The following is a 57671-nucleotide window of genomic DNA, read 5'->3' as shown; positions in this document are numbered from 1 at the left end:
TAGGGAAGGAAACGGATTGTTACGGCAACACCAAACAGGACGCGTCCGGGCGTCGGCGAGACGAGGTCCAGCACATTGGCCTGGTGATGGAGCACCCTGCCAAGCGCGTCGGTCACTGCCGCTACACTTGGGCGCTCCCGCGGTTCCTGCACACTGCTGATCAACGCCGCGCCTCCTTCCTTGCTTCGGCCCGTGGCAACGCTCTTTTCGCGGTAGCCGGACGAACACCTTGGGCCGGTTCAGGTTGGTCACTCAAGTGGTTTGAGGCCGGCCAACACCGTGGGAATGAGCTCGCTCACAGTCGGATGAATGTGTACTGTCCGCATCATCTGCTCGTACGATGTGCCGGCCGCCATCGCCTGCAGAAGCGAGTGTACAACTTCGTCACCCTCTATTCCGAGGACTGCCGCACCAAGAACTCTCCCGGAAGTAGCGTCGACGAGAACCTTGATCAGTCCTTGAGTTTCGCCACGCTCATGAGCGCGGGCAACATTCGCCATAGGATACGTGGCAATCATTGCAGCCCGACCCGACTGGCGTACTTCGGCCTCGGTCATGCCGATGCGGCCGAGCGGAGGATCGATGAACAGGCCATAGGCGGGGATGCGGTCCGCTATCGACCGGTTTCCGCGATCGACCACGTTATTCGCAACTATCTCATAGTCGTTGTACGAGGTGTGAGTGAAGGCACCGCGTCCGTTGACGTCACCAAGGGCCCAAATCCCCGGCACCGTCGTGCGCAGATGATCGTCGACGGGTATGTAACCACGGTCATCAGCTTCGAGTCCGGCAGCGCCGAGATCCAGGTCGGAAGAATTTGGCGACCGCCCGAGTGCAACAAGAAGGTGGCTTGCTTCGATTGAATTGCGCCGATCGTTCGATCTGAATGAGATGCGGACACCATGCTCCGTCGCCGTAGCTTCTTCGATCGCACTGTCGATCAGGAAGCTGACACCATCTGCTTCCAGTATCGCACGGATAGCGGCGGAGATATCCTCGTCCTCGCGGGGCGCGAGCCGCTTCGCGCGCTCGATGACAGTCACCTTCGCCCCGAAGCGGGCGTACATCTGCGCGAACTCCAAACCGACATAGCTCGCGCCGGCAATCACGAGGTGATCCGGAACTACGTCGAGGTCCATCATCGTCGTGTTGGTGAGGTAGGGCACATCAGCGAGACCAGGCCAATCCGGGATGGCGGCCGATGCGCCCGTATTGATGAAGATCTGCCCGGCCCTTAGCGTGCGGCTTCCGACGCTAACTTCCTTCGGGGCAACGAAACGCGCCTGACCTTCTATGTATTCCAGCGCCTCGTGGCCCGCGAGCAAATCGGTCAGGCTCTTGACCGACTCCGATACTACTTTGTCTTTCCGAGCTTTGACCGCTTTCATGTCAACGCTTATCGGCCCGTCGATATGCACGCCGTATTCGGCACTCCGTCGAGCCATCCACGCAGCTCGCGCGCTCGCAATCAACGTCTTTGTCGGCGTGCAGCCGTCATTGACGCAGGTTCCCCCGAGATGCTCACGTTCGATAAGCGAAACCTTCTGGCCTTGCTCGGCCAAACGGACTGCAAGAAATGGACCGGACTGGCCTGCGCCGATTATGATCGCATCGAATTCTTCCGCCATGCGGTCCTCTCGTACGTAGGAGATGCGGTGAGCATGGCTATGCGATGTCTTCGATCACAAGCTTCCGCCCCTTGAACTCTACGGTTTCGCCGGCCCGCGCTCCTTCGATTGCCTCGTAGATCGGAGCCATTGTGGAGATCCCCATGACCTCTTGTCCATCGCATGTGAACTTGGCTGTGGAGACCGCAATGATGAAGGTTCGACCGGAGAGCCGCACGAGCGCACCCTCGGCAGCCGTCGATTTTGGCCCGAAGTCGATCTTTCTCAGCTTGTCGAGCTTGTCGCTGTGATCGTGAATGGTATCGTCCAGAGCTTCAGAAAAATCACTCGCGACCTCCGCCTGGGCGTGCTCATCGTTTTCTATCGGCTCGCTGCGGTCGAGCCGTGCGTCAGCAACATAATCTAAGTATTTCTCTCGGGCACTTTGAAACGCGGCGGCCTCAAGCGAGAGCATCGTCTCTTTGATGATGTTCTTGTCCAATGTTCACTCCCTCAGGGTTCTTGTTTTACTCTGTCCGACTATCCGTTGCGGTTGCCGACGCACCGCTACCGTCGCGGACGCGGTTTATTCGTTGTCGGGAACATCCGCCCCTTGATAGGGAATTCGGTTCAGCCGCGAATCCCGAAGTATGCCGGTGACCAGCCACACATATGTCTGCTCGGCGGTGTCGAAGCCGAGCATCGAGAATGACTCGCCGAAGGGGCATTCCGGAAAGTCCGGATAGTCGATGCGCAAGACGTAGCGCTCCGGATCGCGGTCGAATTCGCCCTTGTAGACCTTGCGCAGGCCGTAGCGGCTCGGAACATCGCTATCTTCGACAAACTCGGTTTTGCGGTTCTCCGCCAGTTGATCGGCCAATCTGCGGTCGCAGATCTCGTCGAAAATGTCGTACGCGTCGACGAGCAATCCCTTGCTGTGCGACTTCAGATCCGAAATGGCATAGATATTGGACGCATCCTCGCCGTCTCTTCCGCTCGCCAACCGGAGGGCGGTGTCCACGTGGATGTCCTTCGGGTCTAGCGCCGAACTACGTGCCAGGTCGACAAGGCGACCATCCTTTATGCGAAACTCGCGTTCATAACCCTGGTCGACGAGCTGCGAAACGGCCTCCACGACATCAGCTACTTTCAATCTCATCCGAAACTCCCTCGCGAGTGTTTGCCGACGGTATGCCGGCAGCGTCTCACTGGGAAATATCCGACTGTTATCGAATCCATTCCCACGCGTTCACAGCGGCGATGAGGCGTCAGCCGCGTGCGTAGAGAGGATAGCTCATGTGGTCCTGGTAAGCGAACGGTGAGGCTGACCTGGAAATATTGTTTCTATATGAGAAGATCGCCCAACTGCGCCAACGCGGCAGAGTTCCTGGAAGGCGTCCCCGGTGGCAGAGGCGGCATAGCGACGGGTTCGGCGCGTTCACTCGGACAACGCCGGGGCATGCTATTCATAACGCGGGGTTATCACCGCGCGGGCGAATCCTGCTGTACACCTAGCCACTTAGTGCAAGAGCGTGAGGCTTTGGCAGTGACGCTGCGCCATTGGCCCGGACCCGGCGGCGAATTCGATGAAAATGGGCCAATGATGGAGGTGATAGATGTCGCGTACCGTCGCAGAGGCGCTCGTTGATGTCCTTGAGGAGGTGGGCGTCAAGCAGATTTTCGGCCTGATCGGCGACTCGCTGAACCCTTTGGGCGATGCCGTCCGGCAGAGCAAGATCGAGTGGGTCGGCGTACGGCACGAAGAGGGCGCCGCCCTGGCCGCGGCCGGCCAAGCCAAGCTGACGGGCCGCCTCGCAGTGTGTGCCGGAACGACGGGGCCTGGGAGCACGCACCTCGTCGCGGGCCTTTACGAGGCTGCGCGCGACCACGCTCCAGTGCTGGCGTTGTCGGGGGAGATGCCGCGTCGCCTGAAAGGCATCGATTACCACCAGTCGACCGAACCCGATCTGCTCTTTCGGGATGTGTCGCTCTACACCCAGACGATCACCGCGCCAGCGCAGGCGCCCAGTGTGATCCATCAGGCGATTTCGTCTGCGTACGCAGGACCCGGAGTCGCGCACCTGACCCTCCCCCAAGACGTGCTGTCCAGTAGGATCGATCACGCTGTTCCGAGTGTGGCCACACTGAACCCTCGTACTGAGATCGCGCCGGACGATTGCGAAATCGACGCGGTTGCCCGCCGAGTCGATGCGGCGCACTCGGTTGCCATTCTCTGCGGGGCGGGATGTCGGGGCTCGTCCGACCTGCTCCTCGACTTGTCAGACCGCCTCAAGGCGCCGCTCGTGCACACGATCCGCGGCAAGGAGATCATCGCCTATGACGACCCACGCTGGATGGGCGGGCTCGGGTTGATCGGGAGCAAGCCGGCCTACAACGCCGTTCAGGACTGCGAACTGCTTCTTATGGTCGGCACGGACTATCCCTATTCGAACTTCCTGCCGGCGCACGGTAACGTGATCCAGATTGACGAACGTGCCGCAGCGATTGGCCGGCGTGCGCCGACGGCGCTCGGTGTAAGGGGCTCAGTGCGCCCGACACTCGCCGCCCTCCTGCAGAGAGTGCGACAGAAGACAGAAAGTGCCTTCTTCGACAAGGTCGCTCGGGGGCGCCGCGCTTGGGACGAGCTCCTCGATAAGCAGAGCGACCTCATGCGCAGCCGCGACAGGATCCATCCACAGGCGGTAGCCCGCGTGGTCAGCGACCTTGCGAAAGACGACGCCGTATTCGTCTTCGACACAGGCCTCAATACGTTGTGGTCGGGCAATTGGATTCGACAGAGCGGCAATCAGCGCATTGCCGGCTCCTTTAACAACGCCGCCGTCGGCACGGCCCTCGGCCAAGCCAACGGCATTCAGGCGCTCGACCGGTCACGACAAGTGATCGCCCTTGTTGGGGATGGCGGTTTCAACATGCTAATGGGCGAATTCCTTACGGCTGTTCACCATCACCTGCCAGTGAAAATCGTGATCTTCGACAATGCGGCATTCGGGCTCATCACGCTCGAGGCGGAAAGCTTGGGAATTCTCCCGTTCCGCGAGGCAATCGAGTTCCCGAACCCAGATTACGCAGCGCTGGCGCGCGCTTGCGGCGCGCAGGGCTTCACGGTGCGTGATCCGGCGCTACTCGAGGCGATTTTGATCGAAGCGTTCGCGTGCCCCGGCCCCGCTATTGTCGGGTGCAGCGTGGCGGCTGACGAGATGCCCAACCTTCCCCACGTCGAGCTCGAGCAGATCGGAGGCTACGCCGTAGCGAAAATCAAGGAAGCGATCGCCGCTTTCACCGGCGGCTGAGCCGGAGCGGAGTACGGCGCTGAGGCGGCCCTCACGCGCAAATCATCCGGTCCTGAATTACATGCGGTTATTGAAACCATATCTTTACCGGTGAACTTCACGGCAATAACACCGATTACAGAGATAGCGTGACAAGACCGCTGCCGACCGTTGGCACTCGGCTGCAGTCAATATTGCGAGAAACGACATGATCCAGAGCATCGCAGGACGAGCTGCCCCGGAACTCACGGTTCCGTACTGGATCGACGGCGACGGGAAACAGCGCCCGCCTCTTACCCTGGAGGAACTTGGGGCACGCTACAGAATTCTGTTCTTCTACCAACATTGGTGCGACGGGTGCCATTCGACCGGATTCCCGACTCTCCAGGCGCTGGTTCAAAATCCCCGCATCAAGAACGTCGGCTTCGCAGCAGTCCAGACCGCATTCGAGGGCACTTACGTCAACACGCGCGACAAGCTGCCCGTGGACCAGCAACGCTATGGCCTGCGAATTCCCTTTGGCCATGAGAGCCGCTCGCCGCTGGGCGTCAATCCCACGACTATCGAAAACTACTGCACCGGCGGCACGCCATGGTTCGTGGCGATCGACCCCAACGGCGTGGTTTTGCAGGACGGATTCAGCATCGATTCCGGTAGGTTTATCAGAGCACTCGGTGAGAGCGGTCCGGTCGCCCAGTGAAGATCTGCGGGACATCCACGGACCTCCACTCGCACCGGACGTCTCTTGTCCACAACAGCGGCGTAACGAGCAACAAGAGGCTTACGTGTCCTGGTCACTGAATATCGGAAAAGTAGCGGGCACGGTGGTGCGGCTGCACATCACATTCGTGCTGTTTCTCGCGTGGATCTTCGCCTCCAGCTACGCGGCGCATGGGGCGGCTGCGGCGTGGAACACCCTCCTCTTCGTGGTGCTCCTGTTCTTGTGCGTACTGCTGCACGAGTTCGGGCACATCTTCACTGCCCGAACCTTCGGTGTGCTGACGCCATATGTGACACTGTTGCCGATCGGCGGTGTCGCGCAGCTCGAGCGTATTCCGGAAAAACCGTGGGAGGAATTCCTCATTGCAATTGCGGGTCCGGCCGTCAACGTGGTCATCGCTGCCATGTTGATCGTCTTTGCCGGTGCGCACCTGGGCGCAAGCGCCGCGATGGGTGTCGACGACATGCAGATTCCGATGGTGGACCGGCTTGCCACGGTGAATCTCTTTCTGGCTCTCTTCAACCTCATTCCCGCCTTCCCCATGGATGGCGGCCGCGTGCTTCGCGCGGCTCTTGCAAGTCGCATAGGATTTGTACGGGCGACGGAACGCGCCGCGTCGATCGGCCAGTTCACGGCCTTCGTACTCGGCTTCATAGGTCTCTTTTACAATCCGATTCTCGTCTTCATCGCCATCTTCGTTTATCTGGCAGCCTCCTCCGAGGCTCATTCAGTCGCGTTGCGCGCTGTTTCCCAGGGCGTGCCGGTGCGCCACGCAATGATGACCGACTTCATCACGCTCCAGCCTGAGACTCACATCGACGAAGCGGTGGAGACGCTATTGCGGACTGCCCAAAGAACGTTTCCCGTGGTCGACGGCAGTGGAAGTTTCGTCGGCGTTCTCGATCGTGCCGACATCCTCAAGTCGATGAAGCAGGCGGGGCCGGATGCGACGGTGGGTGACGCCATGACTGCGCCTGCTCCGACGGTCGACTGTCGCGCCACTCTCGAGCAGGCTTTCAGACTGATGCAGGAAAATTCCGCGACGACTGTGGGGGTCACGGACATCTCCGGGAAGTTGGTCGGCCTCGTGACGAGCGAGACGCTCGCGGAAATGATGGCGCTCATGGTTTTGCCGAACCGTGTCGGGAATGGAGGCACTTTTAGCCCAGCAGCGCGTCGGGTTCGAGGCTTAGAGAGTTCGGCTTCATGATCCAATGCGCAAACGATGGGCTGCGACGGTCTGTATGGGTCGTACTGTAGGTGCGCTGGGTGATGTCTTTGCTTACAATCTTGGTTGACCGTCAGTACGACCAGGAAACGGAGATTTCTCTTCTTGCTTATCCCCTCCCGCCGACTTGACCCAGCTGTAGATGAGACACGCGACCATATCCTTGGCGCTTCCGGCGCTCCAATTACGCTGGTCGAATACGGGAGTTACGCGTGTCCACATTGCCGAGTGGCCAACGAAACCATCGCTTCACTGCGTGATCGGTTCGGCGACCGCATGCGGTACGTGTTTAGGCATCGTCCACTAGCGAACAACGACCTCGCCCGCCGCGCAGCGGAAATCGCGGAGCACTCCACGCCCGAGCAGTTCTGGAAAGTTCACCTGGAACTGATGACGCGTTCGTCGGAATTGACTGAGGACGATCTCCTCGCGGTCAAGACCGAACTCGATCTCGACTATCCGGAAATCTCCGAGCGAGCGAGGGAGCGTGTTTATGAGGATGAACGCTCAGCCGACGCCAATGGCGTGGTTTTCACGCCGACTTTCTTCATTAACGGGCGGCGGTACGACGGGCCATGGGATGAAGTCACGCTCGGCGATGCGATGCTCGGTACGCTCGGCCATCGTGTCAGGGCAACGACGCTCGACTTTGCAAGCTGGGGCCCGTCTGCGGGTGTCCTCCTGCTCATTGCGACCGTGTTGGCACTCGTACTCTCGAACTCACCGGTTGGCGGTGCCTTCGCGGAATTCTGGCACCGGGAGCTCGGCGTCAATCTCGGCGGCTGGCACTTCGGTATGTCGCTGCAGCACTGGGTCAACGACGGTCTGCTCACCATCTTTTTCCTGGTCGTCGGTCTCGAGATCAAGCGCGAATTTACCGTCGGCCACCTGGCGAACCGCCGATCAGCGGCGCTCCCGATCGCGGCCGCGATCGGCGGGATGATCGTTCCAGCACTTTTTTATCTGGTGCTCGCACCGACTGGTCCATTGTCACGCGGCTGGGGTGTGCCCATGGCAACGGATACAGCTTTCGCGATAGCGCTCGTAGCGATGATGGGGCGACGGGTACCAGTGGAATTGAGGGTCTTCCTGACAGCCGCCGCAATCGTCGATGACATCGGTGCGATTCTGGTCATTGCAGTGTTCTATGCGGCCGATCTCCAACTCGGCTACCTTGTTGCCGCGGCGGCTACATTGGTAGTTCTAGCGCTACTTAATCGCGCGCGAGTCTATCTGGTCCTGCCTTACATCCTGGTCGGGGCGGTGATGTGGGCGTGCATCTATGCTGGAGGTCTGCATGCGACACTTGCCGGTGTTCTCCTGGCCTTGTTCATCCCGACACGCCCGCCGGCGAATCTGCACGCGCTTATGAGGCAGGCCGATGCCATTCTGCTGGAAGAAGCAAAGCGCGGCGGCGAGGTTCTCCGTCATGGACCTTCCCTACCCGCGCTGAACGCCCTTGATTTTATTCACGAGCTCCTCGAATCTCCGGCAGACCGCCTGTTGCGACGCTCCGGGGCACGATCCAGCTACTTTGTACTTCCAATTTTTGCGTTGGCGAATGCAGGCGTCGTCCTTTCCGCAGACGTCCTCGATGGCCGTGGTCCCCTTGTTCTGGCGATCATCACGGGGCTGGTGTTAGGCAAACCGCTGGGCCTCGTTGGTGGCGCCATGATCGCTGTGAGGATCGGTATGGCCGAGAAGCCAGGAGCCTATAGTTGGCGCCAGCTCGCGGGTGCCGGGGCGCTCGCGGGCATCGGTTTCACCATGTCGCTCTTCGTTGCTGGTCGGGCTTTTCCAAACGCCGATGACTTTGCGGTCGCAAAAGTCGCTATTCTCGCGGCGTCCATCTGTGCCGGAACTATCGGCACGATCATCCTCTGGAACGCGAAATCGCCGAATGACGCATAAACGTGAGCGGGCTCCTGGCGCGAGTTCCGTCTCTGGACGAACGGAGACTCATTGCGGACTCGCGGTGCGCATCGCTGAAGCTATCCTGCAAGATGGGACAACATCAAAACCTGATTGCACAAGTTGGCCGACCAATCGAGCTGCCCCAACGGCCTTGTGGAACCAATCGTTCAACCCCCGCACCTCCGAGTCTCGAGACGAAAGAGAACATCCGTTGAGAGGCGCCAATTCAAACCACAATCCCGCAAGATTTCACACGTCCTGGCGTAAGAATGACCGAGGCCACTGAGAAAATCGACTATTCCAAGACGCTCTATCTGCCGCGGACGGAGTTTCCCATGCGCGCAGGCCTTCCCGACAAGGAGCCGCAGCTCGTCCAGCGCTGGCAGGACATGAAGCTCTACAAGAAGCTGCGCGAGAGTGCTGCCGGCCGGCCGCTCTATGTGCTGCATGATGGGCCGCCCTACGCCAACGGCAACATCCATATCGGCCACGCGCTCAACAAGATCCTCAAGGACGTCATCAGCCGCTCGTTCCAGATGCGCGGTTTCGACTCCAACTACGTGCCCGGCTGGGACTGCCACGGCCTGCCGATCGAGTGGAAGATCGAGGAGCAGTATCGCGCCAAGGGCCTCGACAAGGACCAGGTGCCGGTCAACGAGTTCCGCAAGGAGTGCCGCGACTTCGCGCAGCACTGGATCGAGGTGCAAACGGAGGAATTCAAGCGCCTCGGCATCGAGGGCGACTTCGACAATCCGTACACGACGATGAACTTCCACGCCGAGGCGCGCATCGCCGGCGAGCTGATGAAGTTCGCCATGTCCGGCCAGGTCTATCGCGGCTCCAAGCCGGTGATGTGGTCGGTGGTCGAGCGCACCGCGCTGGCCGAGGCCGAGGTCGAGTACCACGACTATGAGAGCGACACGATCTGGGTGAAGTTCCCGATGGCGTCGGGATCTGGTGGACTTGCCGATGCCCATGTCGTCATCTGGACGACGACGCCGTGGACCATCCCCGGCAACCGCGCGGTCGCTTATTCGCCGCGCATCTCCTACGGGCTCTATGAGGTTACGGTGGCCGAGAACGACTTCGGGCCACAGACCGGCGAAAAGCTGATCTTCGCCGATGGGCTCGCCGAGGAGTCGTTTGCCAAGGCGAAGCTTGCGTTCAAGCGGCTGAGCGATGTCACTGCCGAGGAATTCGCCTCAATGAGGCTCGCCCACCCCCTCAAAGGCCTCGGCGGCGGCTATGAGTTCGCCGTGCCGATGCTTGCCGGCGACCACGTCATCGACGATGCCGGTACGGGCTTCGTTCACACCGCGCCCGGTCACGGCCGCGAGGATTTTGATGCCTGGATGGATGCCGGCAAGGAACTAGCGGCGCGCGGCATCGAAACGCGCATCCCGTTCACCGTCGACGATGCCGGCTTCCTGACCAAGGACGCTCCGGGCTTCGGGCCGGACCGCGAAGGCGGTGCAGCCCGCGTCATCGACGACAACGGCAAGAAGGGCGACGCCAACAAGGCCGTCATCGAGGCGCTGATCGCAGCCAACGCGCTGTTCGCGCGCGGCCGGCTCAAACACTCCTATCCGCATTCCTGGCGTTCCAAGAAGCCGGTGATCTTCCGCAACACGCCGCAGTGGTTCGTCTACATGGACAAGGACCTGGGCGACGAAACCACCCTGCGCAGCCGCGCGCTCAAGGCCATCGACCAGACGCGCTTCGTTCCGGCGGCCGGGCAGGCACGCCTGCGCGCGATGATCGAGGATCGGCCGGACTGGGTTCTGTCGCGCCAGCGTGCCTGGGGCGTGCCGATCTGCGTCTTCGCCAATGAGGAAGGCGAGATGCTGAAGGACGAGGTCGTCAACGCCCGCATCCTCGAAGCCTTCGAGGCGGAGGGCGCGGACGCATGGTTTGCCGAGGGCGCGCGCGAACGCTTCCTGGGGTCCCGCGCCATCGAGAACTGGACGATGGTGATGGACATCCTCGACGTCTGGTTCGATTCCGGCTCTACCCACACTTACGTACTGGAAGATAGGCCGGATCTGAAATGGCCGGCCGACATATATCTGGAAGGCTCGGACCAGCATCGCGGGTGGTTTCACTCATCGCTGCTGGAAAGCTGCGGCACGCGCGGACGCGCACCCTACGACGCTGTGATCACCCATGGCTTCACCGTGGATGAGGAGGGTCGCAAGATGTCGAAGTCACTTGGTAACACTATCGCGCCGCAGGATGTGATGAAGCAATCGGGCGCCGATATCCTGCGGCTGTGGGTGATGACCACCGACTATTGGGAAGAACAGCGGTTAGGCAAGAACGTCATCCAGACCAATATCGACGCTTACCGCAAGCTCAGAAACACCATCCGCTGGATGCTCGGCACGCTCGCGCATGACGAGGGGGAGGATGTGCCGCTCGCACAGATGCCCGAACTGGAGCGCCTGATGCTGCACCGCCTATCCGAGCTCGACGAGCTGATACGCGAGGGCTACGACGCGTTCGACTTCAAGCACATCAGCCGCGCTCTGCTCGATTTTATGGTGGTCGAGTTGTCGGCATTCTACTTCGACGTCCGAAAGGACGCCTTGTACTGCGACGCACCGTCCAGCATTAAGCGCAAGGCAGCGATCCAGGTTGTGCGCACCCTTTTCGATTGCGTGGTGAAATGGTTCGCCCCAATGCTGCCCTTCACCATGGAAGAAGCCTGGCGCGACCGCCATCGGGATTGTGTCTCCGTGCATCTCGAGCAGTTTTCAGAGCTGCCAGAAGAATGGCGCAACGACGCATTGTCGAAGAAGTGGCGCAAAATCCGGCAAGTTCGCCGCGTCGTCACCGGTGCGTTGGAGATCGAGCGCAAGGAAAAGAGGATCGGGTCATCGCTGGAGGCAGCTCCAGTGGTCTACGTTGTCGATTCCGCCCTGTGTGCCGCTATCGAAGGGGTCGATATGGCCGAGATCTGCATCACTAGTGACATCGACATCCTAGCCGAGGAAGCGCCGTCCACCGCTTTCTCGCTGGACGATGTCAAGGGTGTTGCCGTCGTCTCTGACAGAGCGAAAGGGAAAAGGTGTGCCCGCTCCTGGCGCTATACCGACGATGTTGGGTCCGATCCGGAATTCCCGGATGTCACGGCGCGCGATGCGGCGGCCCTGCGGGAATTAAGGGAACTCGGGCGGCTGTAAATCAGCCGACTTTCAATTCACTCGCGAAGTTTGAATGGGTTGAGCTCTGGCATTCCAGTCAGCGACCAATGTGTGACCTAATCCTCCGTTCAGGCAACGATATTCACGATGCGTCCCGGGACGACGATCACCTTGCGCGGCGGCTTGCCGTTGAGCGTGTTGCGCACGACCTCCAGCGCAAGCGCCGCTTCCTCGACGGCAGATCGATCTGCGTCTCGCGCGATTGTCAAATCGCCGCGCTTCCTGCCGTTGATCTGCACCGGCAGCACGATCTCATCGTCGACGACGAGCGCCGGATCGAACTCCGGCCAGGGTAGATTCGCCACCAGACCCTTGCCGCCCAGCGTCGCCCAGCACTCTTCGGCAAGGTGCGGCATCATCGGCGCGATCATCCGCACAAGAGCCTCGACCGCCTCGCGCAGCGCCGCCCTGGCGGGTGAATCGGCGCGGGATGCACTTGCCAGCTGTGGCGACAGGACGTTGACCAGCTCGTAAAGGCGCGCGACCGCCTTGTTGAAACCCAGCCGCTCGATCTCCTCGCCGACGGCCTTCACCGCCTTGTGCATGACCTTCGAGATCATGGCCGCATCGCCGTCACGCGCCGGTGCGGGCGAAACCCCTGCCACCGCCGGCGCGAACTCTGAGACGAGTCGCCACACCCGCTGGACGAAGCGGTGCGCTCCTTCGACGCCGGCTCCGGTCCAGATGACGTCGCGCTCGGGTGGCGAATCCGACAGCATGAACCAGCGCGCTGTATCGGCGCCGTAGCTTGCTATGATGTCGTCGGGATCGATGACATTCTTCTTCGATTTCGACATCTTCTCGACCGGGCCGATCATGACTTCCTCACCGGAGCTTATCATGCTGGCACGGCGCACGCCGTTGGCCTCCTCGATCTTGACCTCCGCCGGCTTGACCCAGGTTCCGTGGGCGCCACCGCTTGTTTTGTAGGTCTCATGGACGACGAGGCCCTGCGTGAACAGGCCCTCGAACGGCTCCACGACGCTGTTCAGATGTCCCGTTGCCTTCATCGCCCGCGCGAAGAAGCGCGAATAGAGCAGGTGCAGGATCGCGTGCTCGATGCCGCCGATATACTGTTTGACCGGCAGCCAGCCCTTCGGCCCGTCGACATAGGCAAGGTCGGTGGGCTGCGCCTCGTTCCACGGATCGGTGAAGCGCGCGAAATACCACGAGGAGTCTACGAATGTGTCCATCGTGTCGGTGTCGCGCCGCGCATCCTTGCCGCAGTTCGGGCAGGCGACGTGCTTCCAGGTCGGATGATGGTCGAGCGGATTGCCCGGTCTATCGAACGAGACGTCGTCAGGCAGCCGCACCGGCAGGTCGGCTTGCGGCACGGGCACCGCGCCGCAATCGTCGCAATGGACAACCGGGATCGGGCAGCCCCAGTAGCGCTGCCGAGAGATCAGCCAGTCGCGCAGGCGGAACTGCACCTTGCGCTCGGCCTGGGGCCTGTCGCCGATGGCCACGCCGGAGAGCCGCTGGGCCACCTCGTCGAAGGCGGCCTGCGGCTTCATGCCATCTAGGAAGCGCGAGTTGATCATCACGCCGTCGTCGGTGAGGGCTTCCCCGATGATCCGGAACGTTGCTGCGTTGGCATCGTCCGGCATCACAACCGGAACGACCGGCAGGCCGTATTTGTTGGCGAAGTCGAGGTCGCGCTGGTCGCCCGACGGGCAACCGAAGATCGCGCCGGTGCCGTAGTCCATCAGCACGAAATTGGCGACATAGACCGGCAGCGTCCAGCTCTCGTCGAACGGATGCACGACGCGGATACCGGTGTCGAAACCCTTCTTCTCGGCGGTCTCGATTTCTGCAGCCGAGGTCCCGCCGCGCTTGATCTCCTCGATGAAGGCAGCCAGCTTCGGATTGTTCTCGGCCGCCATTTTCGCCAGTGGATGATCGGCAGCGATCGCCATGAACGAGGCGCCAAAGATCGTGTCCGCGCGGGTCGTATAGACTTCCAGTTCGCTCTCGCCCGAAGGCGCGGATGCCGGGTCGAGCTTCCACCGGATCTGCAGGCCCTCGGAGCGGCCGATCCAGTTCGACTGCATCAGCTTGACCTTTTCGGGCCAGCGATCGAGCGTGTCGAGGCCGTCGAGCAGATCCTGCGCCATTGTCGTGATCTTGAAGAACCACTGCGTCAGGTCGCGCATCTCGACCGGAGCACCGGAACGCCAGCCGCGTCCGTCGATCACCTGCTCGTTGGCGAGCACGGTCATGTCGACCGGATCCCAATTCACCTTGGCGGTCTTGCGTTCGACGAGGCCCGACTTCCAGAAGTCGAGGAACATCTTCTGCTGGTGACGATAGTAGGACGGGTCACAGGTCGCGAATTCGCGCGCCCAATCGAGCGACAGGCCCATCGACTTCAACTGGCCTTTCATCGTCGCGATGTTGGCATAGGTCCAGTCGCGCGGATTGACCTTGTTGTCGCGCGCTGCATTCTCGGCCGGCAGGCCGAACGCGTCCCAGCCCATAGGATGCAGCACGTTGAAGCCCTTGGCGCGCTTGTAACGCGCGACCACGTCGCCCATCGTGTAGTTGCGGACGTGACCCATATGGATGCGCCCCGACGGATAGGGAAACATCTCGAGCACGTAATATTTCTCGCCCGGCGCGTCGTTCTTCGTCTCGAAGAGCTTCGCATCGTCCCAGGCCCGCTGCCATTTCGGTTCAGATACGCGGGGGTTGTATCGGTCGGTTACCATGTCAAAATTTTCGTTTGCTGGAGGCGACGAAAATGCCACGGCGGTCCCCCGTCAGCTTTCGTATTGCGGCAACCATATTCGGAGCTCCGGAGTTTGGAGAGCGGGGGAGCGACCAGCCGGCCCGAGAGCTCGCATAGCGCTCGGAACAGAACACACCGCGGGCCCATACATATTGGGTTCCGCAAGCGCATCCGCATTCATGTCAGGGGTTCGTGGGACGATTAATTGAGTGCCCAACGGGTTCGGACGACGGCGGTTCGGTATGACCGCCAAAGCCATGTCGCATCGCGGAAAGAACTTTCTCCGCGAAGGTGTGATCCTTGCGCGAGCGAAACCGTGCGTAGAGCGCGGCCGTGATCACATCCGCCGAGACCGCCTCCTCGATCGCCGCATTGACGGTCCAGCGGCCTTCGCCAGAATCATCGACGAATCCGGAATAGGTTTCCAGCGCCTCGCTCTTGGCGAGGGCTGAGGCGGTCAGATCGAGCAGCCATGAGCTGATGACGCTCCCACGTCTCCACACCTCGGCGATGTCTGTGATGTTGAGATCGAACCGATGTTGCTCGGGCAGCGCCTCAACATTCGCATTCTTCAGGATATCGAACCCTTCCGCGTAAGCCTGCATCAAGCCATACTCGATGCCATTGTGGACCATCTTTACGAAATGGCCGGCCCCGCTCGGCCCTGCATGAAGGTATCCTTGCTCGACCCGGGGGTCGCGACCATCACGGCCTTCAGTCTGCGGGATTTGACCGATGCCGGGAGCTAGCGTCGCGAAGATCGGGCCGAGGCGATCGACGATGCCTTTGTCCCCGCCGATCATCATGCAGTAGCCGCGCTCAAGCCCCCATACGCCGCCGCTGGTTCCGACATCGACGTAATTGATGCCTTTCTCGCGCAACTCTGCGGCCCGACGAATATCGTCCTGCCAGAACGTGTTGCCGCCATCGATGATGGTATCGCCGCTGCTAAGGAGATTGCCGAGCTCGGTCACGTAGTCCTCGGTAACCTGGCCGGCCGGCAACATTAGCCAGATCGTCCGTGGCGCATCGAGTTGGTCGACCATGTCCTTGAGCGAGGAGCCCGCTATTGCTCCCTCTCGGCCGAGAGCTTCGACCGCATCCGCATTCCTGCCGTAGACAACGACCTCGTGCCGACCACGGACGATGAGCCTCCGAGCGATGTTGCCGCCCATGCGGCCCAATCCGATCAATCCAATCTGCATTCGACGGGTCTCTACTTGATAGTGTTGCGCAACATGGCACTGAGCTCCGACCATCCATTTTCAAGAGTGCCGCCGATGCTCGATGAGCATTACCCATTGAAAGCAGCGTCGGACGAAATTTTCCAATAGCCGGTATGCATGGTTTCCATGGCTGTCGGAAATGATGCGGCGTCCGTCACAGCCTGTCGCACATCGCAGGAACATTGCGGGACCGCGACGGCACTACGCAGCTTGCTAGCGACAATAACGATCGTCTATCGACTCCATGGCGAGCGGTGATTTCCCTTTCTGGCCTTACAAGGTCACGTTCCAACGCATTATCATATCGAAGCGTCGGTGCCGCGACCGACACGCGGAATATCATGTCAGATTGAAAAGCCGGGAGGGTCGATATGCAAAGCAAGAACGTGATCGGAGTCGGCACGCCTCTTGGTGGTGGGATCAGCGAAGTTGCCTCATTCCCGGATGTGGCTACCGTTCTTGCGGGCACTGTCATCCCTCGGCGAACGACATGAGCGCACCAAACCTGAAGGAGAGATCAGAATGAGTATGGAAGACGCCAACAGTCGACTCGAGGGACCGTTGGACACGCCGAGCAATCTTGGCTCGAACGCCACGAAGGATATCGCGGCAGCACTCACCGCGCTTTTGGCCGACGTCTTCGCGCTTTATGTCAAGACCAAGAATTTCCACTGGCACATGTCGGGCCCGCATTTCCGGGATTATCACCTTCTCCTCGACGAGCAGGCCGCCCAGATTTTGGCGATGACCGACGACATAGCGGAAAGAGCCCGCAAGATCGGTGGAACGACGATCCGCTCGATCGGCCATATCGCCAGGTTGCAGCACGTCGAGGACAATGATGCGGATTTCGTCTCGCCCGAAGACATGCTGGCCGAACTAAAGGAAAACAATCTGATGCTCGCCCAGCGCCTTCGGGACACCCACAATGTCTGTGACGAGCATGGCGACGTCGCGACCGCCAGCCTGATCGAAAATTGGATCGACGAGGCAGAGCGCCGTACATGGTTCCTGTTCGAGTCAACCAGGAGAGCTTGATCCTGAGCGCTCGACCGGGATTCAAGCACGTAGAACAGGCGGTCGGCGATGGCGCCGAGCGGGCAAACCAAATTTCTCCGATGCTTCGCAATTTTCGCAATTCACCGACGTTCGCATCCTGATGCAATCATGCCGCGACCGCACTTCCGAAAGTGTCAAACCGCAGCCGGTGTGACGGTAGAGGGAGCGCGAGACGGAATCGAAATTGGACTGCGGCTTGAGTGAATTGTGCCTGGGTCATGACGGGGCTGAGTAGGCCAAAGCTGCGAACGAGCAGCACTGCAAGAAGTGCTTGTCGCACAGCGTTGACCACTGACGCACGAGTTGCTCTGAATAATGGACGCTATAAATGACCACCGACATCAGTATAATCCTGCGCAAGACTGCCGAGTATCTGATTGCCTCCGGGCAAGTCGAAAACGCACTATCGGCCGGACAACACGCTCCAAGCTTCTCGCTGCCCGATCAAGACGGTGTAAAAACCTCATTGGAATCGATACTGCGCCGCGGTCCGCTCCTTCTGGTCTTCTATAGCGGCAGTTGGTGTCCTGGATGTAATCTTGGCTTAAAGGCGCTGGAAGAGGTCCGCCCATCGATCGAGGAACGTGGAGCGTCACTCGTCGTCATTTCGCCTCAGACAATTGAGGAGAATGCGAGAACTCAAAGGGCGATGAAGGTAAAGCTACCAATCCTGTGCGACAAAGGCGGAAAGGTCGCGCAGCGGTTCGGGGTCCGGTGGCGTATTCCCGAGCTGCTCCGAACTTCGCATCTGAAGAGCGGAATAGATTTGCCGAGTCTTCACGGCGAGGATAGTTGGATGCTTCCAATCCCATCACGGTTCGTTGTCGATCAAAACGGGGTGATCGCCTACTCGGAAGTCGATCCGGATCAAACTCATCGGTCGGACCCGTCGGACATCCTTCCAGTACTGGATCGGCTGTGGAGCGTGCGCGCCGCGTAGTCGCCGCCTCGGAACGAATTTCCACGCGTGAACGTGCAAGCATTTTTTGTAGCTATCGTTTCATGAATGCACGGACTTGATGACGCGATAGGCTGAACGCATAAGACTTCACAAATGGCCAATCAGGTCACCCGACTTGACTGAGGCTACCGATCCCAGGACGCCGGGACGTCGCGTTGCAAGCCGGCCAGTATGCTGCGTACGTGACCAATTTCGTCCTCATTGATCGTGTGTCCCATCGAGGGGTATATGCGCTCAATCACGTCGCCTCCGAGAGCGCCCAGGACCTTCGACGACTCGTGGACTCGGGCAAGCGGGATATGATCGTCGATATCGCTGCACCCCAGGAATATGGCCGTGCCAGCAAGGGACCCCGGATAATTTCGCGGCGTATTTTCCGGGCCAATGAGGCCGGCGCTCAGACCGATCACCGCGGCGTAGCATTTCGCGTTGCGCGCCGCGAATTCGAGACCGAGACAGCCTCCCTGCGAGAAGCCAAGCAGCGCAATGTTTTTCGGCGCGAAGCCGTGACGCGTCAGATTGTCGACAAGAGCCCCAATCGTTGCAAGAGAACGGGACAGATGGGGTTCGTTTTGCTCGAGTGGCGCCAGGAACGAATAGGGGTACCAGGAGCCGCCAGTGGCCTGCGGCGCGAGATACGCAATGTCTGGTTGCGCGATGACCTCCGCGAGCCCCATCATGCTTTCGGCCGATGCGCCGCGCCCATGCAAAAGGATTGTCACCGCCTTGGCCTTGGCCAGCGGAGCTCCGCCGGTAGCCACCTGAAGTGCGTTGCTCATCGCGCCAGCTCCAGGTGCGGCAGGACCTCCTCAAGCTCTTTCCGCCGCGGTTCAAGGAAGGCCGGCAGCTTCAGATCGGTCCCAAGTTTCTCCAGAGGCTCGTCGACGGCGAAACCTGGCTCATCAGTGGCAATTTCGAACAGGATGCCGCCGGGCTCGCGGAAATAGACAGAGCGGAAATAGTTGCGGTCTTTCTGTTCGGTTGCCGCAAGACGATGATCGACCACGAGCTTTTTCACCATCTGCCTCTGCTCAGCGTCGTCTTTCGCCCGAAACGCCACATGGTGAACGGAACCCCGGCCCATGCGTCCGGCCAGGTTCTCCCTGGCTACATGGATATCGACAATGCCGCCGATCGTGCTCTGCGCCTTGAAGCGAACATGTCCTTCATCGTGTCCACGGTTCTCGAACCCGAGAACATCGGTGAGGATCGCCCCGGTGGGAGCAGCTTCCTCGAGCTTGAGCGTAACGCCATGAAAGCCTCGAATGGCGTGCTCGGCCACAATAGGGCCGTTGCTCCAACTGTCTTCGGCTTCGGCACCCGCCACCCCGACCAGGGCCAGGCTCATCCCGTCGGGATCCCTGAAGGTTAAAACCTTGTCGCCGAACCGTTCCACCGGGGCATCGTGTTTGACGCCCAATTCGTTCAATCGCCGGACCCAGAATTCGAAGGATTCGAGCGGCACACGGAATGCCGTCGTCTGCGTCAGTCCGACACCATTGTGGCCAGGCGCAGCATGCTCCCAAGGAAAGAAGGTCAGGATCGTGCCCGGGCTGCCGCGCTCGTCGCCGAAGTAGAAGTGATACGTCCCCGGATCATCGAAATTGACGGTTTTCTTGACCAGGCGAAGACCAAGGCCCCGAGTGTAAAACTTGAGATTAGCGTTCGGACTACCAGCTATCGCTGTGACATGATGGATACCATGCATACCTGTTTCTCCCTTGTCCTGTTCCAACCGTCGCGAACCAACGCCGACACGCATCAATTGGAAACCCTGAGCCGCGATCGCACAGCTGAATTCGCGACGGACCGATCACGACGCGTTGGTATCGGGCCGGCAGGTCGTGCGGTCATCTCGCCCCCCGAGCCGCCACTGTAGCTGGCGGCGCGTGGTCAACCTCCGTTGCGCCGCGTGTTGCTGGTGTGGGCGTAGCCTTGCCCTCCTCCAACGCCGCAGCGATCGCATCATCGACGCGTTCGAGCCACACGAACTCAAGCTTATCTCGAGCGCCCGCCGGGATGTCGTCGTAGTCACGGCGGTTGCGGGCGGGCAGCATGACGCGCGTCAGGCCCGCTGCCGCGGCAGCAACAACCTTCTCCTTGATCCCGCCTACGGGCAACACTAGGCCCCGAAGCGAAATTTCTCCCGTCATGGCCGTATCGCTTCTGACATTGCGGCCCGTGACGAGGGATGCGAGCGCCGTGAACATCGCGACCCCAGCACTCGGTCCGTCCTTTGGCGTGGCACCCGCGGGCACGTGGATGTGGATGTCGCTACCCTCGAGTATGCTGTCGTCGATGCCGAGCTCCGAGCAACGTGTCTTGAGGAGGGTCATGGCAGCCTGGGCGCTCTCTCGCATGACTTCGCCCAGCTGTCCGGTCAGGATGAGAGCGCCCTTGCCGGGCGTTCGCGTGGCCTCGATGAACAGGATGTCACCGCCGACTGGTGTCCACGCCAAACCTGTTGCAACGCCGGGGACACTCGTCCGCATCGCGACCTCGCTCTCGAACCGAGGCTGGCCGAGCACGGCGCCAATGTCCTTCGTGGTCAGCCTCGCCTCGCTCGCGCTTCCCTCCGCGATCCGGACCGCGACGTTGCGCAGAGTCTTGCCAATCTCACGTTCGAGGCTGCGGACACCCGCCTCGCGGGTGTATCCGTTGATGATGAGGCGCAGGGCCTCGTCGTCTATGCCAACCTGGTTGGACGTCAGCCCGTTTGCCTGGAGCTGCCTGCGCACGAGGTATCGTCGGGCAATCTGCAACTTCTCCTCTTCGGTGTATCCTGGCAGGCTGATGACCTCCATCCGGTCGAGCAGTGGGCCCGGCACCGTGTCGAGGAGATTTGCGGTCGCAAGAAACACGACGCGTGACAGGTCGAACGGGACCCCAAGGTAGTTGTCGCGGAAGGTCCCGTTCTGCTCCGGGTCGAGCACTTCGAGCATCGCGGCGGAAGGATCGCCTTGGATTCCGCGTCCGAGCTTGTCGATCTCGTCGAGCATCATGACGCAGTTGCGCGCGCCCGCCTTCTTGACCGCCTGAATGATGTTGCCCGGGAGTGCCCCGATGTAGGTCCTTCTATGGCCGCGAACCTCTGCCTCGTCGTGAACGCCTCCGAGGCTCACACGCACGAACGGTCGTGCCATCGCGCGTGCGATGGACTGGCCGAGGGACGTCTTGCCGACGCCGGGGGGGCCGGCAAAGCATAGAATGGGTGCCTTACCCTCGGGCGCGAGCTTCCTGACCGCGAGGTACTCGACAATCCGGCTCTTGATCTTCTCGAGACCGTAGTGGTCCTCGTCGAGGATGCGCCTTGCCTCCGCGATATCGATCTCAGCCTCTGCCGGCAGGTCCCATGGCATGTCGATCAGCCAGTCGAGGTAGTTCCGGACCATGCCGGCTTCGGCCGCGCCCTCGGGCATACGTTCGTAGCGCCGCAGTTCCTTCAGCGCCTGGTTCGACGCCTCCTCCGGCATGCTCGCCTTGGCAATGGCGTCGCCCAACTCCGCGACCTCCTGGCCCTTGCCATCCTCCTCGCCCAATTCCCGTTGGATCGTCGCCATTTGCTCACGCAGGATGGCTTTGCGGTGTCTCTCGTCGAATGTCGCTTTCGTCTCGCGCCCGATCTTGTTGCTGAGCCGCAAGACCTCAATGCGTTCGGAGAGAAGCCGCGCGACCTTGTCCATGCGGGCGACAAGGTCGACCGACTCCAATATCTCCTGCTTCTCCTTCGGCTTGATGTCCATGACCGACGCGGCAAGGTCGGCGAGTGCGCCCGGGGACTCTGTACTCTCAAGCGCGACGATCAGCTCTTGCGGCGCCTGCGGAAGCAGGCTCGCGGCCTCGACTGACAGCTGGCGCAGGTTCAGAAATCGCGCCTCGATCTCGGGTGAGATGCTCACCGGTTCAGGAATCTCGAGTACGCGTGCCGTCAGAAACGGCGTACCGGGAATGAAATCGAGCACCCGCATCCGCTGCACGCCCTGGCAGACGACGTGGTGCGTGTCGTGGGGTCCAGAAAGGTAGCGGATGACATTCGCAACCGTGCCGAAACGGTAGAGATCATTCGGTCCCGCTTCACCCAGCTCGGGATCTTGCTGCAGGAGGATTCCTATCTGGCGCTGTTCGCGGACCGCCTGCTGCGCAGCCGCAACGGAGGATAGTGCGCTGAGCGTCATTGGGGCCAGCGTCCCCGGGAAGAGCACAGTGCTTCGTACCGGGACGATCGGAACGGCATCCTCCGGGATCAGGATCGGCCGTTGCGTGTCTCTCTGGTCGGCAGGACTTGTTTCGAAGTCTGGCATAGGCTCCCCTTCAGGCCGACTTGTTGAGACGGAGGCCGATACAGCCATGGCTGGAAAAACGGGTTATCGCGTATCGCCCCGGCGGCAGGACAATGCGGCGCTCGAAACAACCCTGCGGGAGTTCCAAACGGTGGATCCGCGCATCTCGCAATTCCGGTGGCAGCACGCGGCGGCCTCTTACGACGAGGGCATCGCCCTCGATCGCTGCTTCGACATCATTGGGGGCAACCCCCGGAAGCGCGACGAGGATCAGGATCTCCGCCTCGGTCTCAAGCACATCGACAGGCGGTTCCCAACACGGCTCGCGCAGCCCCTCGCGAGGTTGCAGCCTCACGAAGTGCTGGTGCATTCGCTCAGCGCGCGCGAGCGATCCGAGCGCTGCAGAGAGCATCCAGTTCACATGATCCGTACCCTGCATCGAACCCCTCTTAACTTATGGCTTCCGCGACATCCCGCGACTAGACACCTCAGCGCAGATGCTGACAGCCACCTCGGTGGCTTTGCTTGACAGGACGAGACCACTTCGTTCCTACCAGTGCCGGGCGACTACATTCATCAAACTCGGATGATCACCTTTCGGCTGGTCCGATTGGTCGATTGAACAGCGGCGGCATCGAGGTTTGAGATGCCCCGCCTTGCTGTAGCGGTCGGCGTGAGCTGCTCCCCGACTTTGGACCACCCGGATGGAGATCTTCCGGGGATGACCGTGTTTGCTACCGCCGCCTGAACGGCGAGGGCGTGTGTTGCAGCTAGGCCCAGTTAGCCACCGTTTGAAATCAATCATCTGGCATGGTCGAGGGTGATCGGCGGCCGACCACGTGCGGGCGTTCCGTAACGAACGCCGCGCTCCGCAGTCCCCACGCTAGGGAAACGTTAAGCCGAAAGCGGTCGGATCGGGCTGCTCGCCTTTTCGAGGCACCAAGAAGCGCTCCAACCCACCCGGCACAAAGCTGGCCAACAGGGTCGCTTCGTCGCCGACTACCTCAATCGTGTGCGGCACACCGCGGGGGAGAGCCGCGTAGGCGCCCGGCCCCACCTCAACGCGGGCATCGCCGACCCGCGCGATAAGGTGCCCCTGCACCACGTAGACAAGCTCGTCTTCGCGGGAGTGGGTGTGCATTGGCGGTTCCTCCCCTGCGCGTACTTTCCATAGGACAGCGCCATATTCGCCTCCAGACTGGCTGCTCTCCACTTTAATTTCGATGCTCGAGCCCCCGTTCGTGGTCACCGTCTCGCCGTCACCGGGCGGCGTTAGAACTGGTTTCTGGACTGACATTTTTTGTTCTCCTGATTGTCGACGTTTGTTCGAGTGTCTCAGTGACGGCGAAAGGCTGCCGTTTACGCCCATCAGCATGGGATGATCCACGGCGAGTGGGAAATGACACCACGTCATGAAGTCGATAGCTGCGAGTTATGATAGTCATCAGGCATACGAGCGCTTCAAGGAGGAGCTTAGGCTCGATCACCTCGACAGCCGGTCCTGGACGGGACGGCGTGGACAGGCTTTTCTCCAAATCCCGCCGCCTCAACGCCGCAGGACGGAAAAGTGTCGCAGGAGCCCGCCTCGACCAAGCATGCCGGCCGCCAGACAAGCGATCCTTGACATACTCGCACGGCCGCCACCTCTGCGATGCCCCAGAGCGTCCTCGGCGTGCGCTAGGGCATCGACAACAGTGATGTTCAGTCGTCCCAGCTCGGGTCGGCGTTTCCCAATAGCCGGCGTGTATCGTTACCATAGCGACTGGTAATTGGCCGACGACGCTGGAGTAGGCTATTGAAACATTGACCTTCGTAGCTACACCTGCCGCTATCGTCGCCCGCGTCCCTGGATAGGACCATGTGATTGTTGTGGCGCCACTGCTGGTCATGACCGCGCAGGCTGCCGGCTATCTGTGCGGTTCGAAGCAATCGAACCCGAAGAGAGATTCACGTGATCCGCTTCTATTTTCATCCGACGCCGAACCCCGCGAAAATCGCACTCTTTTTGGAAGAGTCTGGACTTGCCTATGAGGTCATTCCGGTTGACACCAGCAAGGGCGAGCAGCACTCACCTCCGTTTCGGCTGGTCAATCCGAATGGCAAAGTTCCCGCAATCGTCGACACCGACGGTCCGGGCGAACGCGAGGTGCGGGTTTTCGACTCCACTGCAATCCTCATTTATCTTGCTGAGAAAACCGGGAAGCTTCTGGGCACGCCTGAGGATCGACCGGAATTGCTTTCCTGGCTACTGTTCATCGCTTCTGGCCTTGGCCCGTTCTCCGGCCAGGCCGTGCATTTCCAGTTCGCCGCACCCGAAGGCCTCGATTACGCGGTCAACCGGTACCGCCGCGAGGCGGAACGGCACTATCAGGTCTTGAACGATCACCTTGAAGGTCGAAGCTTCATCGTCGGCGACACCTACACGATCGCCGACATCTCAGCCTGGGGCTGGCTCGACCGCGCCTCAAGAGTAAGGAAAGGTGACGTAGATCCGCTCGCGGCCTTCCCGAACCTCAAACGCCTGTTCGAGACAGTCGATGCGCGACCGGCCGCGGCCCGTGCGCGTGACATCGGCAAGAGCCATACTTTCAAGACGGTCAATGACGAAGAGACCAAACGGGCGCTCTTCCCGTCGAATTTCCCGCCAGCGGCTTAACAATGCTCCTGAGGAGAACGTGCAATGGGCGATAGCGGTGAATACATTCCGCCGAAGGTGTGGACCTGGGAGAAGGCCAGCGGCGGTACATTCGCCTCCATCAATCGTCCGATCGCCGGTGCGACCCATGAGAAAGAACTGCCGGTGGGCAAGCACCCACTGCAGCTCTATTCGCTCGGCACGCCGAACGGCCAGAAGGTCACGATCATGCTGGAAGAATTGCTGGCGATTGGCCACAGCGGCGCAGAATATGATGCCTGGTTAGTCAAGATCGGCGAAGGCGACCAGTTCGGTTCCGGCTTCGTCGAGCTCAACCCCAATTCCAAGATCCCCGCCCTGATGGACCGCAGCGGGCCAATACCGATTCGCGTCTTCGAATCCGGCGCGATCCTAGTGCATCTCGCCGAAAAGTTCGGTGCCTTCCTACCAACAGATCCGGCGGCCCGCGCTGAAACACTCTCCTGGCTGTTCTGGCAAATGGGCTCGGCTCCGTTTCTCGGCGGGGGGTTCGGCCACTTCTATGCCTACGCCCCGACCAAACAGGAATACCCGATCAACCGGTACGCCATGGAGGTAAAGCGCCAGCTCGACGTGCTCGATCAGCGTCTTGCCGATAACGAATTCATCGCCGGCGCCGATTATACCATCGCCGACATGGCCATCTGGCCCTGGTACGGCGGGCTCGTAAAAGGCTGGCTGTACGACGCGGGCGAGTTCCTCTCGGTGCACGACTACAAGAACGTCACACGCTGGGCCGATCAGCTCTTCGCACGCCCGGCCGTCTACAGAGGTCGAAAGGTCAACCGCACGAGCGGAACCCCGTCGAGCCAGCTTCATGAGCGACACGACGCGAGCGACTTCGATACGAGGACGCAGGACAAGCTCATGGGAGAGCAGCTATGAATATCACCGGCAAGCGCGTCCTCATCACTGGCGGATCGAGCGGCATAGGTTTGTCTCTGGCTCAGATTCTCTTGGCAAAACACGCGAAGGTGGCCATCAGCGGACGTCGTTCAGAGGTCGTCGCCGAAGCCGTTCGTTCCCTGCAAACCGAAGGCGCCGAGGTCCACGGAATAGCGGCTGACGTTGCCACGGCAGAAGGACGCGCCGCTACGCTTGAACAGGCTCTTGCGGTGTTGGGCGGCCTCGATGTCCTCGTAAACAACGCCGGAGGCGTGCGGGCCGGTCGCTTGGAAAATACCGAGGAATCCGAGTTGCAGGCCATGATCGAAGTCGGTCTGATCGCCCCGGTTCTTCTGACGAGGGCAGCATTGCCGGCCCTCCGCAAGAGCGGTGAGGCCACGGTGGTGAACGTCTCCTCTGGCATCGCGCTCGTCGGTGTGCCGTTCTATGCGACCTACGCGGCGGTCAAGGCGGGTCTTGCTCGTTTCAGCGAGGCGCTACGGCGCGAGTTGAAGGGAGAGGGCATCCATGTCCTGACCGTCTATCCCGGCGGTACAGACACGCCGATGATGAAGTCGAACCGTGCCGGGCCCGATCTTGGCTTCTCACGCGAGCCAGCCGCTGCTGTTTCCGATGCAATCGCTACAGGAATCGAAACCGGGGCGTTCGAGGTTATCCGCGGGGGTGAAACTCGCGCGCAGATGATCGCACTCAATCGCGAGGACCCTGCTGCGGTCGACGACCGCTTTCTCGGATTGAAGTCGGCGCTCGAGGAAGCGGTGAAGGATCACGCCGCGCTTTGAGCGCAAACGATCCGACAAGGAAAACAATGGTGATGCTGCATAATAGTGATGCCTTTCCCTCTCTCACCTTTAGCCGCGCCGGCGGCGGCGAAATTCATTTACCTGGCGATCTGGCCGGCAGATTCGGTGTGATTCTCTTCCACCGCGGCTCCTGGTGCCCATTCTGCAATGCCCAGCTTGCTGCATTTTCGCGCGCTGCGGACAAGTTCGCCGGCGAAGACATCAAAGTCATCTCTGTATCGGCGGACGATCGGGAAAAGACGGAGGCGCTCGTTGAAAAGTACAAGCTCGCCTTCCCGGTCGCCTATGGCGCCGATGCACGGGCGGTTTCGGCAGCCACCGGAGCCTTCGTCAATGACGATCCCGTCTATCTTCAAGCAACCGGGTTCCTCCTTAATCCTGAGGGGCAGGTCGTGACGGCTGTTTATTCGACCGGCGCGATCGGACGACTGCTGCCGGATGACGTCCTGGGACTCGTCCGTCACCTGAAATCATCGGCAAAGACCTGACGCGAAAAATCGTGCGGCATTTGTAAATCAAACTGGTAGGCGTACTCTGGACCTGCCATGAGCCAAGTCTACACGGGAGTATTTCATGCGATTGTCTAAAAGGATGCTCGGGGCCCTTGCGGCGCTGGCAATGACGGCGACTACGGTTCAGGCCCAGGTCGTCGTTTCTTCCAAGATCGATACCGAAGGCAGCGTGCTGGGAAACATCATCCTGGAAGTCCTTAGGGCCAACGAGATCCCTGTTACCGACCGGATCCAGCTTGGCGCCACTTCGGTCGTGCGCGAAGCGATTACTGCGGGTCAGATCGACATTTATCCGGAGTATACGGGCAACGGCGCATTCTTCTTCAATGAGGCCGACAAGCCCATCTGGAACGATGCGCAGCAGGGCTATGAGGAGGTCAAGAAGCTCGACTATGACGCCAACAAGATCGTCTGGTTGTCGCCCGCTCCGGCCAACAATACCTGGGCCATCGCCCTGCGCGACGACGTGGCTGGGCCGAACAACCTCAAGACGCTCACCGATTTCGGAAAATGGATCGCGGGCGGTGGCGAGGTCAAACTCGCGGCCTCGGCCGAATTCGTGAACTCGCCGGCCGCGCTTCCGGCGTTCCAGACCACCTATGGTTTCACCCTCGAGCCCGAACAACTCATCACGCTTTCGGGTGGCGACACCGCCGCCACCATCGCGGCGGCCGCTCAGCAGACCTCAGGCGCAAATGCGGCCATGGTCTATGGCACCGATGGCGGCATTGCGCCCTCCAAGCTCACGGTGCTCGAGGACGACGAAGGCGTGCAGCCGGTCTATGCACCCGCGCCCATTATCCGCGAGACCGTGCTCACGCAATATCCGCAGATCGCCGAGCTTCTGCAGCCCGTATTCGCCAAGCTCGACCTCAAGACCTTGCAGGACCTCAACGGCCGGGTGCAGGTGGCGGGAGAGCCAGCCAATGCCGTGGCGCTCGACTTCCTCAAGACAAACGGCTTCGTTGAGTAAGCTGGACGGTAGATACGACCGGTAGGCGGGACATTCTCGCCCGGCCCATCGGTCACCTACGGAGGGACGTGAGGGGATGGATACCGATGACGCAAGGCGTTGGCACGGCATTGCCGAAACGGACTATCGGCCTCGATAAGCTCGGCGTCGTCATCGCGCTTATCCTTGCCGCCGCTTGGTTGCTGCTGCCCTTCGCCGATTTCAAGCCCAACCGCATCCTCCCCGGAGAGCCGCGCTCGATCTTTTCGGCGTTGCCGCCGATCTATGCTGCCATATTGGCAGTTGGGCTCGGCCTTTCCATTTTCGCCAGCCTAATCAGAACCTCCGCCATCCCGCGCCTTCTGCTTGGCTTCATCGGAGTTGTCGCTCTCGTCCTGGCTATCGGCGTCGCCGGCCATTACCTGACGCCCGAAGGCGACAATCTCGCACGCATCGCACCGGGTGCGGGCTTCTGGGTACTTGTGGGCGCGTATGCCCTCCTTGCAGCCGATTCCCTGACGCGCCTGCGCCTCGGACCTTGGCCGCGACTCGCCATCCTGGCGCTGGTCGTCGTCGGCATCTGCGCACTGCTCTGGAGCGGTGCTTGGGACGAGCTCTCAATCCTCAAGGAATATGCCAGCCGTCATGAAGCTTTCTGGCGGGAGGGGCAGATCCACATCCTCCTCGCCTTCGGCTCGCTGATCGTCGCCTGCATCGTGGGCATCCCGCTGGGCATCGCCTGCTATCGCTCCAAGCGTCTGCGCACCATTGTCCTCAACGTTCTCAACGCCGTCCAGACCATCCCTTCGATTGCGCTGTTCGGCCTCCTTATCGCGCCGCTCGGCGCATTGGCTGCCGCAATGCCGGGGCTCGCCGCCATCGGCGTTTCAGGAATCGGCGTCGCACCCGCCATGCTAGCGCTGTTCCTCTACAGTCTCCTGCCGCTGGTCGCGAACACTGTCGTCGGCCTTCTCGGCGTCCCGGAGGACGCCAACGACGCGGCCATGGGGATGGGCATGACCGACGGCCAGCGCCTCGTCGCGGTGGAACTGCCTTTGGCCTTTCCGGTCATCCTAACCGGCATTCGCATCGTCCTGGTCCAGAATATCGGCATCGCTACGATCGCCGCGCTCATTGGCGGCGGCGGCTTCGGCGTCTTCGTGTTCCAAGGCATCGGCCAGACCGCAATGGATCTTGTGCTGCTAGGGGCTGTGCCGACCGTCGGTCTCGCCTTCGTTTCCGCCGTCATCCTCGACGCGTTCGTTGAAATGACTTCGCCACGGGAAGCTGCCAATGATTGAGATCGCCGAGATCAGCAAAACCTATGGCAACAGCGCGGTCGTCGATCGTGTGACGATGAAAGTCGAGCCCCACACGATCACTGTCATTGTCGGCACGTCGGGTTCGGGCAAGACCACACTCCTGCGCATGATCAACCGCCTGGTCGAACCCTCGTCGGGTACGATACGCATCGATGGCGAGGACACACGTACGGTCCCCGCCTACGAACTGCGCCGGCGCATGGGTTATGCCATTCAAGGCCACGGCCTTTTTCCCCACCGAACCGTCGGCCAGAATATCGGTACCGTCCCGAAGCTCCTCGGCTGGGACAAGGCACTTATCGCCCGCCGTGTCGATGAACTGCTCGAACTCTTCCAACTCGATCCCGGCGAGTATCGCGACCGCATGCCCAGCGAATTGTCCGGCGGCCAGCAGCAGCGCATCGGCGTGGCCCGGGCGCTGGCCGCCGAGCCCAATATCCTTCTCATGGACGAGCCCTTCGGGGCACTCGATCCTATCATTCGCGCCCAGGCCCAGCAGAACCTCCTCGATATCCAGAAGCGTTTCGGCACCACAATCGTGCTCGTCACCCACGACATGGAGGAGGCAATTCACCTCGGCGACAGGATCGCCGTCATGGATGATGGTCAGCTCCTCCAGTACGCCGCGCCTGAAGAAATCATTGCTCGCCCCGCGACTGATTTCATCGATGAACTTATCGGCACCGGCGAGCGTCCTTTCCGCCTGCTTTCTCTTGCCTCGATCCGCGCGGCCGTCGAACCAGGCGAAGCCGATGGTGCGTCCATCTCCGCCGATGCCACGCTGCGCGATGCCTTCGCAGAGCTTCTCTGGTCCGGCCGCACCGCCCTGCCGGTCGAAGATCGGGGCAAACGCATCGGCCGCGTAACGCTCGCCGAGCTCAAACGCCGCGCGGCCCGCCCGCGATGAGTTGGTCCTTGATCATAAGGCTGCTCGTTCTCGCGCTACTGATCGCTTTTCTGGTCGCGCCCGAAAGCTTCGCCTTCCTGCTCCAACCGTTCACCAAGATCGGCCAGCCCGCTATCTATGATCGCGGGACCCTCTGGGGCCTCACGCTCAGCCACCTCGCGATCACCTTCGCCGCAACGTCCCTTGCGACTCTCGTCGCGCTCGGCCTTGCAATTCTCGTTACGCGGCCGTTCGGGGCGGAATTCCTGCCGCTCTCGCGCAGCCTCGCCAATATCGGCCAGACCTTTCCTCCCGTCGCCGTTCTGGCTTTGACCGTGCCCATTCTCGGCTTCGGCACCGCCCCCACGCTGGTCGCGCTATTCCTCTACGGCCTGCTGCCGATCTTTGAGAATTCGATCACCGGCCTCACCACTCTGCCTCCGACCGTCACCGTGGCGGCGCGCGGCATGGGCATGACCGGGCTACAACGCCTCGTGCGCGTGGAACTGCCGTTGGCGCTGCCGGTGATCCTCAGTGGCGTTCGGCTTTCAACGGTGATTTCGCTGGCCACTGCCACTATCGGTTCGACCGTGGCGGCGCGGACCCTGGGCGAGATCATCATTGCCGGTCTCACCGCCAGCAATACCGCCTTCGTCATGCAGGGCGGCCTCATCGTCGCCGTGCTGGCCGTCCTGATCTACGACGGCCTCTCGGCCCTCGAGCGCTTCTTCGTCGCACGCACCACCAAGGGCTCGAGTCTCTCTCCGAGGTGATGTTAGCGCGTACAGTCCTCTCGATCGGACTGCGTTCCGATTAACCCGAATTGGGATATCCAAGCCGCCTTGGCGTTCCACAGCGACGGGCCTTAGGTGGGATCGAGCTGGTTCCTGATCGCAGCGCGGAGGACGGGAAGTAGCTCCGCGTCGAACCAGGGATTACGTTTCCGCCACGCGACGCTTCGCCACGATGGATGTGGGGTCGGGAAGATGGCGGGGGCGAAGCGGTCGAAGCTTCGGACACGTTCGACGAGGGTCTTCCCAGCATCCTTGGGAAGGTAATATTGCTGGGCGTAGGATCCAACGAGAAGCGTCAGCCGATCCGCCGGAAGATGCTCGAGGATGCGCGCGTGCCATTGCGGTGCGCATTCCGGCCGTGGTGGCGCATCGCCACCGGCCGCCTTGCCTGGGTAGCAAAACCCCATAGGAACCAGGGCGACTTTCGCCGGATCGTAGAATTCGTCCAGATCGAGTCCAGTCCACTCACGAAGCCGGTCACCGCTGTCGTCCTGCCAGGGGATCCCGCTATTGTGGACCTTAGTTCCAGGCGCCTGGCCGATGATAAGGATCCGTGACGTCGAGCTGAACTGCAAAACCGGCCGCGGGCCAAGCGGGAGATAGGGCGCACAAATGGTGCACCCTGAAATTTCGTCCAACAATGCGGTATCCGGGTGACGCATGGACCGAGTGTCAGCTCGCGGAGTTCGTCACTTGCAGCCCGCGCTGCACGCCGGGACGCGCGAGGCCGCGGTCGAGCCACGCCTGCACTTGAAGAAAGCGGTCGAACCCGACGAGCTCGCGTGCTTCGTAAAAGCCGATCAGGTTACGCACCCAGCCGAGCAGAGAAATGTCGGCGATGCTGTAGTCACCGCCCATCACCCAGTCGCGGCCCGTGAGCCATTCGTCGAGGACACCGAGTAGCCGCGCCGATTCAGCTGCATAGCGGTCGCGCGGGCGCTTGTCCTCATAGACCTTGCCAGCGAACTTGTTGAAGAAACCGACCTGGCCGAACATCGGTCCGACTCCGCTCATCTGCCACATCACCCACTGGATCGTTTCGTAGCGGACGTTGGGGTCGGCCGAAATAAACTCCCCGGTCTTGTCGGCAAGATACAGCAGGATCGCGCCCGATTCGAACAGCGCGAGCGGCGCTCCACTCGGCCCGTTCGGATCATAGATGGCAGGAATTTTGCCGTTGGGGTTAAGCGCGAGAAAGGCGGGATCGTGGCTTTCGTTCGCCATGATGTCGATCCTGTGCGGCTCATAGTCGAGCCCTGTTTCCTCGAGCATGATGCCGATTTTCACCCCATTGGGCGTGGCGGCGGAAAAGAGCTGGAGCCGGTCTGGGTATTGAGCCGGCCAGCGCGCGAAGATCGGATGATTGAGTATCACTGTCAGTTTCCTTGACGACCGCAGCTGTCTGCTCAGGCATAAATCCGCCTAAACCCAGGGTAAGCGACAGCTCCTGTAGGAGCTATCTGCGACAATTGGGAGGACAGGAGGAACGGCCCTCCCCGCTCCGACTACGGCCGAACGCGGATGACCGTCTTGCCTGCGCGTCGCTCGGTCGAATTGAAGGCGGCGACGGCATCGTCGAGTGTCGAAATCTTGCCGATATTTGTCCGGATGCGACCGTCCCTCACTCGCTGAACAATCTCCGTTAGCTGGCTACGATCAGCCTCAACGACGAAGTCGATTGCCAAGCCATCGACAGGCCGTGCCTCGGCTGGGCCGACAACGGTTACGAGCGTACCGCCTGAACGGATGAGTGCAGCTGACCGCCTCTGGATATCGCCGCCTATGACATCGAACACAAGATCGACACCACCGATATCTTCCAGGGTGTCATTTTCGAGGTCAACGAATTCATTTGCGCCGAAGTCGAGCGCTTTCTGACGGTCGGCGGCACGTCCAGTACCCACGACATACGCACCGGCCGCGCGTGCAAGCTGTGTCACCATCGAACCCACTGCGCCAACTGCGCCGTGAGCAAGCACGCTCTGCCCCGCCTGAAGACGTCCGTGTAGGAATAATCCCTGCCATGCGGTGAGACCCGAGATTGGCAAGCTTGCGCCTACCGTGAAGTCGACGTCACCCGGCAGCGGCGCGAGATTGCGCGCCTCCATGGCTACATACTCCGCGAGCGTGCCGTCGCGATGCCAGTCAGCCAAGCCGAACACGCGCTGACCCACCGACAGACCCGTGGTTCCATAACCAAGCGCGGTAACCACTCCGGCCAGCTCGTGTCCAGGGATCGATGGCGTACGATTCTGGTCGCGGCGGTCGGCCCACGTCGAAGGCCAGCCCAGTTCGGTGTTGACGAAACCGGCTGCATGAATCTGAACAACGACATCGTTTATCGCTGCCTGAGGCTCGGGCCGCTCCACCAGCTCCATTCCGGCTGTTCCCGCTGCCTCGTCCTTCACAATGATAGCTTTCATGGAAAAGTCTCCTCGGTCATCTGCTTGTGGTTGGAAATGTCGAACCCGTGGGCATTTGTCGCTCACTCGCGAACGCGGATGATGGTTTTCCCTTTGCGTCGCTCGGTCGAATTGAAGACTGCAACGGCTTCATCGAGTGTCGAGATGGAGCCGATGCTCGCACGGAGCCGTCCGTCCCGGACCCTCTCGATAATTTCGTTCAGTTGCAAACGGTCGGGCTCAACGACGAAATCGACCGTTAGGCCATCGGTGGGCCGTGTTTCGGCCGGACCCATGATGGACACCAACGCTCCCCCGCTTCGAACCAGACGCGCGGACTCCCTCGCGATGTCGCCGCCGAGAACATCGAACACCAGATCCACATCACCGACGTCTTCCAGCGCGTTATTTTCGAGATCGAGGAACTCTTGGGCGCCGAAGTCGAGCACCGCCTGACGGTCTGCCGCGCGTCCGGTGCCGATGACATAAGCTCCGGCCTCGCGCGCGAGCTGCGTTACCATCGAACCAACCACTCCGGCCGCGCCGTGTGCGAGGACCCTCTCGCCCGTCTGAAGGTGTCCGTGCTGGAATAGTCCCTGCCACGCAGTCAGACCAGACATCACCACGCTCGCTCCGATGGTGAAGTCGACATCGCCGGGTAGAGGCGTCAGGTTGCGCGCCTCGACGGCCACATACTCCGCCAAGGTCCCGTCTCGATACCAGTCCGTGAGACCGAATACGCGCTGGCCGACCGACAGACCGGTCGTGCCATATCCAAGGGCGGTGACCACTCCGGCCACTTCGTGCCCCGGGATCGACGGTATCCGGTCACGGAAGACGCGATCGGTCCAGGTTGGGGGCCAAGTTAGCTCGTCCCAGGTGAAACCCGACGCATGAACCTGAACGACGACGTCGTTTGTCGCTGCCTGCGGCTCCGGCCGCTCCACCAGCGTCATCCCGGCCGTGCCGCCGGACTGGTCGGTCACTACGATAGCCTTCATGATGAATCTTTCCTCCGTTACCTGTCCGACTGGCGGAAGCTTTTCTTTCTAGGTCAGCGACCAGCGCGGGCGAAGTTTTCGCAGCTACTGTCCCCGGTCCTGCCGGCGTCTGGATTGCGTGCAGCAACGACGGTGAACAGCGTGGCGACGATCGCAAAGCCGCCGTATCCGAGCGCGATCTGCGGTAGGGAGAGAATGTTGGAAAGCTGGCCGAAAACGAGGCTGGGGAAGGCCGTGCCGCTGTAACAAATGAGATAGATCGCGCTGAAGATGGGCGCCCGGTCAGCTACCGTGCTGCCATCCAGCAGACCGCGGGTAGCGGCGCTGATGGCGATGCCTTGTCCGGCGCCGGCGAACATGGTCGAGATGATGAACAACCAGAGTGTGCCGGCGTTGATCGCTGTAATCATGCCGATCATTCCAACCAGGAAAGTGATCATGCCGATGCGTTGCGCTGCTGCGGGCGCGAACCGACCGCCGATGGGTGCGCCGAGAACGCTCGGGGCCATATAGGCGGCGAACACAAGTCCGAGGATGAGCGGGCTGCGCGTGTGGAGTTGATCTTCGACCAATCCGGGCATGAAGGCCTGGTAGAAGCCGCCGGTCGCCCACGTTGCCAGGAACACTGCCGCCGCGACCGGGAGCAGATGCCTGACCCGCGCCGGTACATGGACCCGCGGTACCAATGATCGCCAAACGCCCGGCGTCGGAGTTGCTGTTTCCGAGCTGACGGTGATGAGCACGGCGGACAGCAAAAGGAAGCCGATACAAACGAAATAGATGAGTTCTCGTGGTGAGGGACCGAACTGGACCAGTGCGCCGGAGGCAATAGCTCCGACAGCCAAGCCGAGCATGGGTCCCTGGCTGGAGGCGACGGAGGCTAGCCATTCCGGCTTATCGGGAGCCGCATCGACGATGTAGGAGGTCAGGGTGCTGCTGGCCAATCCGGTGCCGAATCCCATCAGGAGTCGAGCGCCGACCAGGGTAGCGATATGATGAACGTTCAGCAGCAGCACACAGCCGCAAAGGAGCAGGCCGAGGCTGGCGATAGCGGTGCGCCGGCGGCCGAGATGGTTGGACAGTCGTCCTAGCACCAACAGTGCGACGATGGTGCCCAGGGAGTTGCCGACGACGGCCATCGAGATGCCTGCGTTGGTGAGCCCATCTTCAGCCCTGTAAATGTTGTACAACGGAACCGGTGCTGCCGTCGTTACAAACGAGGCCACCAGGGAGACAACTGCGGATAAGAACGCCAGACGGAGCTTTCCATCGCGGGCCTGATCGATAACTGGAGCAGCGCTTGGCATGGAGCTGTCCTTTTCCTTGTTTCGCGCGATTGAGTAAGATCCGTCCCAGGTTGCGCTGGGCGTTACTCGATAAAATCTGCGACTGTGTTGGCCATTGATCGCAGCGCGGGCCAGGATTTTCCAATAGTCGGCGCGTATCGTTTCCATAGAGGAGGGGAATACTTGCGCGTCAGGTTTCCTTGCGGTTTCGTCACGGGTAGGCTCGCCATACCTTCGAAACTACGCTGATTGAGTTTGCCCCCCGGCAACCGAAGCGGCTCTTAGCAGCTCGATCGGTGTTTCCTACGTTGAGCTGTCAGCTGGCTCGCATTGTGAGATGCGCTTGGCCTCAGCCCGGTATTCGGATGGGTCGGTGCCAAAGTGCCGTCGAAAGGTCCGCGTGAAACTGCTGCGGCTCTGGTATCCCGCCTGCATCGCGACCTGGTCTATCGAGAGCGCGTTTGCCGCGAGCAAGCTGGCAGCGTGACGCATCCGTAGGCGCCTCAGGACGGCCATCGGCGACTCGCCGACAGCCGCAGCGAACCGGGCCATGAATGCGGAACGGCTGAGAGCTACCGACTGCGACAGGGAATGCACAGTATGCTGCGCAGAGGGCCTGTTCGCCATTTCGGCGAAGGCCCGCGCGATCGGCGGGTCATTGAGGATCGAGAACCGTTCCACCCAAGGATTCGTCGATATAAGGCATCGCCTTAGGAGTGACAGAAGCACAAGCTTCAGGAGGGCCGCCGACATCGGACCTCCTCCTACTTCCTGCGCAGCCAGTTCCGACATTGCGTAGTTCATCACCTGGTCCAGCTGGTCGTGCGCATCGAATGTCTCGACGATCGGCACCGCCTGAGAGGCGAACAGGTCGAGTCCCGCGGCGTAGAGTGCGACGAACGACCCGCACCCCACCCGCAACGCAGGCTCGGCCCCGCCGATTGTGTGACGCGGCGAGGCGCCTGGAACGAAAATGACTGCTTGCTCCCCACCGTGTGACCGCGCCAGCGCGCCACTTACACCAGGCGCCACGATCGTCGTCGTCCTGCGTGCGGGAACGACCACGAGGGTGTGGGCGCAGATATCGATCGGCGGCTCTCCTTCGACGTGGATCACACCTGAACCGGCAAAACCGTAGTGGATCGTGGGGTGTTCACTCCGCCCGACTTCCAGTCGCGTACCCGCCGCCAGCGCGCACTCCGACAGCCTGACGTGGTTGACCTCCAACGTCGTCATCAGCTTGTCGAGATCGGCGCGCGAGATACGCCAAATGGGTTGAACGTTCACGTCCAGGAGCCTCGTGGTAGCGACCCCACATCAGCTCGGCGTTTGGGACAACGGAACTGGTCCTAGACTGCGCGAGCAACGCCGGCAGTCCAAGATGAATGGCTCTTCCGCACTCCAACCTGGTGTGGTTGATCGTCAGTTCGTGTTGCAATCGCCTTGACGGGATTGCCGTCAAACAATCACCCAGATGAGCGCGGCCGAGTAGCCCTTGGGGCCGAATTTGATAAATTCAGCCAGGACATGAATTCGGGAGAAAAACCTTTATGCTGCAGCAGGAAATCCATGAATAGAGGCGTCGTCTGACGCAACGAGGGCAAAGACGCAGAACCTGCCTTCCGAGTCATCCCAAACGTGGGCCAAATCCCAGCCAGCGACCGCAGCGACAGAAGCGAACCCGGTGCGGTCGTATTTGCGGGAGCTCTCTGTATGTATCGTCTCTCCATGCCGAAAGTGGAATGCGCGTTCCCCGATCGCAACCGACTGTTCCGCCAAGCTCACCAGGTGCATCTCGACTGCCTTGTCAGCTTCATTCCACCTCGCCTCGTGCCGAAAGCGTTCGGGCCGGAAGTCTGCCCCGAGTTCCCGGTTGATCCGGGACAGGATGTTGAGGTTGAAGGCCGCAGTGACGCCCTCATGGTCGTCGTACGCGCGCAAGAGCACATCCACGTCCTTGAGCAGGTCGACGCCGACGATTGCGCCCCCGCCTGACTCGACGTGACGCCACATTTGCCGGAGAAACGTCTCGGCGTCAGCTCGGTCGAGATTACCAATCGTCGACCCGGGGAAAAACCCAATGCGGCGACCAGGCGGGATCCCTGGCGGCATATCGAAGGCCTGGACAAAATCGCAGGCGACAGGCCGAACCCACAGACCCGGAAAGCGCGAAGCCATGCGCTCCGCGGTCTGGAGGAGGTATTCCTCCGCTATGTCGATCGGCACATAACCTTGTGGCGCGCATAGCGAATCGAGGACGAGCTCTGTCTTCACCCCCGCCCCGGCTCCGTACTCGACGACCACCGCGTCCTCTCCGGCAAACTCAGCGATCTCCGAAGCCCGGTCGGCAAGGATCTCCGTCTCCGCGCGCGTCGGGTAGTACTCGGGTAGTCGCGTGATCGCCTCGAACAGGTCTGACCCGCGTTCGTCGTACAGCCACCTGCACGGCAGCGTCTTCTGAACACGGGACAAACCACCGACGACATCGGAGAAAAACGGACCATCCCGTTCCTGTGTGGTTGCGGTGAGGTCGTGCATTGGCCGCGCTTCCCTTTCCTTGTCACGGGCGTGCAGCCGCACGCCGCCGAGATCGTCAACGTAGGTGCGGCGAAGGTACTGCGAATCCACAATGCGTCTCCGGTCGTCCAAATACGGTTCGCCTTGGCGGTTGGAGCGCACGCGAGCAAAGACAGTTGCCACGCGCACAGATACGATGGTCGACACTCGTTTTATTGAGGCTGGCGGAGGCAGAGGATGGACGCCGAGATCAAAGACAATCCGGAGAAGCACCGTTTCGAGCTACCGCTCGACGGTGATGCGCTCGCGGTCTCCTATTACAAGGAGGAAGACGGACGCGTGGTCTTGCTCCACACCGAGGTTCCGCAGGAGCTGTCGGGACGGGGGATTGGATCGCGCCTCGCCCGCGGCGTATTCGAGTCTCTGCGCGCAAAGGGGCGCCGCGTGATCGCGAAGTGCCCGTTCATGGCGGCATATGCCTCGCGGCACCCGGAATATCTCGCCATGCTCGACGGTTGACCGCTCAACCACGATAGCCACTCGGGAAGATAATATCCTGATCCACGAGGACGTTGAACCTGTAGCCCGGGCGAATTTCCAGGGTGGGCTGGACATTCAGGTTGCGCGAGACCGTTTGTTCCGAGATCTTACCGAACGTCTCGGCGAACGAACGGCGGGCGGCGCCCTCGGCACTGTTTTCTATACCGAGTGCGTTACGATCCTGCGGAATCATCATCTCCGTACCGGCACCGATCAGCGCGACCAGGATCGCTGAGCCGAAGGTCCGGAGATAGTGGTTGTCGACCTGATCGCTAAAGCCGCCATAGCCCGCTGCATCGGTGCCAGCCATGCCGCCGATCTGGAGCGTCGAGCCGCTCGGGAAGATGATATCGGTCCAGATCACCAGAACACGGTTTTGGCCGAAACTCACATTTGAGTCGTAGCGTCCGAACAGCTTCGATCCCTGCGGGATGAGCAGATGTCGTCCGGTGGCGCTGTCATAGACATTCTGGGAAATCTGCGCAGTGATGCGACCGGGAAGGTCGGAATTGATGCCGGTCACGAGTGTGGCGGGGATCACCGAGCCCCGTTTGAGCTCGTAGGGGGACATCTGGGGAACAACCTGATTGGGAAGATAGCCGAGGTCCTGGAGATCCTGGTTGAAGAAGCGCTCCTTGCCCGCTTGGCCATTCGGATCGGTGTTCTGCCCCGCAAGGCCTGACTGCATCGCTGTAGCGTACAGGTCGAGCGCACTAGGCGGGCGTGTCGCCGGCGCGCCGATGTTTCCGGATTGCGACGCGTTACCCGGATTTGCCGTCGCAAGATCATCCTGCAGGTTGACGGCAATCGGAGAGTCGTAGGCGGCATCATTGGCTTGGAGACCGGCCATACGCTGACGATGCAGCTCGCGCAGGATCTGTTCCTCTTGCTCCCGATCGAGACGGGCTCGCCAAATTTCTTCCGGCTCGAGCTGTCGGTGTGCCGGTTCAGCGAGCGGCGTTGGCTGCACCTCCGGCGTGAATGGATTGGTGGCGGTCTCGTCAGTCTCAACCGGCGCCGGCTGGAACTGCGTCTGGACGGGCTCGCCGATGATCCCGTCGGGCACACCTTGCGTTAGCTGGTCGGCATAGGTCGAGGCGGGGCGCGAGCCGGGAGCGAGGTCGGTGTTGTCATCGCCGAACCGCAGTCCCCGTGTGGAAAGACCATAAATGATGACGCCAAAGAACAGGAGGACAAGCACAATCGCGACGATGATCGGCAGTCGGTTAAGACGACGGATGCGTGGTGTGCTCGCAGGATCAGCTGCGCCGAGCTTGAGGGACTCGACCATCACGGATGTCCTGTCCCGCGTTGCATGACCGAAAGCGGGCTGGTCGGCGTCGCTCCGGCCGCTCCGAGCTGATACATGCGGGTCAAATCCAGGGCTGGCGTCGAGAGGCGCGCCAGAACACTCCCTTCATAGCTGTCGATGACGTAGGCCAAGGGCACCGTGTCGGCTGGATCAGCCTTCTGGTCGGTGACTACGGCATAGCCCCACCCCCGCAGCGATGCCTCGAGTGCCTGTCCAAACACGGATCCATCCGTCCGGAGCTTGATCGTATTGGTGCCCGGGCCGACCTGTTCGGCCAGTCGGCCAACCATGTCACTAGCAATGCTGCTCGCCGCCTCTGGTGTCAGTTCCATCGTCACCGAGCTTGTAATCAACCCGGCGCTGCCAAGCGTCTGGCACGCGCCGAGGGAGATCGTGAGCAGAAGAAGAAGGGTGAGCCTGCCGATATGGTAGGGGTATCGCATTGACTACCCTCCCCGCCTGATGGTGATCTTCTGCTGGTCCCGACCGACGCCTGACACAAGGATGGCGTGGTCGATATGGTAGTCCACAACCATCATCGTGCCGTTCATCCGATAATTGACGATGCGGTTCTCGCCGCCGCTAACGACAAACAAGACAGGCGCATCCTGGCCGGAAAGCGAGCCGGGGAACTGAATGTAGGTCTTGAGCCCATCGGAGTAGATCCGGGTTGGCTTCCAGCGCGCGCCGCCGGTCATTCGGTACCCGAAATCGAGCTGGTCCGCCGGCACGCCGGCACCGGGAACGATGCTCGCCTCGATGCGCGCATTGATCTCGGCGAAACGGGCGTTGACGTCCTCGGGATACTCAAATCCGACACGGGCCATGTACTGGCTGTGATGGGATTTGAGCTGAATGTGATAGGTCCGCCGCGACGTGGTCACCACCATCGAGGTGACAAGGCCCGACTCGGCCGGCTTGACGATCAGATGCACGGCTTGCCCGCCCGGTGCGCCGGACGTGGCCGGCTCGACCTTCCAGCGAACGGTATCGCCAAGCAGCACATCCCGCACGATCTCTCCCGCCTGAAGCTCGATGTCACAAACCTGGAGCGGCGAGCAGACAACCGAAGGCTGCACCTCGCCGAAGAGAAAAACGACCTTGCCATCGGGGCCGCGCGTTACAACCCCCTGCCCCGATTGCCATTGCCCGGAAAGGCTTGTGCCTCGGACTTCGTTGGCGCTCAGGTTCTGCGCCAGGGCGGTCAAAGGTATTGTGGGAAGAACCAGCGCAGTGCAGATCGCCATGCCCCGGATTCTGGATAAACTCATCATACAAGCCTCCGGGCACTCACAATTGCGCCGTCCAGTCAAAATCTTTCAGATAAAGCCCGATCGGGTTGAGGCGGATGACCGCCTCGTCCTGGGGCGGGGTCAGGGCGACGGTAGCAACGCCGCGATATCGTCGCGTACCAAGCTCCTTGCCCTGCCGATCGCGTTCGTATTCCGTCCAGTCGATCTGATACGTCTGGTTGGATAGCGGCACGATATTGGTCACCTCGACGGCGACGGTCATGGTCCGTGCGCGGTCAAAGGGGGAATTTCCGCGGAACCAGGCGTTGACCTTCTCGGTTGCCGGATCGGACGTGCGCAAATGGGCGTAGGTGCGGTCGATATATTGCTTCTGGACGACCGCGTCCGGCGTGATCGACCGGAAATTGGCGACGAAGCTGCCGAGCGTCGCGCGAACGACGCGTGGATCGGCATACTCGATCTGCTGCGGAAAGCCTGCGCTCGCGGCTGTGCCCAGCCGATCCACTTCCACGATATAGGGGACCAGTTTCACCTGCGTGCTTTGAAAGAGCGCGTAGGAAAATCCGATCACCGCCATCAGCATGCCGGTGACGCCGACGATACGCCACGCGGCGGCCGCTTTCACATAGGAGCCATAGCGCTCGTTCCATTCGAGGCGCGCGGAAAGATAAGGATTCTCAGGTGGGTTGGGTGCCGCCATGGCTGTTCACTCACGCCTTGTCGTCTTTGGAGGGGCGGCTCGAGGCATTGCCCTGGCCCTGATCGAGTTTGGAATTTGCGAGGCCAAGGGTCGATGCGCCCCATGTCCCTGGAACACCGATCGCCTTGTCACGCGCCGCTGAAGCGAGTGCCCCTCCAGCGGCTCCCGCTCCGGCGGTCATACCCTTGAGGGCGGATGCACCTAACGAGCTGCCTTCGGCGCGTGCGGCGGAATAGGCCGAGGTCCCTGCCCGCGCACCGCCCCATGCCAATGCAGCGCTTCCCGCTGCGAAGCTTGCGGCCTGCCCGCCGTGTCGGATCGCTTCCATCCCACTCGTGACCGAGACACCCTGAACCACGCCTTGCACGATGTTGGGCACGTAGATCGAGATGATGAAGACCACGACGGAAATGCCGGCGATGGCCAGCGTCGACAGATATTCGTCCGAACTGGCTGGACCATTGGCCAGTCCGACCAGAACCTGCGATCCGATCCGGGCGATCATGACCAACGCCATGAGCTTCATCCCGACCGAAAACGCATAGACGAGATAGCGGACGGCGAAATCTTTGGTGAAGCTGGACCCGCCAAGCCCCAGCATGATCATGCCGGCGAGAAGGCCGACATACATCTCGACCATCACCGAAACGAAAATCGCAGCGACGAGCGAGAAGCTGATCACGACGACGACCATGGCAAAGACCGCCGCAATCGCTAGTGCATTATCCTCGAAGAGCCCGAACTGGGCTTTTTGGGACATGGCGCTGGCGACTTGGAGCCCTGCGTTGAAGACGTTGGCCGGCGACGCCGATCCGCCACTGGCGCCGATCTGGAACAGGCTGTCGACCATGGCTCTGGTGAAGCTCGGTCCTTGCTCGAGAATGAACACGAACAGCCCGATAAACATGATGCGTCGCACCAGCTCGGCGAACCAGGTGTCGAGCGAAGCGGCGGCCAATGCCAGCCAGACGGCGGCGATGCCGACCTCGATGCCGGCGAGAATCCAGAAGAGCGAGCGTGCCGCGTTCATCACGGTCGTTTCCCACCCCTGCGCGGCACTGGCGACCTCGTTTTCGAGGTTGGTCAGCAACGATCCGTCCTGCGCAACGGCTGCCGGTACGAACGCCAAAACGGCGATAAGGGTGATGATCGACAACCTAGTTGTTGGGGGTGCCACTGCTCGCCCCCTCTCGTCCATTCCAGCGGGGCTGCATCTCCTGCCCGCCCGTCGTGTCGAACTCAGGCGGAGCAGTTTGGATTTTGTGACTTTCGGCAGGCTGACCTTGGTCGGTCACGACCCACACCGCGACGCCGATCAAGACGGCGATGACGATTAGTGTGGCGACGATCAGAGCGATTGGATGTTTCATCACCAGCGCGGCTCCATCTCCTGGCCGCCTGACGACGATGGCGCCGTCGACTGGAAGAATTCTTCGCGCCGGTTCTGAGCGAGATCCTGTGCTGCCTGCTCGGACTGATACCAGGTGCCCATCATGGTGATCTGCTGGGAGACGAGGCCGCGCAGTTTCTGCGTTTGCGCGACCTGCTGGGCGGCGATTTCATGCCCTACCTGCAGCGCCTGCATCTGGCCGACCGAGGATTCGGACATGGATCGAAGCTGCGCCATTGTTGCCTCCTCGCTGCCGAACTGTTCGGAGGTCAGGCCAGCGGCCCGCAGCGTCGCCGCAATCGTGTCGCGATTGGTGTCGGACCAGGTCTGGTAGCTCGAGGAAAAAGTCTCGCCACCGGCGAGACCGGTATCGAATTCGGCAAAACTCTGGAATCGTTGCTTGAGAACATCGTCCATGTTCCCCATCGAAAATGCGATCCCCTGCCCCTGATTGACGAGGCTCTGAAGGCGAGTGAGATCGTTTTCAACCTGACCCCAGACATGCTCGGGAAGCTGCAAGGTGTTTTGCAGCATGTTCTCATAGATGTTGAGTTGGTTTTGAATCTGCTCGGCGAGTTGCGTGATCTGTGTGACCTGGTTCTGAATCTGCTCCGCAGACTGTCCGACAAGACCGACCAGCTCGGAATTGTTGAGCAACTGCGTCCATTCTGTTGCATTACCCATAGCGGCGCCTGCATGCACCGGTGTGCTGCCCCCGGCCATACTTGACGTTAGAAGTGCAGCAACGACGGCCCTACGCCCGCGCGAGAATAGTTTCGGCATTGCCGATCCCCCTTTCGGTGAGCCAGGCGGCAGGCCAACCGGCACCATGGTCCTGGCGAAGTTGCTGGATGCGTTTGAGGTCCTCCTTGCCGCTCGCGCCGGCGAAGGCGAGTGCGACGGGACCGAGCGCCATATCGAACATCCGCCGTCCTTCCGGCGAGGCAACGTAGTAATCCCACTTGGGAATGGCGGTTGCGACGATTTCGATCTGGCGCTCGTTGAAGCCAATGCGCTCGTAGAATTCGCGTGTGCCGGGTTCCCGAGCCGCGCCGTTCGGGAGACAGATCTTGGTCGGGCAGCTTTCCTTGAGCACGTCGATGATGCCTGACCGCTCGGCATCGGAAATCGACTGGGTGGCGAGCACAACGGCGCAATTGGCCTTGCGCAGCACCTTCAGCCATTCCCGGATTTTATCCCTGAAGGTCGGGTGGCCGAGCATCAGCCATGCTTCGTCGAGGATGATGAGGCTGGGCGCGCCGGTGAGACGTTTTTCGATACGGCGGAACAGGTAGAGCAATACGGGCACGAGATTGCGCTCGCCCATGTTCATCAGGTGTTCGACCTCGAAGGTTTGAAATGCCCCAAGGGCAAGCCCGTCCTCTTCGGCGTCCAGCAATTGACCCATCGGCCCATCGACGGTGTAGTGGTGAAGCGCATCCTTGATCTCGCGCATCTGGACGCCGCTGACGAAATCGGACAGCGAACGGCCGCGTGCCGATGCCATCAGGGCGATCTGGCGCGAGATCGCGTTGCGATAATCGGGCGTGATGGTCACGCCCTGCATCGCGACGAGCGTTTCAATCCATTCCGCAGCCCAGGCTCGATCGCCTTCCGAGGACAGTTCGGCGAGCGGGCAGAAGGAAAGTGCAGCCGCCCCCTCCCCTCCCCCGACCTCATAATGATCGCCGCCGGCGCCGAAGGTCAGCGGCAACATCGAATTGCCCTTGTCGAAGGCAAAGATCTGCGCGGCGGCATAGCGCCGGAATTGTGCAGCGATCAGCGCCAGCAGTGTCGATTTTCCCGATCCGGTCGGCCCGAAGATCAGCGTGTGTCCCACGTCATCGACGTGCAGATTCAATCGGAAAGGAGTGGAGCCGGAAGCGACTTGCATCAGAGGTGGAGAATTGGGCGGATAGAATGGACACGGCGCTGTGGCGCTGCCCGACCAGACCGAGTTGAGGGGAACGAGATCGGCCAGATTGCGGGTGTTGATCAGCGGCTCGCGGATATTGGAGTACCAGTTCCCCGGCAGCGAACCGAGATAGGCTTCGGTCGCGTTGAGGGTTTCGATACGGGCTCCGAAACCTTCGGCCTGAATGAGGCGTCGCACCGCTTCGGCCCGGTCGCGCAGTTTTGCGTCATCGGTATCGAACATCACGATGACAGGGGTGTAGTAGCCGAAGGCGACGAGCTGAGACGACGCTTCGGCGATAGCGTCTTCCGCCTCTGCCACCATGTGCATGGCGTCCTGGTCGACCGAGCGGTTCTGCGTCTGGAACAACTGATCGAAAAATGGCCGCACCTTCTGCTGCCACTTCTTCCGCGTGCGCTCGAGCTTTTGCCGAGCCTCCTGGTCGTCGAGGAAGATGAAGCGCGAAGACCAGCGATAGGTCAGCGGCATCAGGTCGAGCGTGTTGAGAATGCCAGGCCAGCTCTCGGCCGGAAAGCCATCGATCGCCACGACGGCGAGGTGGCGGCCATCGACCACCGGCGATAACCCATGGTGGAACTCGGCCGTCGCCAACCAATCGAGATACATCGGGATTTCAGGCAGCCTGACCGGATGATTCTCGCCGACGATGCAGAATCGGATGAACTGGAACAGCTCATCATATCGAGCGACCCGCCCGGTCGCGGGATCCGTGACAGAACGCGTTACCATCCGCCGGATTGAGACGACATTCGCGAGATACTGCTCGACTTCCCGGATCGATGTTCGGAAAGTGTCAAGGACGATATCAGCGTAGGTTTCCGACCGGCTTTCGTCGTCGGAATAGACGTAGCGGGCCAGACCCGAGCGACGCCGTTCAGGCGGACGATAGGTGAGGATCAGCGCGTGTTGACTTTCATAGTGGCCACGCTCGCTCTCGAATCGTGTCCGGCGCTCATCGTCGATTACCCGTGTCACCGGATCGGGAAAATGGCTCTCGTCGCGCGACGGATAGGCGACGGTCGGCACGCGCACGGCTTCGACCTGGATCATCCATCCCGAACCAAGTCGCGCCAGGATCGCGTTGATCTGGCGCGATACCTCATTCCGTTCGACATTGGTCGAGCTTTCGGAATCCGGCCCCGCGAAATACCAACCGGCCATCACGGACCCATCTTTCAGCAGGATCACGCCGTCATCGATCAGCCCCGCATAGGGGACAAGATCTGAGAAGGATGGACGGGAATTGCGGAACTGGCGGAGCGCGACCATGAGAGCGTCAGTGCCTCCGCCACGGTGATGATGTCGGCCGGTAGCTCTGGTGATAGCCGATATGCCGGACGTAAACCTTACGCATCAGCGGGTCTGCCTTGGCCATCATGCGCAGGGCTGCCACCACTCCGATCCAGACGGCAATCCCGAACAGAGCGGAGAACCATGTGAGCACGACAAAGATCAGGATGATCGCGGCCAGGCCGGTCAGCAGGACCAGTTCACGATCCGCACCCATCAAAAGGTTCGGGCGCGACAGCGCCCGATGGATGCGTGATCGGACGAGAGGTGTGCTGGCTTCAGGCATCCAGCATCTCCCCTATCTCCCATGGCCTCGCCGTAGCGGCGTGATCGAAGTCACCGATGGACGCGCCCGACGCTCCGAACAAGCCAACGATCTGTGTCGCGCCGAGGAGAATGCCGGCGACGAGGACCACGTACATGAGGCGACGGGCGAAATCGTTCAACTCGCCGCCAAAGATCAGCATTCCGCCCGCGACGGCTACGGCTGCCAAGGCAATGAAGCCGGCCACCGGCCCGGTGATGGACTCCTGGATCTGTTGAAGCGGACCTTCCCACGGCAGCCCACCGCCTCCGCCTGCCGCGAAAGCCGGTCCGACTGTGATCGCCAGCGCTATGAACGCCAAAGTGACTGACGTTTTCCTGCTATGCCTCATTGAAGGGTCCCTCTCCGGAGTAGGTCTCAACCTGGTATTGGCCACCTGAAAAGCTCTCGACATGGATCGCTTCCCGGATCCGCCTCCCCTTCGGGGTGCGTTCGATCGAGATCACGAGATCCACGGCTTCCCCGATGACTTCACGCATGGGCTGTTGGCTCGCCTCGGCGGTCAGTTGCTCAAGGCGACGCAGTGCAGAGATGGCGCTGTTCGCGTGGATGGTTGTGATTCCGCCGGGATGCCCCGTGTTCCAGGCTTTGAGAAGAGTGAGCGCGGCGCCGTCTCGGACCTCTCCGACGATGATGCGGTCTGGGCGCAGACGCATGGTGGATTTGAGCAACCGCGCCATATCGACCGTGTCCGTGGTGTGCAGCGAGACCGCGTTTTCCGCGGCGCACTGTATCTCGGCCGTGTCTTCGAGGATCACTAGGCGGTGTTCTGGGGACGTGCGGACCATCTCTGCGATCACAGCATTGGCAAGGGTCGTTTTCCCCGATCCAGTGCCGCCCGACACAACGATGTTGAGACGCGAATCGATAGCATTGCGGATCAACTTCGCCTGCTCGTCGGTCATGACCGTGCCGCGCACGTAGTCGTCGAGCGGGATGAGTCGCGACGCTCGCTTTCGGATGGTGAAGCTCGGGGCGCTTACCACGGGCGGCAGCAACCCCTCGAACCGATGGCCGCCGATTGGCAGCTCGCCCGATATGATTGGTTGGTCTTCGTCCGCTTCGGTCTGGAGCGCGTGCGCCACACTCCCGATGATGATCTCAGCCGCACCGGGCTGAAGGCCACCTAGACTATCCATCCCCCCACCCAGCCGCTCAAGAAACAGCTTGCCGTCCGGGTTCAGCATGATCTCGACCACCGAGGTGTCCTCGAGCGCTGAGCAGATCGCGTCGCCCAGCGCATCCTGCAATTTACGAACAAGTCGAGGATGGGACCGCAAGGAATTCATAGTCGCCGCCCCGCGCTGCCATAGGAGTCACGTGGGGAGTCATCGGCCTTTCCAGGGAATGCTCGCGGATTGCACATGCGGATGATTTCGCTCAATTGCTGATCGGGCGACTGGATCATGGATCGCAAATGGTCGTCAGCCCGGCATAAATGCCGGGTCGGATTGTTGTGTGATCCGGCGATGCCGCCCCCGAGAACGACCGATTGTGACGCCGCCGAGTGAGAACGCGAGCCGACGAGCCCCCGCAAATATGCCGGGGTGACCGGGGGCGGTGAGTCGGCTCTGCTACGCCGGGCACGGGTCCATCCGCCTCCAAGATGGCCCGTCACTCTTGGGCGTTGTCAGCTGACAATATCGGGAAAAAGCAAGGAATACAGTTTGTTAGGCCCAATGGGGTGGGCTGTTAAGAAACCATTAACCTAATATTCCTTGACCGACAGATGGGAGTCAGATCAATTTGCGGAAATTTTCACGATTGGCTCAGTTTTGCGACTTTCACGATGAAGCCCACCGCAGTCGAGAATTCACGACCCAAAGGAGCCCAGGCGTTCGATGAAACGATCTGGGAAGACTCGCAGGCGTTGGGATCCCAGCTCCAGGTCCTGCGCGAGCGCCTGTTTGCTCCGGAGGCCAAGAAGGAGCTCCGCTCGTTCTCAACCGCCGAGACCGCCAAGCTGATCGGCGTCACCGAGAGCTATATCAGAAATCTAGCCACCGTCGAAGAGGGCCCGGTGCCCGAAAAGGCGAATAATGGCCGCCGGCGGTACACGCTCGAGCAGGTTCATGAACTGCGCCATCACCTGACCAAGGGCAAGACATCCTATGTGCCGTGGCGCAAGGACGATGAGCACCTGCAGGTCATCGCCGTTACCAATTTCAAAGGCGGCTCCGGCAAAACCACAACCGCGACCCACCTCGCACAATACCTTGCGCTTCATGGCTACCGGGTCCTTGCCGTCGACCTCGACCCGCAGGCGTCCATGTCAGCTTTGTTCGGCTACCAGCCGGAATTCGACGTCGCCGATAATCAGACGCTCTACGGCGCAATCCGGTATGACGACGAGCGCCGGCCGCTTTCCGAAATCGTGCGCAAGACGTATTTCGCTGGTCTCGACCTTATTCCCGGTAACCTCGAACTGCACGAATTCGAACACGATACGCCGCGGGTCTTGGCGAGTGGCACGCATGACGATGACGGACTGTTCTTCATGCGCGTGGCCAGCGCATTGCACAGCGTGGCAGACGACTACGATGTGGTAGTGATCGATTGCCCGCCTCAGCTCGGCTTTTTGACCATGTCGGCACTGTGCGCTGCAAGCGCGGTGCTCATCACCGTGCATCCGCAGATGCTCGACGTGGCGTCTATGAACCAGTTTCTGGCTATGACCTCGCAATTGCTGGCTGTCGTGCGCGATAACGGTGGCAACCTCGACTACGACTGGATGCGCTACCTGGTGACGCGCCACGAGCCGAATGACGGCCCGCAAAACCAGATCGTGGCCTTTATGCGCAATCTATTCGGCGAGCGCGTGCTCACGCCGATGATGGTCAAATCGACCGCCATCTCGGATGCCGGTCTGTCGAAACAGACTGTGTATGAAGCTCCGCGCGAGTCCATGCACCGGCAGACCTATGATCGCGCGATCGAATCCATGGACGCCGTGAACGGCGACGTCGAAAAGCTGATCCTGCAGGCTTGGGGGAGGGTGGCCAGATGAAAAAAGCGGACGGAAGAGGCAGGGACATCCTTCAGGGCTTGGTCGCCGCCGGCAAGCCGGGCCGTCCCGCCGACAGCTCGCTGCCGCAAGCTCGACCATCGGGCGCGGTCAAGGCCATGAGCCTTGGCCTCGATCGACTCTCGGCCGAAGCGGCGCAGGCCAAGGCGCTGCGTGAGGAGCTGGCAAATCGCGAGACCACCCAGGACCTCGACCCGGCCCTGTTCAGCCCTTCGATCGTCTCGGATCGCATCCCGTCAACGAGCGATAGCCGTTTCCAGGATCTGAAGGCCGCAATCGCGGAGAACGGCCAGCAGATCCCTATCATCGCGCGCCCGCACCCGACAGAAGACGGCCGTTATCAGATCGCCGCCGGGCACCGTCGTTGGCGGGTGGCGCAGGAGCTGGGCCTTAGCCTCAAGGCGATCATCCGAAAGCTCTCGGACCACGAGATGGTGGTTCTGCAGGGTCAGGAGAATGGCCCCCGCGAAGATCTGACTTTCATCGAGCGGGCCCGGTTCGCCATGCAGATGGAAGGCCACGGTTTCGACCGCGACACGTTATCCGCCGCCCTCAGCGTTGATAAGCCAGAGATCTCACGCTTGCTGACAGTAGCGCAGGCGCTCGGCGAGGACCTGATTGTGGCAATCGGCCCCGCGCCAAAGATCGGCCGCCCCAGATGGCTTCAGCTCGTCAAGGGGCTGGAACAGGCGGGGGCGCGCGATGAGTTGAACGAGTTGATCTCCTCCTCGGCGTTCGAGGCCGCGGATACCGATGAACGCTTCACGCTGGCGCTGCAGGCCGTTGGGCCCACGAGACGGACGGCAAAGCGGCGTCCGGTTTCCTCGGATCGTGTCGCGTGGCTCGAGAAGAAGGGCGGCAATGTCCGCCTCGTGTCCGACAATGCCAGCTTCGCCAGTTTCCTCCAGCGCCGCCTTCCTGCACTCCTTGATGAGTTCAAGGGCAGCCCTGAAGCGAAATCCAGCCAAATGTCGAAAGGAGCAAAGCACTGAAAAACAATCGCTTTCTGCAAATTGTCAGCTGACAATTTGCAGACCGAAGCGACGGAAATGAAACCGGGCAAAGAAAAAGGCCCCCGAAACGACATTCCGGAAGCCCTTCTCAGTTGTGGTGACGAGAGAATCGCACTTCCAGGAATCACAGTCAAGGCCCTCAAGCCGCAGTGAACGTCGATTCGGCGAGCGGATTTCTATTGCCTAGCAATAGGTGAAGAAAGATGCAGACCCATATGTCCACGACGCCCTTTGGGCGGCGGTCGATGACGCTCGGCATGATCACAAGCCAGCTTGTCGCGAAATCAGTGCCTGAAGACGCCAGTGTTCAGAAGTGGAAGGTGTTCCAATCCATCCGCGAAGCCAGAGACTTGCTCGGCGCCACGGATAGATCCCTGGCCATCCTCAATGCCCTGCTGTCGTTCCATCCCGAAGCCGAACTCTCCGGTTCGGGGGAATTGATCGTCTGGCCTTCGAACGAACAGTTGGCTGCGCGGGCCAACGGCATGCCCCCGACCACGCTGCGGCGGCACCTGGCCGTACTCGTCGACTGTGGCCTGGTCATTCGGCGCGACAGTCCCAACGGCAAGCGCTTCGCCCGGAAGGGCAGGGGAGGCCAGATCGAGCAGGCCTACGGCTTTGACCTGTCCCCGATCGTGGCGCGGGCCGAGGAGTTCGCCGAACTCGCGGAGTCCATCAAAACTGAGAAGAAGGCATTTCGGGTCGCCAAGGAGCGCCTGACGCTGCTGCGGCGCGATGTCGTCAAGCTGATCGAGGCGGGCATCGAAGAGAGGGTGCCTGGCAATTGGGGCAGGGTGCAGCAAACCTATCAGGCTATCATCGGCCGTCTGCCGCGCACAGCGCCTAGACAGCTCGTGGACGACATCTGTACCGACCTGCATGGCCTCTACACCGAGATCCGTGAGGTGTTGGAAACATTCGCAGAAACACAGAATATGGACGCCAATGAGTCCCATTCTGATCGCCACATACAGAATTCAAACCCAGACTCCCAATTTGAATCTGAAAGCGGCTTTCGAGCAAAGAAGGAAGAGGGCGGCACCGCCGCGGAAACCGACAACGTACGGAGCCTGCCGAAGCGGGAGCTGCCCTTAGGAATCGTACTGGACGCTTGCCCAAATCTGCGCGACCTGGCGCAGGGCGGAGACATCCGGCACTGGCGTGACTTTCTCGCGACGGCAGAGTTGGCCCGGCCGATGCTGGCAATCAGCCCCAGCGCCTGGCGTGAAGCCTGCGACGTCATGGGCGAGCAACACGCGGCGATCACCCTCGCGGCGATCTACCAGCGGACAGACCAGATCAACAGCTCCGGGGGATATCTGCGTAGTCTCACTGACAAGGCACGGGAGGGTAAATTCTCCGCCTGGCCGATGATTATGGCGCTGCTTCGGGCGAAACTCGAGACTGGTAAGTCGAGAAACCCAGGACCCGATGAAGCTTCCCGAACACAGAGCGATCACACCGACGCACCACAAAATGGACCCGGCCTGGAGGTCTCCGACGCGTTGCGAAGGAGCCTGCGAAGCAAACCGTGGTGACTTGAGGGAATTTGGATGATGGAGAATCGTAAACTCGTTGGCCCAGCAATCGCCGCAGCATTGACGAGAGCGCGCAAGGTCGAAGATCGCGCCCCGCGGACGCTGCGTGTCCGCTTGCACCTCGTGACAGAGAATGGTGGTGGCCTGCAGATTGCAGCGCGGGTTGCCGCGGGGACAGACGATGAACTCATCGTGCAGGAGAACAAGGGGAGGCGGTTCATCTCCTGGGATGAACTGGATGAGACTGCCGATCAGCTCGTAGAAATTGTCGAGGAAGTCGCTGAAGAAGTCTTGTCGGCCGTCCAGAGTCTCCCACGCCCGGTTCCCCGTTCAGGTAAGAGCACGAACATCGAAATTGTCGAGAGGGAAACGGAATTGGCGGACCTGTGCGCAGGAAGAGTGATCGGTGCCGCGCACACCGTCATCAATGATCCAACTGTGAGCCTGGATGCCGCAGCGAGGGCCGAAGCCGCTATGATGGCTGGGGTGAAACTGGCCGCACTTTCTGCATTTTCGATCGGCGTTCGGGCTGGAGAATTGCTCAAGGAGCTGGAGTCTGAATTAGGCAACCTTAAACAACGGTGCACGCGAGACCACCCAGCCTTCTCCATGCATCGAAAACTACATTCGTAGCCGGTCATGCGACCCTGTGGTCGGCGGGGAGCTCGATTTGGCCCGTTCGATCGCCCATTGCGCGAAATCATTCCGGCTGTTGATGGTCCTGGTTTCGATTGCTGCGCTTCGGGGTTATGGAATTCTTGGGCCAATCTGATTTTGACCGCAACGCGCGATTTGTAAGGCGTTCGCGCCACAAGATAATTCCACACTTGCGCGTTCAGGTCACCTCGAGCAAGCCAGTGCGCTTCGCACGGTCAAGAAGGTTCTTGACGGACGAGGGCGCCCACTTTGTACCGCCACGCGGCGTGCGCTCGTGAAGGCGCTCAAGCTGATTGGCGATTTCGCGCAAAGTAAGCTCCGGATTGGAGGAATGCATACCTGCCACAAGCGTCATCAAACGGTCTTCGGGCAGCCGGGGTGACGACTTCCTCAGGAGCGACTTGTCGGCCATCCCTTCGCTAACCATCCATTTCATCGCGCGCCGCAAGCGCTCCGGGGTCCAATTGACGCCACGTTGTTTGAGGACACGCGAAATGTCGACCCAGGTGTGATCCGGACGCATGCGCCGGACGATTGGGAGCCACTGATTGGCGGTTGACTGTAGACGCGCTCCATAGGCTGCCTTTTGAGCGGCCGTCATCTTGGCCAGCACATCCGGCCGACGTTCCCGAACACCTGGATTGCCTGGTAGACGACCTTTTGCCTTGGCGGCTTTGATACCCGACTTTGTGCGCTCTGAGTTGAGGGCCCGTTCCAGCTGGGCGACGGCGCCAAGGACCTGCAGCGAAAACATGCCCTGCGGGGTAGTGGTATCGATCGGATCGCTGAGCGACCTGAAATGCGCGCCTTTCGATGTAAGGTCCTCGATGACGTTGAGCAGGTGACTGACCGAGCGGGCCAGGCGGTCAAGCCGAACGACAACGAGGGTGTCGCCGGCACCAATCTCGTGAACAAGCTTGGCGAGGGCAGGGCGGGTCCGGGAGGCGCCGGAGCCGTGCTCCCGGACGATTGTTTCGCATCCGGCCGATCGCAACTCCATCTCCTGCGATTCCGTAGCCTGCTCGTCAGTGGACACGCGGGCATAGCCGATAAGTCGGCCCTGTGGTCGACGAGAGGAGTGATTGAGCGGTGTCTTGGCCATTTGGAACGTCTGAGAGCCGTATCGGAGAGAAAAATTACAAACACAGAAGATACGGATAACTGATCGTTTGTAAACGTCTCTAGAGGCCCTTATACTGTTCTGAGAAACCGTGGAGGGCCAGGAAAACAGCCTTTCTCGTCGATCTGAGCCGTGATGAATGTCCCGTTGTTCAATCCGGAAGGCCTGGCGCTACCTCTTAGAACGCGTGCGTAAAAATCAATCGCTGTGACGGAAGCTAAATATATGTTAGCTTCTGTTTGAGAAATAATAGCACAGGGAAACAATGGGTTACGAAATCGACGACTTGGCTCTCCAGACCCTGCTTTCGGCTATCGGACGGGCCGAGGACCAGGTTGCCCGCCTCGACGAGCTCGTGCGGCGCAGTCCGGTCGGCGACGGATTTGCCGAGCGTGGGCATTTCTTCGATGCCGCAGCTAGCATGTGGGTCGCTGGCGAGCTTGTCCATATGGATGACCTGGTCCTCCACGATGCCCGTATGGATGTCCGCGCGCCGACGCATGAGCTGACAATAGCACACCAGATTCTGCGGGTTCGCCGCCGCATTGCTAACGGTAAAGCCGACTGGGCAACGAGCAACGCCGGCATCGCCTGTCTGACTGGGTATGCGGAACTGGCGCTGGAACAGCCGGCCGAAGAGGAGAGGGTGCCATCAGATGAACCGGCTGGCCTCGATTTCCCAGATGATGACGATGCGTTTGCGAAGGAGTTGGCAAGCTTCGACGCAGTCCTCGATCAGTCGCAGCAGGTCCTCGACCGGGTTTCCAAAGGGCAACAAGAGCAGGTCCGAGCCCCTCTGGTCGTGGGAGAGCTAATGATCCGAGATCCGGATTGGGACGAAGAGGACCGTTTGACACAATGGAAGCGGGTTCTCCAGGATACCGCTGGAATCCCGGCCACACTGGCATCAGCCGTACTTTGGGATGCGTGGGAAACCCTGGAACCGATGCAGCGCCAGCATTGGCTCGGCAGTCAGTTGATCAGCGCCAACCTGCGGGCGAGGGGGAAGGTGACTTCCCACCTATTCGGGTTCAATGTCGGGCTGAAGGCAGTGCCAAGGGAGCAACGGCGGTCGTCCAACCGCATAACCCGGCTCCTGGCATTCCTTGATGCCATGTCAGCCTCGGCAGAGGCTGGCATCAAGGAAATCGCTCGGCTGACGCAAGCGCGAGAGCAGATGACGCGACGGCTCAAAGGCCGACGTTCGTCGAGCAATCTACCGGCGGCGATCGATCTGGCGCTGTCGCGGCCAGTTGTGTCGGCATCGACTGTCGCCAAGGCGGCGAAGGTCACGCAGCGCGGGGCGCTCGGCCTCATCGCGGAACTAGGGATACGGGAATTGACTGGGAGAGGGCGGTACAGGGCATGGGGAGTGATCTGATCGGGGGCGTACCATCGTCGCCTCCGATAGCCTTCCCTTCCTATTGAGGTCGTTTTTGCAGGCTATCCGCTTGCCGGGAAGGTGCGTCGGCTCCGGCGAGGTCCGGCAAAAAGTGGTTGAACGTGCTTGGAACGGGTGTCTCGCCCTTCCATTAACTTTTTAGACATATAAAGTTCTTTGCAGGTGATTTGGTGCGATCACCTGGGGCTCTGGAAGGCGAAGTAATATGGCATCGGCACAGCAACTTATAGGACTCGTCAAGAGTCATGCCGAAGGTGACGAAGAACGCTTCTTCGATCTCGCCATGCAGCTTGCTGCCACGGAGAGCCAGAAGGGACACACCAGGCTTGCCGAGCAACTCAGGCAATGGGCCGAAGCGAGTCGAACTCCGCAGAAACCTGCTGCTGCAAAGCCAACGCCGTTGGCAGCGCCTCGAGGCGATCTCGCAGGCTTTCTGGACGCCAGTTATCCCTCGACGCGGCTCAACGATGTCATTCTTCCATTTCACCTGGAGGATGAGTTAGTCCATATCGTCACCGAAACGCGCATGCGCGAGCGGTTGGAAGAAAAGGGGTTGCGGCCGCGCCGGCGACTATTGCTGGCTGGCCCTCCAGGAACGGGGAAGACCCTGAGCGCTGCGGCACTTGCCGGCGAATTGCGGTTCCCGCTCTTCACAGTACTGCTCCATGGGCTAATCACGAAATTCATGGGCGAGACAGCCCAAAAGTTGCGCATGATTTTCGATGCGGTTCGAACCACGCGGGGCGTGTACCTGTTCGACGAGATCGATGCGCTCGCCGCTGCGCGGGGAGCTGAGAACGATATTGGTGAAGCCCGCCGCATCCTGAACTCCTTCCTGCAGTTCCTGGATGAAGACACGGGCCCATCAATCGTTGTTGCGACCACGAACCTTCCGCAAATTCTCGATCGAGCTGTCCTGCGTCGCTTCGACCTCGTTCTGCCGTACGAGATGCCGACTGGTTCGGCGATTGAAAAGGCGCTGCGCCGGCGGTTGACCGGCTTTGAGGCGAACGCTGTCGACTGGGGCGGGGTCACAAACCATGCAGAAGGCTTGTCGACCGCAGACGTTGTTGCCGCCGCGGAAGACGCCGCAAGAAGGACGGTATTGGCAAATCAGGACCGCATCGAGACCACAGCCCTCATCGCCTCCCTGGACAGACGCCGTTCGCTACATGGAATAGGGGGAATGGCTGGGGATGCCGAGGGATCGCGAACACTTCATCCTGCACGCACTCGGAAGAGCGCAGGTCTTCAAAGCCAAAGGCGGCGGGTCGCCAAAAAGGCCAAGTGACGTTGCTGATCGAGCGGCCCATGCGCATGCTCTCCTCCAGGCGCTTGACCATCTTCCCAATGTAGCGGCGGACAACCGGCCCGGACTTTACCTTGAGGTCGAAGGACGCCCGGGAGAGGTGATGGTGACGTCCGGGCTCGATGCCAGCGGCCTGACACTCCTGAGGGTCGAGCCGGCCACTGCCGACGAGCAGCCTAGTCGCGCCACCGTCTTCGCCTCCCAGAACGGCATAAGCAAGCTCCGTCAAAAAATCGAAGACTTTCGGGAGAAGAACCGGACGAAAAAGGACGGGTCGGAAGGTCGACCCTTCAATGCCGACCTCGTGCAGAGCATCGGTGCGATCATCGAGGCGGGATTACGGGCCTTGTGGCGCAGCCCCAACCAGAAATTTCCCGAAGGGAACAGCGCGAGGCCCTGGGAAATCTGGCTCGACAAGGCAGCGGCTGCCCAGTTCATTGCAGGCGCTCCCGAATATGGCGTCGTCATCAGCACCGACCGCTTGGAGTTCCCCGAAGATATCGTTGTGATCGGAACGTCGACCAGCGAGGCACTCGCCTTGGCCGTGCGTCGGCTGGGTGGCGTTCGGGCGCTCGCCGCGCCGACCGTC

Annotated in this window: 52 protein-coding genes and 1 pseudogene (1 of these 53 running past the window's edge); 23 read left to right on the top strand and 30 right to left on the bottom strand. The window is 60.9% G+C overall.

Annotated features, from left to right (window positions below; all coding sequences use genetic code 11):
• The 4 genes from GM909_RS12920 to GM909_RS12905 form a co-directional block, all read right to left on the bottom strand.
• A protein-coding gene (locus GM909_RS12920) for an RraA family protein (RefSeq protein ID WP_157016803.1) crosses the window boundary here: on the bottom strand, positions 1–164 show its start. Its footprint begins 496 nt before the window's first position; the window shows 164 of its 660 coding nt (coding positions 1–164); its start codon is at positions 162–164; the stop codon falls past the left edge of the window.
• A gap of 84 nt (positions 165–248) precedes the next feature.
• Entirely contained in the window at positions 249–1628 is a 1380-nt protein-coding gene (locus GM909_RS12915) for an FAD-containing oxidoreductase (RefSeq protein ID WP_157016802.1), read from the bottom strand.
• Between the two features lie 37 nt (positions 1629–1665).
• Complete coding sequence (locus GM909_RS12910; RefSeq protein ID WP_157016801.1) at positions 1666–2109, bottom strand: hypothetical protein; 444 nt, start codon at positions 2107–2109, stop codon at positions 1666–1668.
• 84 nt (positions 2110–2193) lie between these two features.
• Complete coding sequence (locus GM909_RS12905) at positions 2194–2766, bottom strand: hypothetical protein (protein ID WP_157016800.1); 573 nt, start codon at positions 2764–2766, stop codon at positions 2194–2196.
• 457 nt (positions 2767–3223) lie between these two features.
• Here GM909_RS12905 and GM909_RS12900 point away from each other — a divergent pair, with 457 nt between their 5' ends.
• From GM909_RS12900 to ileS, 5 genes are all read left to right on the top strand, one after another.
• Positions 3224–4918, top strand: a complete 1695-nt coding sequence (locus GM909_RS12900) for a thiamine pyrophosphate-binding protein (protein ID WP_157016799.1) — start codon at positions 3224–3226, stop codon at positions 4916–4918.
• Between the two features lie 187 nt (positions 4919–5105).
• A complete protein-coding gene (locus tag GM909_RS12895) occupies positions 5106–5597 on the top strand; it encodes a TlpA family protein disulfide reductase (RefSeq protein WP_157016798.1) in 492 nt (163 codons plus the stop codon).
• Positions 5598–5682: 85 nt separating this feature from the next.
• Complete coding sequence (locus GM909_RS12890; protein ID WP_157016797.1) at positions 5683–6828, top strand: site-2 protease family protein; 1146 nt, start codon at positions 5683–5685, stop codon at positions 6826–6828.
• Positions 6829–6912: 84 nt separating this feature from the next.
• Positions 6913–8757, top strand: a complete 1845-nt coding sequence (gene nhaA / locus GM909_RS12885; RefSeq protein ID WP_198174234.1) for a Na+/H+ antiporter NhaA — start codon at positions 6913–6915, stop codon at positions 8755–8757.
• 272 nt (positions 8758–9029) lie between these two features.
• On the top strand, positions 9030–11942 hold the full coding sequence (gene ileS, locus GM909_RS12880; protein WP_157016795.1) for an isoleucine--tRNA ligase: 2913 nt from the start codon (positions 9030–9032) through the stop codon (positions 11940–11942).
• An 89-nt stretch (positions 11943–12031) separates the two neighbouring features.
• On the opposite strand, the gene leuS is transcribed toward ileS, so the two are convergent.
• Both leuS and gnd read right to left on the bottom strand, forming a co-directional pair.
• Entirely contained in the window at positions 12032–14671 is a 2640-nt protein-coding gene (leuS, locus tag GM909_RS12875; protein ID WP_157016794.1) for a leucine--tRNA ligase, read from the bottom strand.
• A 202-nt stretch (positions 14672–14873) separates the two neighbouring features.
• Positions 14874–15896: a phosphogluconate dehydrogenase (NAD(+)-dependent, decarboxylating) gene (gene gnd, locus GM909_RS12870; RefSeq protein ID WP_157016793.1), complete on the bottom strand. Its 1023-nt coding sequence runs from the start codon at positions 15894–15896 to the stop codon at positions 14874–14876.
• A gap of 543 nt (positions 15897–16439) precedes the next feature.
• Between gnd and GM909_RS12865 the strand changes: the two genes are divergently transcribed.
• The gene (locus tag GM909_RS12865) at positions 16440–16955 is read left to right on the top strand and encodes a Dps family protein (protein ID WP_157016792.1); all 516 of its coding nucleotides are present in this window, start codon (positions 16440–16442) and stop codon (positions 16953–16955) included.
• Positions 16956–17304: 349 nt separating this feature from the next.
• The gene (locus GM909_RS12860; RefSeq protein ID WP_157016791.1) at positions 17305–17916 is read left to right on the top strand and encodes a peroxiredoxin-like family protein; all 612 of its coding nucleotides are present in this window, start codon (positions 17305–17307) and stop codon (positions 17914–17916) included.
• A gap of 146 nt (positions 17917–18062) precedes the next feature.
• Here GM909_RS12860 and GM909_RS12855 read toward each other — a convergent pair whose 3' ends face one another.
• The 5 genes from GM909_RS12855 to GM909_RS12835 form a co-directional block, all read right to left on the bottom strand.
• Positions 18063–18716 (bottom strand): alpha/beta hydrolase, encoded by a 654-nt coding sequence (locus tag GM909_RS12855; RefSeq protein WP_157016790.1) that lies wholly within the window; start codon positions 18714–18716, stop codon positions 18063–18065.
• The gene (locus GM909_RS12850; protein WP_157016789.1) at positions 18713–19645 is read right to left on the bottom strand and encodes a ring-cleaving dioxygenase; all 933 of its coding nucleotides are present in this window, start codon (positions 19643–19645) and stop codon (positions 18713–18715) included. Before GM909_RS12850 ends, GM909_RS12855 begins: the two co-directional genes overlap by 4 nt.
• Positions 19646–19787: 142 nt before the next feature.
• A complete protein-coding gene (gene lon / locus GM909_RS12845; RefSeq protein WP_157016788.1) occupies positions 19788–22238 on the bottom strand; it encodes an endopeptidase La in 2451 nt (816 codons plus the stop codon).
• A gap of 10 nt (positions 22239–22248) precedes the next feature.
• Positions 22249–22656: an Hsp20/alpha crystallin family protein gene (locus GM909_RS12840; RefSeq protein ID WP_157016787.1), complete on the bottom strand. Its 408-nt coding sequence runs from the start codon at positions 22654–22656 to the stop codon at positions 22249–22251.
• 444 nt (positions 22657–23100) lie between these two features.
• Positions 23101–23592, bottom strand: a complete 492-nt coding sequence (locus tag GM909_RS12835; protein WP_235911875.1) for a cupin domain-containing protein — start codon at positions 23590–23592, stop codon at positions 23101–23103.
• A gap of 576 nt (positions 23593–24168) precedes the next feature.
• On the opposite strand from GM909_RS12835, the gene GM909_RS12830 reads away from it, so the two are divergent.
• The 8 genes from GM909_RS12830 to GM909_RS12795 all read left to right on the top strand — a co-directional run bounded on the left by GM909_RS12830 (position 24169) and on the right by GM909_RS12795 (position 31045).
• Positions 24169–24873 (top strand): glutathione S-transferase family protein, encoded by a 705-nt coding sequence (locus GM909_RS12830; RefSeq protein ID WP_157016786.1) that lies wholly within the window; start codon positions 24169–24171, stop codon positions 24871–24873.
• Between the two features lie 24 nt (positions 24874–24897).
• Positions 24898–25776 (top strand): glutathione-dependent disulfide-bond oxidoreductase, encoded by an 879-nt coding sequence (gene yghU / locus GM909_RS12825; protein ID WP_157016785.1) that lies wholly within the window; start codon positions 24898–24900, stop codon positions 25774–25776.
• The gene (locus GM909_RS12820; protein ID WP_157016784.1) at positions 25773–26579 is read left to right on the top strand and encodes an SDR family NAD(P)-dependent oxidoreductase; all 807 of its coding nucleotides are present in this window, start codon (positions 25773–25775) and stop codon (positions 26577–26579) included. Before yghU ends, GM909_RS12820 begins: the two co-directional genes overlap by 4 nt.
• Positions 26580–26605: 26 nt before the next feature.
• Positions 26606–27088, top strand: a complete 483-nt coding sequence (locus GM909_RS12815) for a peroxiredoxin family protein (protein WP_157016783.1) — start codon at positions 26606–26608, stop codon at positions 27086–27088.
• 85 nt (positions 27089–27173) lie between these two features.
• Positions 27174–28085, top strand: coding sequence for a glycine betaine ABC transporter substrate-binding protein OsmF (gene osmF, locus GM909_RS12810; RefSeq protein ID WP_157016782.1), 912 nt, complete (start codon positions 27174–27176; stop codon positions 28083–28085).
• 86 nt (positions 28086–28171) lie between these two features.
• Positions 28172–29365 (top strand): ABC transporter permease, encoded by a 1194-nt coding sequence (locus tag GM909_RS12805; protein ID WP_157016781.1) that lies wholly within the window; start codon positions 28172–28174, stop codon positions 29363–29365.
• A complete protein-coding gene (locus tag GM909_RS12800) occupies positions 29358–30293 on the top strand; it encodes an ABC transporter ATP-binding protein (RefSeq protein ID WP_157016780.1) in 936 nt (311 codons plus the stop codon). Before GM909_RS12805 ends, GM909_RS12800 begins: the two co-directional genes overlap by 8 nt.
• Positions 30290–31045 carry an ABC transporter permease gene (locus tag GM909_RS12795; RefSeq protein ID WP_157016779.1) on the top strand — a complete coding sequence of 252 codons (756 nt, stop codon included), beginning with the start codon at positions 30290–30292 and terminating at the stop codon, positions 31043–31045. Before GM909_RS12800 ends, GM909_RS12795 begins: the two co-directional genes overlap by 4 nt.
• A gap of 92 nt (positions 31046–31137) precedes the next feature.
• Here GM909_RS12795 and GM909_RS12790 read toward each other — a convergent pair whose 3' ends face one another.
• From GM909_RS12790 to egtD, 7 genes are all read right to left on the bottom strand, one after another.
• Positions 31138–31704, bottom strand: a complete 567-nt coding sequence (locus GM909_RS12790; protein WP_235911874.1) for a uracil-DNA glycosylase family protein — start codon at positions 31702–31704, stop codon at positions 31138–31140.
• Between the two features lie 34 nt (positions 31705–31738).
• Entirely contained in the window at positions 31739–32440 is a 702-nt protein-coding gene (locus tag GM909_RS12785; protein WP_157016777.1) for a glutathione S-transferase N-terminal domain-containing protein, read from the bottom strand.
• Positions 32441–32571: 131 nt separating this feature from the next.
• Positions 32572–33489, bottom strand: coding sequence for an NADP-dependent oxidoreductase (locus GM909_RS12780; RefSeq protein ID WP_157016776.1), 918 nt, complete (start codon positions 33487–33489; stop codon positions 32572–32574).
• Between the two features lie 62 nt (positions 33490–33551).
• Positions 33552–34469 carry an NADP-dependent oxidoreductase gene (locus GM909_RS12775; RefSeq protein ID WP_157016775.1) on the bottom strand — a complete coding sequence of 306 codons (918 nt, stop codon included), beginning with the start codon at positions 34467–34469 and terminating at the stop codon, positions 33552–33554.
• Between the two features lie 53 nt (positions 34470–34522).
• Complete coding sequence (locus GM909_RS12770) at positions 34523–35776, bottom strand: MFS transporter (protein ID WP_157016774.1); 1254 nt, start codon at positions 35774–35776, stop codon at positions 34523–34525.
• A 282-nt stretch (positions 35777–36058) separates the two neighbouring features.
• The gene (locus GM909_RS12765) at positions 36059–37042 is read right to left on the bottom strand and encodes a helix-turn-helix transcriptional regulator (protein WP_157016773.1); all 984 of its coding nucleotides are present in this window, start codon (positions 37040–37042) and stop codon (positions 36059–36061) included.
• Between the two features lie 261 nt (positions 37043–37303).
• On the bottom strand, positions 37304–38383 hold the full coding sequence (gene egtD, locus GM909_RS12760; RefSeq protein ID WP_235911873.1) for an L-histidine N(alpha)-methyltransferase: 1080 nt from the start codon (positions 38381–38383) through the stop codon (positions 37304–37306).
• Between the two features lie 126 nt (positions 38384–38509).
• Between egtD and GM909_RS12755 the strand changes: the two genes are divergently transcribed.
• Positions 38510–38791: a GNAT family N-acetyltransferase gene (locus tag GM909_RS12755; RefSeq protein WP_157016772.1), complete on the top strand. Its 282-nt coding sequence runs from the start codon at positions 38510–38512 to the stop codon at positions 38789–38791.
• A 4-nt stretch (positions 38792–38795) separates the two neighbouring features.
• On the opposite strand, the gene trbI is transcribed toward GM909_RS12755, so the two are convergent.
• The 11 genes from trbI to trbB are packed head-to-tail and all read right to left on the bottom strand — an operon-like array spanning position 38796 to position 48307.
• Positions 38796–40103 (bottom strand): IncP-type conjugal transfer protein TrbI, encoded by a 1308-nt coding sequence (gene trbI / locus GM909_RS12750; RefSeq protein ID WP_157016771.1) that lies wholly within the window; start codon positions 40101–40103, stop codon positions 38796–38798.
• Positions 40103–40567: a conjugal transfer protein TrbH gene (gene trbH, locus GM909_RS12745; protein ID WP_157016770.1), complete on the bottom strand. Its 465-nt coding sequence runs from the start codon at positions 40565–40567 to the stop codon at positions 40103–40105. The genes trbI and trbH overlap by 1 nt, the downstream gene beginning before the upstream one ends.
• 3 nt (positions 40568–40570) lie before the next feature.
• Positions 40571–41371 (bottom strand): P-type conjugative transfer protein TrbG, encoded by an 801-nt coding sequence (gene trbG, locus GM909_RS12740; protein ID WP_235911885.1) that lies wholly within the window; start codon positions 41369–41371, stop codon positions 40571–40573.
• Positions 41372–41414: 43 nt separating this feature from the next.
• Positions 41415–42077 (bottom strand): conjugal transfer protein TrbF, encoded by a 663-nt coding sequence (locus GM909_RS12735; RefSeq protein ID WP_157016768.1) that lies wholly within the window; start codon positions 42075–42077, stop codon positions 41415–41417.
• Positions 42078–42087: 10 nt separating this feature from the next.
• Positions 42088–43275, bottom strand: a complete 1188-nt coding sequence (gene trbL / locus GM909_RS12730; protein ID WP_157016767.1) for a P-type conjugative transfer protein TrbL — start codon at positions 43273–43275, stop codon at positions 42088–42090.
• Complete coding sequence (locus GM909_RS12725) at positions 43235–43447, bottom strand: hypothetical protein (protein WP_235911872.1); 213 nt, start codon at positions 43445–43447, stop codon at positions 43235–43237. Before GM909_RS12725 ends, trbL begins: the two co-directional genes overlap by 41 nt.
• Positions 43447–44250: a P-type conjugative transfer protein TrbJ gene (trbJ, locus tag GM909_RS12720; protein WP_157016765.1), complete on the bottom strand. Its 804-nt coding sequence runs from the start codon at positions 44248–44250 to the stop codon at positions 43447–43449. The genes GM909_RS12725 and trbJ overlap by 1 nt, the downstream gene beginning before the upstream one ends.
• Positions 44222–46672, bottom strand: a complete 2451-nt coding sequence (locus tag GM909_RS12715) for a conjugal transfer protein TrbE (protein WP_157016764.1) — start codon at positions 46670–46672, stop codon at positions 44222–44224. Before GM909_RS12715 ends, trbJ begins: the two co-directional genes overlap by 29 nt.
• 7 nt (positions 46673–46679) lie before the next feature.
• On the bottom strand, positions 46680–46979 hold the full coding sequence (locus GM909_RS12710) for a conjugal transfer protein TrbD (RefSeq protein ID WP_157016763.1): 300 nt from the start codon (positions 46977–46979) through the stop codon (positions 46680–46682).
• The gene (locus GM909_RS12705) at positions 46972–47349 is read right to left on the bottom strand and encodes a TrbC/VirB2 family protein (protein ID WP_157016762.1); all 378 of its coding nucleotides are present in this window, start codon (positions 47347–47349) and stop codon (positions 46972–46974) included. The genes GM909_RS12710 and GM909_RS12705 overlap by 8 nt, the downstream gene beginning before the upstream one ends.
• Positions 47339–48307, bottom strand: coding sequence for a P-type conjugative transfer ATPase TrbB (trbB, locus tag GM909_RS12700; RefSeq protein ID WP_157016761.1), 969 nt, complete (start codon positions 48305–48307; stop codon positions 47339–47341). Before trbB ends, GM909_RS12705 begins: the two co-directional genes overlap by 11 nt.
• 500 nt (positions 48308–48807) lie before the next feature.
• Between trbB and repA the strand changes: the two genes are divergently transcribed.
• The 4 genes from repA to GM909_RS12680 all read left to right on the top strand — a co-directional run bounded on the left by repA (position 48808) and on the right by GM909_RS12680 (position 53227).
• Positions 48808–50025, top strand: coding sequence for a plasmid partitioning protein RepA (gene repA, locus GM909_RS12695; RefSeq protein WP_157016760.1), 1218 nt, complete (start codon positions 48808–48810; stop codon positions 50023–50025).
• On the top strand, positions 50022–51035 hold the full coding sequence (gene repB, locus GM909_RS12690) for a plasmid partitioning protein RepB (RefSeq protein ID WP_157016759.1): 1014 nt from the start codon (positions 50022–50024) through the stop codon (positions 51033–51035). Before repA ends, repB begins: the two co-directional genes overlap by 4 nt.
• Before the next feature lie 224 nt (positions 51036–51259).
• Positions 51260–52594 (top strand): plasmid replication protein RepC, encoded by a 1335-nt coding sequence (gene repC, locus GM909_RS12685; RefSeq protein ID WP_157016758.1) that lies wholly within the window; start codon positions 51260–51262, stop codon positions 52592–52594.
• A 15-nt stretch (positions 52595–52609) separates the two neighbouring features.
• A complete protein-coding gene (locus GM909_RS12680; RefSeq protein ID WP_157016757.1) occupies positions 52610–53227 on the top strand; it encodes a hypothetical protein in 618 nt (205 codons plus the stop codon).
• Between the two features lie 202 nt (positions 53228–53429).
• Here the strand turns inward: GM909_RS12680 and GM909_RS12675 are convergent, their stop codons facing one another.
• Positions 53430–54353 carry a recombinase family protein gene (locus GM909_RS12675; protein WP_157016756.1) on the bottom strand — a complete coding sequence of 308 codons (924 nt, stop codon included), beginning with the start codon at positions 54351–54353 and terminating at the stop codon, positions 53430–53432.
• Between the two features lie 283 nt (positions 54354–54636).
• On the opposite strand from GM909_RS12675, the gene GM909_RS12670 reads away from it, so the two are divergent.
• The 3 genes and pseudogenes from GM909_RS12670 to GM909_RS12660 form a co-directional block, all read left to right on the top strand.
• On the top strand, positions 54637–55752 hold the full coding sequence (locus tag GM909_RS12670; RefSeq protein ID WP_157016755.1) for an RHE_PE00001 family protein: 1116 nt from the start codon (positions 54637–54639) through the stop codon (positions 55750–55752).
• Positions 55753–55978: 226 nt separating this feature from the next.
• Positions 55979–57064, top strand: a complete 1086-nt coding sequence (locus tag GM909_RS12665; RefSeq protein ID WP_157016754.1) for an AAA family ATPase — start codon at positions 55979–55981, stop codon at positions 57062–57064.
• 121 nt (positions 57065–57185) lie between these two features.
• A pseudogene (locus tag GM909_RS12660) lies at positions 57186–57671 on the top strand (S8 family peptidase); the annotation flags it as partial.

The sequence above is a fragment of the Mesorhizobium xinjiangense genome, from assembly GCF_009749525.1.
Lineage (GTDB): Bacteria > Pseudomonadota > Alphaproteobacteria > Rhizobiales > Rhizobiaceae > Mangrovimarina > Mangrovimarina xinjiangensis.
The sequence above is the reverse complement of the archived record's forward strand: the minus strand, read 5'-3'. Positions and strand labels throughout refer to the sequence as shown.

Excerpts from the sequence above, each read along its gene's own strand:
- GM909_RS12770 (WP_157016774.1), bottom strand. The coding sequence starts at position 35,776 with ATGCCAAGCGCTGCTCCAGTTATCGATCAGGCCCGCGATGGAAAGCTC.
- GM909_RS12680 (WP_157016757.1), top strand. The coding sequence starts at position 52,610 with ATGATGGAGAATCGTAAACTCGTTGGCCCAGCAATCGCCGCAGCATTG.
- GM909_RS12715 (WP_157016764.1), bottom strand. The coding sequence starts at position 46,672 with ATGGTCGCGCTCCGCCAGTTCCGCAATTCCCGTCCATCCTTCTCAGAT.
- trbI (WP_157016771.1), bottom strand. The coding sequence starts at position 40,103 with ATGGTCGAGTCCCTCAAGCTCGGCGCAGCTGATCCTGCGAGCACACCA.
- GM909_RS12800 (WP_157016780.1), top strand. The coding sequence starts at position 29,358 with ATGATTGAGATCGCCGAGATCAGCAAAACCTATGGCAACAGCGCGGTC.
- trbL (WP_157016767.1), bottom strand. The coding sequence starts at position 43,275 with ATGGACGAGAGGGGGCGAGCAGTGGCACCCCCAACAACTAGGTTGTCG.
- trbH (WP_157016770.1), bottom strand. The coding sequence starts at position 40,567 with ATGCGATACCCCTACCATATCGGCAGGCTCACCCTTCTTCTTCTGCTC.
- GM909_RS12850 (WP_157016789.1), bottom strand. The coding sequence starts at position 19,645 with ATGCATGGTATCCATCATGTCACAGCGATAGCTGGTAGTCCGAACGCT.
- GM909_RS12865 (WP_157016792.1), top strand. The coding sequence starts at position 16,440 with ATGAGTATGGAAGACGCCAACAGTCGACTCGAGGGACCGTTGGACACG.
- GM909_RS12835 (WP_235911875.1), bottom strand. The coding sequence starts at position 23,592 with ATGCTGATGGGCGTAAACGGCAGCCTTTCGCCGTCACTGAGACACTCG.
- trbG (WP_235911885.1), bottom strand. The coding sequence starts at position 41,371 with ATGGCGATCTGCACTGCGCTGGTTCTTCCCACAATACCTTTGACCGCC.
- trbJ (WP_157016765.1), bottom strand. The coding sequence starts at position 44,250 with ATGCCGAAACTATTCTCGCGCGGGCGTAGGGCCGTCGTTGCTGCACTT.
- GM909_RS12805 (WP_157016781.1), top strand. The coding sequence starts at position 28,172 with ATGACGCAAGGCGTTGGCACGGCATTGCCGAAACGGACTATCGGCCTC.
- GM909_RS12795 (WP_157016779.1), top strand. The coding sequence starts at position 30,290 with ATGAGTTGGTCCTTGATCATAAGGCTGCTCGTTCTCGCGCTACTGATC.
- GM909_RS12735 (WP_157016768.1), bottom strand. The coding sequence starts at position 42,077 with ATGGCGGCACCCAACCCACCTGAGAATCCTTATCTTTCCGCGCGCCTC.
- GM909_RS12855 (WP_157016790.1), bottom strand. The coding sequence starts at position 18,716 with ATGAGCAACGCACTTCAGGTGGCTACCGGCGGAGCTCCGCTGGCCAAG.
- GM909_RS12820 (WP_157016784.1), top strand. The coding sequence starts at position 25,773 with ATGAATATCACCGGCAAGCGCGTCCTCATCACTGGCGGATCGAGCGGC.
- GM909_RS12780 (WP_157016776.1), bottom strand. The coding sequence starts at position 33,489 with ATGAAAGCTATCATTGTGAAGGACGAGGCAGCGGGAACAGCCGGAATG.
- GM909_RS12900 (WP_157016799.1), top strand. The coding sequence starts at position 3,224 with ATGTCGCGTACCGTCGCAGAGGCGCTCGTTGATGTCCTTGAGGAGGTG.
- GM909_RS12665 (WP_157016754.1), top strand. The coding sequence starts at position 55,979 with ATGGCATCGGCACAGCAACTTATAGGACTCGTCAAGAGTCATGCCGAA.
- GM909_RS12705 (WP_157016762.1), bottom strand. The coding sequence starts at position 47,349 with ATGAGGCATAGCAGGAAAACGTCAGTCACTTTGGCGTTCATAGCGCTG.
- GM909_RS12725 (WP_235911872.1), bottom strand. The coding sequence starts at position 43,447 with ATGAAACATCCAATCGCTCTGATCGTCGCCACACTAATCGTCATCGCC.
- GM909_RS12670 (WP_157016755.1), top strand. The coding sequence starts at position 54,637 with ATGGGTTACGAAATCGACGACTTGGCTCTCCAGACCCTGCTTTCGGCT.
- GM909_RS12895 (WP_157016798.1), top strand. The coding sequence starts at position 5,106 with ATGATCCAGAGCATCGCAGGACGAGCTGCCCCGGAACTCACGGTTCCG.
- gnd (WP_157016793.1), bottom strand. The coding sequence starts at position 15,896 with ATGCAGATTGGATTGATCGGATTGGGCCGCATGGGCGGCAACATCGCT.
- GM909_RS12905 (WP_157016800.1), bottom strand. The coding sequence starts at position 2,766 with ATGAGATTGAAAGTAGCTGATGTCGTGGAGGCCGTTTCGCAGCTCGTC.
- leuS (WP_157016794.1), bottom strand. The coding sequence starts at position 14,671 with ATGGTAACCGACCGATACAACCCCCGCGTATCTGAACCGAAATGGCAG.
- GM909_RS12675 (WP_157016756.1), bottom strand. The coding sequence starts at position 54,353 with ATGGCCAAGACACCGCTCAATCACTCCTCTCGTCGACCACAGGGCCGA.
- GM909_RS12860 (WP_157016791.1), top strand. The coding sequence starts at position 17,305 with ATGACCACCGACATCAGTATAATCCTGCGCAAGACTGCCGAGTATCTG.
- trbB (WP_157016761.1), bottom strand. The coding sequence starts at position 48,307 with ATGAATTCCTTGCGGTCCCATCCTCGACTTGTTCGTAAATTGCAGGAT.
- GM909_RS12710 (WP_157016763.1), bottom strand. The coding sequence starts at position 46,979 with ATGCCTGAAGCCAGCACACCTCTCGTCCGATCACGCATCCATCGGGCG.
- GM909_RS12755 (WP_157016772.1), top strand. The coding sequence starts at position 38,510 with ATGGACGCCGAGATCAAAGACAATCCGGAGAAGCACCGTTTCGAGCTA.
- ileS (WP_157016795.1), top strand. The coding sequence starts at position 9,030 with ATGACCGAGGCCACTGAGAAAATCGACTATTCCAAGACGCTCTATCTG.
- GM909_RS12815 (WP_157016783.1), top strand. The coding sequence starts at position 26,606 with ATGGTGATGCTGCATAATAGTGATGCCTTTCCCTCTCTCACCTTTAGC.
- GM909_RS12840 (WP_157016787.1), bottom strand. The coding sequence starts at position 22,656 with ATGCAGGGTACGGATCATGTGAACTGGATGCTCTCTGCAGCGCTCGGA.
- repC (WP_157016758.1), top strand. The coding sequence starts at position 51,260 with ATGCAGACCCATATGTCCACGACGCCCTTTGGGCGGCGGTCGATGACG.
- GM909_RS12915 (WP_157016802.1), bottom strand. The coding sequence starts at position 1,628 with ATGGCGGAAGAATTCGATGCGATCATAATCGGCGCAGGCCAGTCCGGT.
- lon (WP_157016788.1), bottom strand. The coding sequence starts at position 22,238 with ATGCCAGACTTCGAAACAAGTCCTGCCGACCAGAGAGACACGCAACGG.
- repB (WP_157016759.1), top strand. The coding sequence starts at position 50,022 with ATGAAAAAAGCGGACGGAAGAGGCAGGGACATCCTTCAGGGCTTGGTC.
- osmF (WP_157016782.1), top strand. The coding sequence starts at position 27,174 with ATGCGATTGTCTAAAAGGATGCTCGGGGCCCTTGCGGCGCTGGCAATG.
- repA (WP_157016760.1), top strand. The coding sequence starts at position 48,808 with ATGAAGCCCACCGCAGTCGAGAATTCACGACCCAAAGGAGCCCAGGCG.
- yghU (WP_157016785.1), top strand. The coding sequence starts at position 24,898 with ATGGGCGATAGCGGTGAATACATTCCGCCGAAGGTGTGGACCTGGGAG.
- GM909_RS12775 (WP_157016775.1), bottom strand. The coding sequence starts at position 34,469 with ATGAAGGCTATCGTAGTGACCGACCAGTCCGGCGGCACGGCCGGGATG.